This window comes from Streptomyces sp. NPDC000878 (assembly GCF_053599695.1).
The window spans coordinates 57,672-113,871 of the sequence record NZ_JBSFMT010000017.1 but is presented as its reverse complement, the minus strand read 5'-3'; the positions used below and the strand labels follow the sequence as shown (position 1 = coordinate 113,871).

Here is a 56,200-nt window from a genome sequence, read left to right as displayed (position 1 = left end):
CGTCGTGGTCCACAGGTCGCTCCCTGGTGGTGCACTGGCTGGTGAGGCCATTGATGCAGTGGTCAACTGACCCGGATCATAACTCTGTTCACGTGCAGACGCATGGACGTATGCACGGGCCTATGCATGGGCAGACGCACGAGCAGATGCACGTGCACGCCGGGTGTTCGCGCCGCTACACACCTTGACGCACGCGCGCCCTTACGCGTTCCCCCCACGGCCTCCAGCACGCCCGTACCCCCACCTCCTGGGACAAATGGAGGTGGGGGTACGGGTGGGGGTGGGGGCGAAGGTACGGGTGGGGCCAGTGGGACGCGTCTAGCGGGACACGTACGGCAGCAGGGCCATCTCTCGGGCGTTCTTGATCGCGCGGGCGAGCAGCCGCTGCTGCTGGGCCGAGACGCGGGTGACCCGGCGGCTGCGGATCTTGCCGCGGTCGGAGATGAACTTCCGCAGCAGATCCGTGTCCTTGTAGTCGATGTACGTGATCCTGGCCGCGTCCAGCGGGTTGGGGCGGGCCTTTACGGGCTTGCGTTCGATCTTGCGGGCCATGGCGGGGTCAGACCTCCAGGAGGGTGTCGAAGGCGGGCGGCAGGCGCTTCCAGGCGGTGCGGCCACCGGCGTACTCGGCGTCGGTGAGCAGGCAGGACTCCAGGAGCTGTTCGAGTCCGTCGCGGTCGAGGCCGGGGGACGTGAACACCAGGTGCTGGCAGCAGTCGCCGTGCTCGGGGTGCCAGTCGAGGGCGGCGGCGGCCCGGCGCACGGGCGGGACCATGTCCCAGGCGGCGTCCGGGAGGGAGGCGAGCCAGGGGCCCGCGCTCTCCACGCACAGCGCGCCGCCCGCCGCGTCCCAGTGGAGCAGCGTGTCCGGGTGGTCGGCGAGCCAGAACCGGCCCCGGCTGCGCGCGGCGGCACAGGTCAGGTCCTCCAGCGCCTCGTACAGCCGCTCCGGGTGGAAGGGGCGGCGCCGGTGCCACACGAGGGTGGACACGCCGTGCGCGTCGGCCTCGGCGGGCAGCAGGGCGCACGCCGGGTGCTGGGCAGCGGCGGCGGCCTCGACGTCGAATCCGGCGAGGGCGGCGGAGGCGAGGGGGGAGAGTGGCGCCGCCTCCCCCTTCCCCGCACTTGCTCCTGCGGGTGCATCCGCAGGAGCGGGGCCCGCCAAGTCCCCTGGGTGGCCGCCCGTTACGGGGACTTGGCGGGCTGTCGGGTGGAGCTGGGCGAGCAGTTCGCGGTCCTCGTCGTCGGCCTCCGGGGAGTCGACGAGGGCGAGGACGGTGGCGTACTCCAGCTGGCGGGCGAAGGTGTCCGCGACCGTGCGCTGGTCGGTGGCCGCGGCGGCGAGGCCGCGTTCGGCCAGGTCGTCGCCGTTGCCGAGGTACGGCAGGAGCAGCGCCGGGTCGACGGCGGTGATGACGCCGGTGACCGTGAGGCCGCCGGCCGTCACCACCTCGGCCATCGCCTTGGGCTCGACGGAGTCCCACAGTTCGACGATCGCCAGCCGGGTCAGCCCGGCGTCCGCGAGCCGCCGCAGCTCCGGGACGAGGTCCTCGCGCAGGGCACAGCACGCACAGTCGTTGACCAGCGGCGCCTCTCCCGCGGAGAGGATGCCGTCGGCGTCGCTGACGGTCCGGACGACCGTGCCGGCGACGGCCGTGGCGAGGTCGTGGTGGAGTACGACGCTGCCGGGGACGTCGGCGAGCAGCCGGGCGACGGTTGCCTTGCGGGCGTCGGCGTGGAGTCCGCCGACGATCGCCACGGAGAGTTCGTGAGCCGGTCCGGACGGCTCGTGCTCATGCTTGTGCGCCTGCACGTGTGGTCCCTCAGCCCTTCTTGCCGTACCGGCGCTCGAAGCGCTCCACGCGGCCGGCCGTGTCCAGGACGCGGGCCGTGCCGGTGTAGAAGGGGTGGCTGATGTTCGAGATCTCGACGTCGATGACGGGGTAGGTGTTGCCGTCCTCCCAGTCGACCGTCTTCTCGCTGGTCATCGTGGACTGGGTGAGGAAGGCGTGGTTCGCGGCCCGGTCGCGGAAGACGACGGGCCCGTACGCCGGGTGGATTCCCTTACGCATGGCGGCTGATCAGCGCTCCTCTCGGAAGTCGACGTGACGGCCGGCGACCGGGTCGTACTTGCGCAGGGTCATACGGTCCGGGTCGTTGCGGCGGTTCTTGCGGGTGACGTACGTGTAGCCGGTCCCGGCCGTGGACCGGAGTTTGATGACCGGCCGGAGTTCGTTGCGAGCCATGCTGATACCTTACTGAAAACGACTTCCATTTACATCACCAGATCGAGAGAGGTGCGTCACCTTGTCCGCCCACTGCATGCTGACCGGCGCCCAGCCGGGCTTCGGCAACAACATCAGCCACTCCCATCGGCGTACGTCGCGCCGTTTCAACCCCAACATCCAGTCGAAGCGGTACTGGCTGCCGAGCGAGGGCAGGCATGTGCGGCTGCGGCTGAGCACGAAGGGGATCAAGACCGTCGACACGATCGGGGTCGAGGCGGCGGTGGCCCGGATCCGGGCGCGTGGGGTCGGGGTCTGAGGGACGGGAAGGGCACGGCGGAGTACGGAGGAGTAAGGGACATGGCGAAGAAGAGCAAGATCGCTAAGAACGGGAAGCGGCAGGAGATCGTCGCGCGGTACGCGGAGCGGCGGGCCGAGCTGAAGGAGATCATCAGGCGGCCGGGGTCGACGGAGGCGGATCGGACGGCCGCGCGACGGGAGCTGGAACGGCAGCCCCGGGACGCGAGCGCGACGCGTGTGCGCAACCGGGACCAGGTGGACGGGCGGCCCCGCGGGTACTTCCGGACGTTCGGGCTGTCCCGGGTGAGCCTGCGTTCACAGGCGCATGCAGGGTTCCTCCCAGGGGTTCGCAAGTCGTCCTGGTAGCTTGCTGCGGTCCTGTCGTGCGGTCGTGACGGCTCTTGCCGGCGGCTACTGGTTGGGAGCTTCCCGGTGAACTCGGTGACTTCGGTGTCGTACGCGCGCGGGCTGGTGCGCAGGGCTGGTTTGGCCTCGGTGGCTGGGGTGGCCGGTGTGCTGTTGCTGGCCGGGTGCAGTGGTGACGGGGGGTCCGATGGCGGGTCGGCGAGCGGCGGTACGGGCTCGTCGGCCTCGCCCTCTTCGCCGTCGCCCTCTGCCTCTGCCTCCGGCTCGGGCGGCAGCGGTACGACTGCGGCGGACAGTGCGTTGGCGGGGAGCTGGTTGACCACCAGCAAGGGCAGTGCCGTGGCGCTGGTCGTCACCGGGGCGAAGGCCGGGTTGTTCGCGACCGGGGGGATGGTCTGCAGCGGTACGGCAGGCAAGGAGACGGGGATGCGGATGATCCGCCTCACGTGCTCCGACGGGAACAAGGACCGGACCGAGGGGATGGTCGACTCCGTCGACAAGACGTCGATGAAGGTGACGTGGGAGAGCGGGCTCGGTACGGAGACGTACACGAAGGCGGAGGGCGGGCAGCTTCCGTCGGGGTTGCCTACGGCGGGGTTGGGGTCCTGAGGGGGTCCCTCCGGGGGTGGGCGGTGTCCAAGGCACCGGCGTTGACGTGAACCTCGGGTGGGTCGCGCAGCCCGGCGCTGTACGGGGTGCCGCTCTCGGTGGGACGGGAGCCGCCCCTAGCGGCACGCATGCCCGCAGCTGGGTGGATTGGGCGGGAGCCGCCGGGGGGGGTGGGCGCCGCCGAGCGGTGCGCATACCTGCGGCTGGGTGCTGGGCGGGAGGCGGCGGGCGAGTTGGACGCGCGGCTCGGCGCCTGCGAACTCCGGCCCGCTGGGGCGCCCCTTCAGGGGCGCGAGGAACTGCGCGATCAGCCCCCACCGGCCCGCAGCCGAACACATGGGGACGGGCGGGTTTTTAGGGGCGCGAGGAACTGCGCGGCCAGCCCCCACCGGGCCCGCAGCCATACGAGTTGGCGCGCCTTCTCAGGGGCGCAGGGAACTGCGCGATCAACCCCCGCCGGCCCGCAGGCAGACGGATCGGGACGGGCGGTGTTTTCAGGGGCGCGGGGAACTGCGCGGCCTGCTCCCACCGGGCCCGCAGTCGGGCAGGGGCCCCTAGGCGCCCGGTAGGCGTCGGCGGTCGTGCAGTACTGCCTGGGCTGCTGCCGCCGTGCCCTCTGTCCAGCCTGCCTCGTCCGATACGCCCCGTAGGCGGGTGGTCGTCGTGGTGGGGAACAGGTGGGTCAGGTGGGTCGTGACCGCCAGGTCTCGGGTTGCCAGGATGGGGAGGAGGGAGTCGGCTAGGCCGGGCGTCGGCGCTTGTGCCGCCTCCTCCAGGCGGGCGGCCATTTTGTGGGCGTAGGCCGCCAGGAAGGACTGGCGGAACGTCTTCGTGCGCTTGCGGCCCTGCGCCCGCTGCGCCGCCTCCGCCTTCGTCATCGCCGTCGTCGCCTGGACCAGCAGCGAGGTGTACAGGAGTTCCACCGTCTCCAGGTCGGGCTCGAAGCCCACCACCGTCGAGAAGCCCAGCGCCTCGTTCCACACCGCTCGGCAGCGGTTCGCGTCGGCCACCGCATGGAGGAGGACCGCCTTCGTCTCCTCGTACGGGGCGTCCACGCCCAGGCGGCACGCGCGCGGGGCGTCGGGCGCCGGGGCGCCGGCCGACAGCAGGGCCTCGTCGATGCTGTGCCTGGCCATCAGTTCCTGGGCCTTCGCGCTCAGCGCCTCCGCCTCTTCCGGGAAGCCCGTCGCCTCCGCCTTCGCCAGCAGCGCGCGGATACGGGGCAGCATCCGGGACTCCGGGCGAGCCGTACCTCCGGCCGGCCGCCCGTCCAAGGGCTCCAATGGTTCCAGCGTCGGCAGGGTGAGCAGCAGGCGGTACAGCTCCAGGACCGTCGTCGCGTGGGTGAAGCGGTCCACGCGCGCGGGGGGCGCGGTCTCCGTACGCAGGTCGGCCAGTTGTGCCGTCCAGCGGCGGTCCCGGGCGCGGTCGTTCCGCGCCCGGGCGACTATCAGCTGCGCCGCCACGCGCGCGTGCGCCTCGTCCAGTTCGCGCCGGACCAGGCGCACGACATCCGCCGGCTGCCAGCCCCGGCGCCAGGCCGACGCCACGAACTCCTCGCCGCGGCGGGCGAGTTCGGCGTCCGCCGTCGGGTCGGCGGCGAGCAGGGACGCGCCCGTGTCGAGGGTCGTGTCCGTGTCGGCGTACAGGGCCGCCTTGAAGGCTTGTTCGACGGTGCTGCTGGTCACCCGTCGATCGTGCCATGTCCGCCAGAATCGGGTGTCAACCTTGGGTTGACAGTTCTCCCACTGCCAACCTACGGTTGACACATGACGACCAATCAGCCCGTCCGGGCCTCCGTACGTCTCGACGACCTCATCGAGGCCATCAAGAAAGTCCACACCGACGCTCTCGAACAGCTCCAGGACGCGGTGATCGCCGCCGATCACCTCGGGGAGGTGGCGGACCACCTGATCGGGCACTTCGTGGACCAGGCCCGGCGTTCCGGGGCCTCCTGGACCGACATCGGCAGGAGCATGGGCGTCACCCGGCAGGCGGCGCAGAAGCGGTTCGTGCCGAAGGGCGAGTCGGACCTCGACCCGAGCCAGGGCTTCAGCCGCTTCACGCCACGGGCCAGGAACGTGGTGGTCCTCTCCCAGGAGGGGGCCAAGGCCGCCGGCAACGACCAGATCCGCACCGAGCACCTGGTCCTCGGCCTCCTCGCCGACCCGGAGAGCCTCGGGGCGATGGCGATCACCGCGCAGGGCGTCTCCCTGGACAGCGTGCGCGAGGCCGCGACCGCCGGCCTCCCGCCGCGTGGCGAGAACGACCCCGCCCTCATCCCCTTCGACGCCAACGCGAAGAAATCCCTCGAACTCACCTTCCGCGAGGCCCTGCGCCTGGGCCACAACTACGTCGGCACCGAGCACATCCTGCTCGCCCTGCTGGAGTTCGAGAACGGCGAGGGGGTGCTGTCCGGCGCCGGTCTCACCAAGGCGGCGACGGAGGAGTACGTCGTCACGGCCCTCGCCAAGATCAAGGTGGACTTCGAGGGGAAGGGCGAGGAGCAGGGCTGACCGCTCTGACAGTGCTGAAAGTGCTGGTCACGGGCGTTGTCAGACCCTCCTGCCACACTCTCGGACATGGCAGACATGGCGGACACGGTCGAGCGGTGGGCGCTCGCTCCGGCCGAGGACGGTGGCGTGGAGATCGTCCCCCTCGGTCCGGACGGGCTGCCCGCCGGGCCGGTGCGGCGGGAGGGGGATCTCGGCGCGGCCGTCCGTGACCGGCCGGACGTCACGCGGTGGGTGTGGCGGTCCACCGCCGAGGTCTATCCACGGCTGCTCGCCACGGGGGTGCGAGTCGAGCGGTGCTACGACATCGAGGACGCCGAGACGCTGCTGCTCGGGCACGAGGGGCGGCTCGGCGAGCCCCGGTCCGCGGCGGCGGCCCTGGGCCGACTGCGCGGTGGGCCCGTACCGCCGGATCCGCCGCAGCGGGCCGCCGAGCCCGGCGCGCAGTCGCCGCTCTTCGAGCCACAGAGCGTCCGGCTGCCGCTGGCGGATCTGCTAGAGGTGTACGCCGATCAGCAGCGTCGGCACGACGCGACCGCGCACCCGGACCGGATGCGGCTGCTGACGGCCGCCGAGTCGGCGGGGATGCTGGTGGCCGCCGAGATGAACGCGGCGGGGCTGCCGTGGCGCGCGGACGTCCATCGGGAACTGCTCCACGAACTGCTGGGCGAGCGGTACGCGGGCGGTGGTGAGCCCCGGCGGCTCGCCGAGCTGGCGGACGAGGTGTCGGCGGCGTTCGGGCGGCGGGTGCGGCCGGATCTGCCCGCCGATGTCGTCAAGGCCTTCGCGCAGGCCGGGATCAAGGTGCGGTCCACGCGGCGATGGGAGATCGAGAGTCTTGATCATGCTGCTGTGAAGCCTCTTGTCGAGTACAAGAAGCTGTACCGGATCTGGGTCGCCCATGGGTGGTCCTGGCTTCAGGACTGGGTGCGGGACGGGCGGTTCCGGCCCGAGTTCCTCGCGGGCGGGACGGTCACCGGGCGCTGGGTCACCAACGGCGGGGGCGGGCTGCAGATCCCCAAGGTGATCCGGCGGGCCGTGGTCGCCGACCCGGGGTGGCGGCTCGTGGTCGCCGACGCCGACCAGATGGAGCCGCGGGTGCTGGCCGCCATCTCACGCGACCCCGGGCTGATGGAGGTCGCGGGGCGGGAGACCGACCTGTACCAGTCGGTCTCCGAGCGCGCGTTCTCCGGCGACCGGGAGCAGGCCAAGCTCGCCGTGCTGGGCGCGGTGTACGGGCAGACGTCCGGGGACGGTCTCAAGAACCTCGCCGCGCTCAGACGACGGTTCCCGAAGGCGGTGGCGTACGTCGACGAGGCCGCCCGCGCGGGAGAGGAGGGGCGGCTCGTACGGACCTGGCTGGGGCGTACGTGTCCCCCGGCCGTGCGGACCGGCGACGACTCGGTGGAGGAGGCCGGCATCCCCCTCTCGGAGGACGAGACCGGCATCGACCCCGCCGGGGGCTCCGGCGGTCCGGCTGGGCAGGAGTGGGTGCCCGGTTACGCCTCCTCCAACTCCCGTGCCCGGGGCCGCTTCGCGCGCAACTTCGTCGTCCAGGGCAGCGCCGCCGACTGGACGCTGCTGCTGCTCGCCGCGCTGCGCCGGAGCTGTGCGGGGATGGCGGCCGAGCTGGTCTTCTTCCAGCACGACGAGGTGATCGTGCACTGTCCCGAGGCGGAGGCGGCGACTGTCGTGGCGGCGATCCGGGAGGCGGCGGAGCTGGCGGGGCGGCTGACGTTCGGGGAGACGCCGGTGCGGTTTCCGTTCAGTACGGCGGTGGTGGAGTGCTATGCCGACGCCAAGTGACGCGCGTCAACCCCGCCGCCCAGTGGCCGGGACGTTGGCCGACGCTTCGCCCTCCGCTTCGGCCGCGGCCAGTTCGCGGGCGAAGTCCCGGACCAGGTCGTGGGGTGCGTAGTGGCCGTACGCCGTCTCCTCCAGGAGTGCCACGTCGGTCAGGCGGTCCAGGGCTGCCTCGGCGCGGCGTTCGTCGGTCGCGGTGAGGCGGGCGAGGAGGCGGATGTCGTACGAGGGGAGGTCGAGGGTGCCGATACGGCTCAGGGCGAGGGCGGCGTCGCGGTCGGCCTCGTGGGCGGAGGTACGCAGCGCGTCGTGGGCGCCGGCCAGGGAGCGGCGGACGCTCAGGTCGTCGTGCTCCAGGTGCGGCAACCTGCCGGTGGCGGCGGCCAGTTGACCGGCGAGCAGATCCGGGGTGAGGGCCCGGCGGGCGGCGAGCCGGGCGGCCACGACGCGCAGGGCGAGCGGGAGGCGGGCGGTGAGTTCGACGAGGGGGTGGGTGGCGTGGAGGCCGTCCCGTCCGGAGACCGCGCGCAGCAGTTCGGCGCTCTCGGTGGCGGTCAAGGGGGTGACGGGGAAGCGCCGGGCGCCGTCGAGGGCGGTCAGCGGGGACCCGCTGGTGACGATCACCGCGCAGCCGGGGCCCGCCGGGAGCAACGGCCGTACCTGCGCGGCGCCTTCGGCGTCGTCCAGGACCATCAGCGTGCGGGTCGGCGCGAGCAGGGAGCGCAGCAACGCGGCTGCCGCGTCGGGGTGTTCGGGGGTGTGGAGTGGTTCGGCGCCGAGGTGGCGCAGTAATGCGGTGAGCGCCTGGGCCGGGGTGAGCGGGGGTGCGCCGGGGGCGGTGCCGTGCAGGTCGACGTACAACTGGCCGTCGGGGAACCGGTCTCGGAGGGCGTGGGCGACGTGCAGCGCCAGGGCGCTCTTGCCCACGCCGGGCATGCCGTGGATCACGGCCACGGGGGCGATGGCCGTGACGTCGTCGGGGCCGGTCCCTGGGTGCCTTTCCGGGGCGAGGGTCCGGCGTAGGGCTTCGGCGAGTGAGGTGCGGCCGGTGAAGTGGGTCGGGGGTGGGGGGAGTTGGGCGGGGTGGGGCATGGGGGACGGCGCTGGTGCCGACGCGACCTGCGGTGTCGACACGGGGACTCGCGGTGTCGGCTCAGGTCGCGGTGTCGGGGCGGGAGCCGGTCGCGGGGACGAACCCGACGTCGGCTGTGCGGGGACGTAGGGAACCGCGAGGTAGGTGGGCATCGCACCCTCCAGAACCCGCAGCACCTCCACATGTGCCGCCTGTACCCCCGCCCCCGGTTCCACGCCCAGTTCCTCCAACAGGCGGTTGCGCAGGTCGCGGTGGACGGCGAGGGATTCGGCTCGGCGGCCCGTGCGGTGGAGGGCGAGCATGAGTTGGCGGTGGTAGGACTCGCGTAGGGGGTGTTCGGCCGTCAGGGCCGTCAGTTCCGGGACCAGGGCTGCTATGCGGGGGCCGCCGATCTGCAGCTCCGCGTCGTATCGCCATTCCAGGAGGAGGCGGTGAGCCTCCGTCAGGCGTTGGGTGAAGGCGTAGCCGACGGTCTCGGGCGGTGGGGTGCCGCGCCACAGGGCGAGGGCCGACGCGCACTCGCCCAGGACGCGGCGCCAGTCCTCGTTGGCGTGCGCCGCACGCGCACGCGCGACGTGTGCCTGGAAGACGTGGACGTCCAACTCGCCCGGGCCCACCCGTAGGAGGTAGCCGGGCGTCACTGCTCGGAGGCGGGACGGATCGTCGAGGCGGCGGCGCAGTCGGGCCACGTGGTTGTGGAGCGAGGCCTGTGCGGACGCCGGCGGGGTCCCGCCCCACAGCGCGTCCTTGAGCGCCTCGACCGGGACGACCCGGCCGGGTTCGAGGAGCAGGGCGGCGAGCAGGGTGCGTACCTTGGCGCCGCCGATCGGCTGAATTCCGTTCCCCGTACGGCCGTTGGGGACGTCGAAGTCGTACAGGACCGGCGCGCCCAGCAGTCCGAACCGCAGACCGCGCCGCATGTTCTCGCCCCACTGCCGTCTCGTTGGCTTGCCGGACGCACATGTTAGCGATTTGTTGGCGTGGCCTGATGTGATCACCTCAACGGAGCCGGTCCGAGGGTGCGCGCGTGGATCGCGCAGCTCGGGGGAGTGTCGCCGTCGCGGCCGGATCCGGGTACGCGAGAGGGCCCCGATCGCCAGAGGTGACGGACGGGGCCCTCGTATCGCGGACCCCACGGACCCCACGGGGCCACTCGGTTCACAGGATCGGGGGGCGGCCCAGTCGCGTCAGTCTCCATACCGATCGCCAGCTCATCGGGCGGCGCTCGCCGGCCGGTTCGCGCAGGCCCTCCGCGAAGCCGGCGAACCAGGCCCGCAGCGCGCCCGTGGAGCGGGCCCGCAGGACGGTGATCGCGATCCAGACGCCCAGGTGCACAGGGATCAGCGGCAGCGGCAGCCGGCGGCGGACCAGCCAGACCCGGTTGCGGGCGGTGACCCGGTGGTAGATGGCGTGCCGGGCGGGCGAGGTGCTGGGGTGGCGCAGCAGGAGACGCGGTTCGTAGAGGATCTTCCAGTCGGCGTCGACGGCCCGCCAGGCGAGGTCGGTCTCCTCGTGGGCGAAGAAGAAGGCGGCGGGCCAGTCGCCGGTCTCGTCGAGCATCGCCATGCGCAGGGCGTGGCCGCCGCCGAGGAACTGGGTGACGTACCCGCCGAGCATCGGGTCGCCCGCGCCGGGCCGGGGCACGTGCCGGCGCTGGGTCACGCCGTTCTCGTCGGCGATGCGGAAGCCGACGATGCCGAGCCGGGGGTCGGCGGCGTACAGGTCGCGTACGCGGGTGAGCACATCGGGGTCGACGAGCAGGCCGTCGTCGTCGAGGTCGACCACGACGTCGATGTCGCCGAACTCCCGCAGCCGGGCCAGCGCCACGTTACGGCCGCCCGGACAGCCGAGGTTCTCTTCGACCTCGATGGTGGTGACCTCACCTGAGAGGCCCGGGAGTTCGGGCAGCGGACAGCCGTTGCCGACGAGCACGATGCGGTCGGGGGCGAGGTCCTGCTTGGCGATCGACTCCAGCAGCGCGTTCAGCGCGACGGGCCGGTTTCCCATGGTCACCACGGCCACCGCGATACGCGGTTCCACCGTCATGCCACCCACCAGACCCACCTCGTTCCGGCCGCCGACGTCCACCATCGCGGTCGGATGCTATCTGTTTACAGTAAGGATGTATTAAGTACGCATTGAGTACGTCTCTTCTGCATAACACCCTTGCACAACACCCTACGGTTCTCACACGGAGCCGGATCCCAGCCACGTCCGCAGCGCCCACCACCAGTGCAACGTACCCAGCGGCCCGGAGGAGATGCCTGGCAGATCGTCGGTCAGGGACTCACCGGTGAGCTGCTGGAGGCGGGCGAGGCGGTAGCGGACGGTGTTGGGGTGGGTGAACAGGGTAGCCGCCGTCCGGTCCAGGCGGCGACCGTGGTCGAGAAACGTGAGCGCGGTGACCGCGATCTGGCGGTGGAAGTCGTCCCGGGGGTCGAGGTCCGCGAGGAGGCGGGCGCTGAGCCAGGCGCCCAGCAGCGGCTGGTCGGCGAGGGCGATCTCGGCGGCCAGCTCGGTGAGTTCGTACACGCCGGGGTGCAGACAAGGGCCCAGGTCGAGGGCACGGACGCAGTGGCCGTACGCCGCCCGGAGGTCGTCCAGGGGGACCGCCGGTGAGATCACGACCAGTGGCCCGCCGTCCTCCGTACCGTTGCCGTTGCCGTTCTCGCCCCACTCCCCCTCCCCCTCGATCTCCTCGATCCGCTCGCCTGCCGGCAGCCGTGGGTACAGGCCCACCAGTCGGCCGTCGAGCATGCCGAAGAGGCAGCCGCGCAGGGCGGCGAGGCGGTGGGCCAGGCGCCGGGTGCGGGCGGGGTCGCCTCCCGGGGCCGCGACCAGGAGGTGGCGTACGGCGTCCTGGCGCAGCCCGGCCCGCGCCAACTCCTCGGCTGCGGGCGGCGGTTCGCCCTCGACGAGGAGCCTGTGGAGCAGGCGCGCCCGGGTCTCGCCCAGGGCGCGCGGGGTGTCCCACTCGGCGGCGCGGTAGCCGTGGACGACGTGCCGTTGCAGGGCGTCGCCGTACTCCTTGAGGCGCAGGACGGCGGTGAGCAGCGCGGCGTCGGGGACGCCGGCCGAGCGGCAGCGGTCGACGGTGATCTCGACGGCGCGGGTGTGGGCGGCCTGGACCCCGCGCAGTACGGCGGTCATCGGCACGCCCTGGGCGGCCCGGTCGGCGCCGAGGAGGAGGGCGGCGGCGAAGTCCTGGGCGTCGATGCCGTGTTCGGCGCTGTCCCCTAGACCGGCGCCCCCTGTGCTGCTGTTCTTTGTACCGGCGTCCCCTGTACCGCTGTTCCGCGTACCGCCGCCCCCTGTGTCGAGGCCGCGCTCGCCGAAGTCGCCCAGCCAGGCGCCGGCCGCGTGGACCATGGCGGTGACGTGCCAGTGGGTCTCCGCCTCGGCCAGCCGGGCCACCTCGGGAGAGTGCGACCGGGCCGCGTGCACGAGTTCGCCCTGGACGTCCGCGTCGGCGGCCATGGCGCGCAGCACCTCGGCGACGGTCTCGCGGTCGGGTCTTCCGGACCGCTCGGTGACGTCGGTGAGGACCGTCATGGGCCTCTCCCTTCCGCGTCGGTGCGGTGTCGCCGGGACACAACGGAGGGGCGGATGCGTTGGCTCCCGGCTACTACCGCGCTGTCGTACCGACCTGATTCCCTGGGCGCTACCGACGGTAACCCCAGGCTCGCCAGAAACACACCCTTCGCGCGGACGCCCCACGCGCCCGTGCGTGCGCATTCGTGTCTCTGCATCTGCACCCGCACCCGCACCCGCATCCGCCGTACGTCTCCCGGAAGGCACCCCCATGGAGCACTTGACTGACCCGGTCAGCCGCCGCCGGGCACTGACCCTGGCCGGCGGCGCGGTCGCCGCCACCGCCCTCACCCAGACGGGTACGGCCTTCGGGGCCTCGGCTGCGGCCACGTCCGCCGACGCGATCGTCGTCGGCCACGGTCTCGCCGGGCTGGTCGCCACGGCCGAACTCACCGCCGCGGGCCGCAAGGTGCTGCTGCTCGACCAGGAACCGGAGACCAACCTCGGCGGCCAGGCGTTCTGGTCGTTCGGCGGGCTGTTCTTCGTCGACTCCGTCGAGCAGGGCCTGATGGGCGTCAACGACTCGCAGGAACTGGCCTGGCAGGACTGGCTGGGCACGGCCGGCTTCGACCGGGGCGTCGACGACCCGCTCGGCCAGGACTACTGGGGCTACAAGTGGGCCGAGTCGTACGTCGACTTCGCGTCCGGCGAGAAGCGGTCCTGGCTGGCGGGCCTCGGGATGCAGTGGTTCCCGATGGTCGGCTGGGCGGAGCGCGGCGGCGGTCTCGCGGACGGCCACGGCAACTCCGTACCGCGCTTCCACGTCACCTGGGGTACGGGGCCCGCCGTAGTGGAACCGTTCGAGAAGAAGGTGCGGGCGGCGGTCGCGGACGGGCTGGTGACGTTCAAGCACCGCCATCGCGTGGACGAGATCGTGCGGACGAACGGCGTCGTCACCGGCGTACGCGGCGCGGTTCTCGAAGCGAGCAGCGCCGCGCGGGGCAAGGCCAGTTCGCGCACGGTGGTCAGTAGTTTCGAGCTGAGCGCCGAGGTGGTGATCGTGACGTCCGGCGGTATCGGCGCCAACCACGATCTCGTACGGGCGAACTGGCCGGCCCGGCTGGGCACCGCGCCCAAGTCGATGATCACGGGTGTGCCCGCGCACGTGGACGGGCGGATGCTCGGGATCACCGAGAAGGCGGGCGGGCGGATCGTCAACCCGGACCGGATGTGGCACTACACGGAGGGCATCAAGAACTACGACCCGATCTGGGCGAACCACGGCATCCGTATCCTGCCCGGGCCGTCATCGATGTGGTTCGACGCGACGGGGAAGCGGTTCTCCGCGCCTGACATGCCGGGTTACGACACCCTCCACACCCTCAAGTCGATCACCGGCAGTGGCCACGACTACTCGTGGTTCGTGACGACGCAGAAGATCCTGGCGAAGGAGTTCGCGCTCTCCGGATCCGAACAGAACCCTGATCTGACCAACAAGGACATCTGGATGCTGCTCTCGCGCATCTGGCAGACGCCGGAGCCGCTGGAGCGGTTCAAGAAGTACGGCGAGGACTTCATCGTCGCCGAGACGCTGTCCGAGCTGGTGCGAGGCATGAACAAGCTGACGGGTACGAGTCTGGTCGACCTGGCCGCGTTGCAGCGGCAGATCGAGGCGCGGGACCGTGAGATCGACAACGCGTACAGCAAGGACGCCCAGGTCATGGGCATCCGCAACGCCCTCTCGTACACCGGGGACGTTCTCAGCCGTACGGCGTCGGCGCACAAGATCCTGGACTCCTCGGCCGGGCCGCTGATCGCCGTGCGCCTCAACGTCCTGACCCGTAAGACCCTCGGCGGGCTCCAGACCGATCTGTCGGGGCGTGTCCTCGATGCCGCCGGGGCGCCGATTCCTGGGCTGTACGCGGCTGGTGAGGTCGCGGGGTTCGGAGGTGGCGGGGTTCACGGGTACCGGTCGCTGGAGGGGACGTTCCTTGGGGGGTGCCTGTTCTCTGGGCGGCAGGCGGGGCGGGCGGCGGCTGCGGCGACGGCCTGAGCCACTTGCCGGGGCTCGGCCCACGCCCCGACAGGCCGGTCCGGGCGTAGACCCCCGGCAGACCCGGGCGGGGTGGAGCCGGCCTGCACCGGCCGGCTCGCCCCGAGGGCAGCGGACGCCCGCGGACGGTAGCCGTGCACGGCGAAGCCGAGCCCGGCGAACAGGCGGGAAGGCGGCAGCCACGACCAGAGCCACTCGTCAGGGCACAGCCCGCGCCCGGGCAAGGGCCGGTTCGAGCGAAGGCCTATGGGGCGGGGGTGGGCGCCAGGCGTTCCGCCGGGCGGGTCTTCGTCTGCGGGGCCGTCGTGAGGTGTCGCGCCCCGGGGACATTCCGTTGCCCCGAGCGGCTTTCCGGACCTCCCCGGACTACCGGGTCCGCGCCCGCTCGATCAGAACCGTCGCCATTTCCTCGGCGCGGCGCGCCGCCTCGTCCACCGAGCCCATGGAGTTGGCGATGCAGGCCCCGTCGTGCAGGATCAGCAACTGTGCCGCGAGGGCGTCGGGGCTCCTGATCCCGGCCTCCGCCGCCAGGTCCTCCATGTAGGCCAGCATCCAGGCCTTCTGTTCCCGGGCGATCTCCTGTCCGGGGTGGTCCGACGGCAGCTCGACATGGGCGTTGACGAACGCGCAGCCCCGCGGATTGCGCTCGCGCATCCAGTCGTGGAGGGCACCGAAGGTCGCCAGGAGCTTCGCCTCGGGTGGCCCGTCGGTCTCGTTGACGTACTTCACCAGGGTCGACCGCCACAGCCCGTCGCGGGCTCGCAGGTAGGCCAGGATCAGGTCGTCCTTCGAGCCGAAGCGGTCGTAGAGCGTCTTCTTCGTGACGCCCGCCTCTTCTGCGATCAGCTCCACGCCGACCGCACGGATCCCCAGCCCGTAGAAGAGCCGTGACGCGGTCTCGAGGATCCTCACACCGGCAGGCGTCAGGTGCTGCGCGTTGCCGCGCCTGCCAGCCCGGCCTTGGGTCCTACTGAGGGCATCCACATGTTGACGGTACACCGAGCGGTATGGTTACGTCAGTTGCTATACCGGTCTGTATACCTCGCGGGAGCCTGATCACCATGACTGGATTCGGCAATGCCATGCGAGGGGAGCCGGGTGTGGCGGCTCTCTTCGTCGTCCTCTGGAGCTCGGGATTCATCGGCGCCGGCCTGGGTACCGCCGTGTCCAGCGCCGTGACGATCCTGATGTGGCGGTTCCTCGCCGTCGCGGCCTTCCTGCTGCTGCTCCAGTTCGTCATCAAGGGCCACCGGATGAGCCGGAGCGAGGTCGCGATCCAGGCCCTGCTCGGCCTGTTCTCGCAGAGCGTCTACCTCTACAGCATGTTCGGCGCCGTACAGCTCGGCGTTACCAGCGGGATCGTGTCGCTGATCGACGCGCTCCAGCCGGTGTGCGCGAGCGCTCTGGCCGGGCTGCTGCTCAGCGAGCGCGCCTCCGGGCGCCAGTGGTGGGGGCTCGGTGTCGGGCTCGTCGGTGTCACGGTGGTGATCAGTGGCGATCTGGGGCTGCGCCCGGACGTACCCGCCTGGGCGTATCTGATCCCCTTCGTCGGCATGGTGGCGCTGACCGTGGCCACGCTCATCGAGCGCAAGGCCAAGCCACAGGCGCCCCTGATGGACTCGCTGGCCGTCCAGTGCGGCGCGAGCGCGTGCTTCTTCACCCTGGTCGGCCTGGGCACCGGGCAGGCGGCCATGCCCACGGCCGGGCAGGCCTGGCTGGCCATCGCCTGGCTGATCGCCCTGTCCACCCTGGGCGGCTACGGCCTGTACTGGATCATCCTGAAACGCCATGGAGTCACCTATGTGAGCTCCCTCATCTATCTGACCGCTCCGGCCACCCTGGTCTGGGGCTTCTTCATGTTCGGTGACGCCATCAGCCTGGTGAGCGGCGTCGGCATCGCCGCCTGTCTGGGCGGCGTCGCACTGGTGCACTCGGACCGGACCCGGAAGGGGGTCGTCGCCGAACCGGCCACACCCCGGCCCGCCCAGGACGACGGGGAAGAAACCCGCCACGCCACGACATAAGGACACAACGGCCGGGCCATTTTCCGCCCGGCACATTCGGGCGCCCGGCGGCCTTTGTCATCACACGCGTCGGCACTCCGTTGTCGTCAGCGCGACATTTATCACCGTACGGGATTCCGCGCGCCCGAATTCAGTGCACCATCACTGTTAATAAAAGATTACGCAAGTAACGGCGGTTGACACCTGAAGCAATGCACTCCTAGCGTGTAACCACACCGGTCGGTATACCTCGTCTGCGTTACCCATGACGAAGGAGAAGAAATGCCGCTCAACGACACTTCGGGCACCGGAAAGAACGGGACCCTGGAGCTTCCCAAGACCGCCACCGGACTCGATCAGCTGGCCCACGCGATTCGGGCCCGAAAGCCTCGCTACGATGGAAAGATCCCCGCAGAACCCCGCTGGGACAGCGAATTAGTGCTGCAGGACGTCCGGCATCCGACCGTCAAGCTCCAGGAGTTCGGCTACGACACCGCTGAACTCAACCGCGGATACGGAGTCATCGACGACACGGCCATGGCGGGCCCCACGCAGATCCTCACCCCGGAAGGCGTGACGGAGCTGAAGGGGGTGTGCGACAAGCTGGAGGCATACGCCGGCAGCAGTGAGTTCATCGTCACCCGCCGGGTACGCAGCGCGGATCTGATGTCGCCGTTCATCCACAACATGATCCGCGACCGCGCCTTCCTGCTGGCCTGCTCACGCATGGTCGGCGTCCCCCTGATCCCGCACCCGCTGCGCACGCCGACGGTCCAGATCAACTACTTCGAGGGCCGGCAGACGGGCGACCGCGAGATAGCCAAGTGGCACCGCGACGGGATGGACTACGTCTTCACCATCCAGCTGGACGACGCCGACAGCTACGAAGGCGGCAGGTTCACGTACTTCAAGGGCCGCACCGACGAATTCAACGGCGTGACCGAGGACGATCCCCGTATCCACGAAGCACGCTGCGACGAAATCGGCGCGACGCTGTTCATCCATGGCAGCCACATCTACCACGCGGTGACTCCGGTGACCGCGGGGCGCCGGGTGACGTTCGTCCTCTCCCTGTTCTGCCCCTATTTCGCCAAGCAGGACTCCAACACCTTCTGGCATCTGGCGGGCGACGACGGAATTCCCGCCACGATTCCGAACTGGCTGCGCCTCAAATGGCCCGCCCGGAATCCATCCATGGATTTCAGCCTGCGCGCCGGAAGCCCTGCCATCACCTGGTCGGACCTCCAGTAACCGCTCTCCGAACCGGAAATCAGAAATCCCCCCACGGTCCATTCTGCTCTCATTCCGGAGGAATTTCACATGACCCAACAGGTTCTCGACACGCCCGTCCAGCCCGGCGTAAGCCTGGTCAGCCAGATCCGCAGCGGGCTGGCCACCTGCCTCCGCGTCCCCGAAAGCGACATCACCATCCCGCAGAACGTGGACAAGTACCACCACAGGGATGCCCCGGCTAAGTCCGACCCCGCCCTGGAAGAGGTCTTCCGGCTGATGTGGGCGTTGAACGAGCGCGGTCTGTCCGACAGCCAGATCGGCAACACGGCCCTGCGCCGGCGCCCGCTGACCACCGCCCTGGACCAGGTACTCGGTGACATCGCCGACGAACTGGGCGACGCCCCGCTGCAGTACACCGAACTCGGTCCCGAGCCGGTCAAGACCAAGTACATCCTGCGCAGCCTGCGCGAACACGGCCTGGACATCCGCCAGTACAACGGCGTGGACATCAACCCGGCGTCCCGGGAGACGATGCGCAGCGAGCTCTCCTCCGTCCTACCGGTGGAACGCTTCACCTACCAGCAGACACTGTTCGAGGACCTGGGCGACCGGGAGTACCGGGTGCCGGGCGTCCGGAACCTGGTGACCATGCTGGGCTTCGAGGAGGGCAACGAGCATCCGTCGGCCATCAACCGGATGCTGGACAACATCCTGGAGCCCGGCGATCTCTTCCTGTCGGAGATGCAGATCCTCTCCGACGGCGGCTGGCACCCGATCTTCAACTTCTACCAGAACGACCTCATGCGCCGGTTCTCCAAGATCGCCCTGGAGCGCAGCCGTCCGCACGTCGACTCCGAGTACGGCGTCTATCTCGTCCCGCTCTCCCTCGGCACCGACGGATCCCCGACCATGGCGGCGGTGACCGCGGAGCGCATCCGCAGCTCGCAGTCGGCGGACGACAGCATCTTCGTCACCAACTACTGCCTGAAGTTCGCCCTGGAGGAGTACCGCCACCTGCGGGAGGCCTCGGGCCGGCTGAAGGTGCTCTCCGAGCGCACCACGGCCGACGGCTCCGTCGTCTTCCAGCTGACCCGCAAGCTCTGACGCCCTCTTCCCTCTCCCCGCCGGCTCCGCCCAGCCCCCGCCGGGCGGGCGGAGCCGGCGCCCCCACCCTTCTCGGGAGCACTCTCGTGTCGCGTTCACTTGACTGGATCGACGGGCGCCTCCGTGTGACCGACCAGCGGAAGCTGCCCGGGCGCCATGAACACCTGGACATCACCACGGTCGACGAACTTCTCGACGCCATCTCAGGCTTGGCCGTGCGCGGGGCGCCGGCCCTCGCCGTCGCCGGGGCCTTCGGTGTGGCGCTCTCCGCCGCCCGGCACACCACCGCGGGCCTCCTCGACGTCAGCGCCGTACGCGCCGACGCGGACCGCATCGCCCGGTGCCGGCCCACCGCGGTGAACCTCTCCCGGGGTGTCGCGCGCGCCGTCGCCGTGCTCAACGGCGGGGCGGACGCCGTCCTGGCCGAGGCGCGGGCGCTGCTGGACGAGGACGAGCGTGTCAATCGCGCCGCCGCCGGTCACGCCGCCGCGTATCTGCTGGCGGCGACAGGCCGCCGGCCACTGCGCGTCCTCACCCACTGCAACACCGGCAGCCTCGCGACGGTCGCCTGGGGTACCGCCCTCGGCGCCATCCGGGACCTGCACGAGCGCGGACTCGTCGAGTACGTGCTGGCCACCGAGACCCGGCCGCTGCTGCAGGGGGCCCGTCTCACCGCCTGGGAGCTCCAGCGGGACGGCATCCCCGTGCGGCTGTGCCCGGACAGCGCGGCGGCCTCGGCCCTGAAGTCGGGGACCGTCGACTGTGTGGTCGTCGGCGCCGACCGGGTCACGGCCAACGGTGACGTCGCCAACAAGATCGGCACCTATCCGCTGGCGCTGGCCGCCGCCCGCCACGGCGTCCCCTTCGTCGTCGTGGCCACGTCGGACACGGTGGACGAGGCCACCACGTCCGGCGACGGCATCACCATCGAACAGCGCGACCCCGACGAGGTCACCACACTGGCCGGACGGCCTGTCGCCCCGCCCGGCACACCGGCCTACAACCCGGCGTTCGATGTGACTCCGCACGACCTGATCAGTGCGGTGATCACCGAGCACGGAGTGCGCGAGCCGTCCCCGGCGGGCGGCCTGGCGGAGCAACTGGCCGCGCACACCGAGGTGGTGACCCACTTCCCCTCCCCTGGCGTCCTCTTCCAGGATCTGGCCGGTGTCTACCGCTGTCCGGGGCTGCTCAGGGCCGCGGCCCGCGACATCGTGCGGCGCGCCGGCGCCGGCTGTGACGTCGTGATCGGGGTGGAGGCCCGGGGCTTTGTCCTGGCCGCCGCGGTCGCCGTCGAGGCCGGACTGCCACTGCTGCTGGCCCGCAAGCCCGGCAGGACGCCGGGCAGGACGGAGTCCGTGCAGTACCGCAGCGAGTACTCCACGGACACTCTGGAGTTGCCCGCGGGTTCGCTCGGCACCGGGCGCTGGTCGTGGACGACGTGCTCGCCACCGGGGGCACCCTCGCCGCCGCCCGTGCGGTGGTGGAGGCGTGCGGCGGCACGGTCACGGGCTACGCGGTGCTCAGCGAGATCGCCGCTCTGGAGGGAGCCGCCCGCCTGGCGCCGACACCCGTCCACGCCCTGCGGACCGTCCCGGCGGCCCCCGCGGTTCCCGGCCCGCTGTCCCCCGCCGCCCCTCGGGCCGTCCCGGAAGGAGACCCGGTGTGAAACCCCTTGTCCTCGACGAGGATGCCGAACTGCACCGCGGGCGTCTCGCCGCCGCCTGCCGTTCCCTGTACCAGCAGGGCTGGATGCCGGGTACGTCGGGCAACCTCTCGGTGCGCTGCGGTGAGGCGGTCGTCATCACCGCCAGTGGGCGTAGGAAACGCACGATGTCCAGGAACGACACCGTGCTGACGGACCCGTTCGAGGGGCTGCCGCTGACCGGCGAGACCGAGTGGCCGTCGGCCGAGACCTCGATCCATCTGGCGGTCTACCGGCACGTCCCCGACTGCGGTGCCGTCGTCCACGCGCACACCCCGTACGCCACCGCGCTCGCCACGCTGTGGGGCGCGGGCGAGCCGGCCGGCGGGGTGTGCTTCGAGGAGCTGGAGCTGGCCAAGGGGCTCGGGGTCAGCGACCCCTCAAGGGTCGTGGTGCCGGTCTTCGCCAACTGGGCCGACGTGCCCCGCATCGCCGCCGACGTGCGGTCGTATCTCGCCGAGTCGGGCCCCGGGGTGCCGCCCGCCCTGCTCATCGACCGCCACGGCGTGACCGTATGGGGCCGTGATCTCGATCAGGCCCGCGACCGGCTCGAATGCGTCGAGGAACTGAGCCGGCTGACCCTGCTGACCACGGACCGCGAGCCGTGGACGACGAGGAAGCCCGTGGAGGCTGCACCATGACACTGCTGCAGATCATGCCCGACGACGCACCCGGAACGGTGCTGCTGCGCTCCACCGATCTGGACGTCGTGCGCACGGAGCTGATGGGGATCGGTGTGCGGATCGAGCGGTGGCACGCGGCCCGTCGGCTGCCGGCCGGCGCCGACGACGACACCGTCCTGGAGGCGTACCGCAGCCACATCGACCGCATCACCGCGGAGGGCGACTACAGGCTCGTCGACGTGGCGCGTCTGACTCCACGCCCCGAGGACCCGGGCTGGCCGGAGCAGGCGCGGGCGGCACGCGAGAAGTTCCTGGAGGAGCACTTCCACGACGAGGACGAGGTGCGCTTCTTCGTGGCGGGCTCCGGCTGCTTCTACCTGCACGTCGGGAACCGGGTGTACGCGACCGTGTGCACGGCCGGAGACCTGCTGTCCGTACCCAGCCGGACGGTCCACTGGTTCGACATGGGCGAGCGGCCCGACTTCACCGCCATCCGCTTCTTCCAGGAGGAGGACGGCTGGGTCGGCCGCTTCCTGCCGGACAGCATCGCGGCGCGTTTCCCGAGCCTCGACGACCTGCGGGCCCCGGCGTGACCGGCGCCGTCGTCCTGGACATCGAGGGGACCACCAGCTCCACGGCCCAGGTCCACGACGTGCTGTTCCCCTACGCCCGTCGGCGGATGGCCGACTGGGTCACGGCACACCGCGACACCCCCGAGGTACGACGGATCCTGTCCGACGTCGCCGACATACCGGACACTGCGGTGACCGGCGACGAAGCCGCCGTGCGGGTGCTGGAGCGGTGGTCGGACGAGGACCGCAAGGCCGGGCCGCTGAAGCGGCTGCAGGGGCTGATCTGGTCGGAGGGTTATGCGCGGGGCGAGCTGACCGGGCATGTCTACCCGGACACCGTCGAGGCACTGGCCCTCTGGCAGGACCGAGGGGTGCGGGTCCACATCTACTCCTCCGGGTCGGTCCTGGCTCAGCGGCTGTGGTTCCAGCACACCCGCTACGGCGATCTGCGGGGGCGGCTCACCCAGTACTTCGACACCGTCAGTGCCGGCCCGAAGACAGCGGCCGGCTCCTACCGGACCATCGCCGCCCTCCTCCGACTGCCGCCGGACGACGTCCTGTTCGCCTCCGACACCGTCGCCGAACTGGACGCGGCACGCTCGGCGGGCTGGCGCACCGCACTGGTCCGACGGCCACGGGAGCCGTCCGGGACGGTCGCCGCCCGGGACGAGGGGCACGGCCATCCCGTCCATCCGGACCTGGTGTCCGTCGCGGAGGGGCGGGAACGATGACCACGGCATCCGCCTCCCGCCTGACGAGCCGGGCAGCCGGACTCGGGACCTCCGTCTTCGCGGAGATGACCGAGCTGGCCGTCCGCACCGGAGCGGTCAACCTGGGTCAGGGCTTCCCCGAGGACGACGGCCCGCACGGTGTCCTGGCCGCCGCGCAGCACGCCCTGGTCCACGGCTCCAACCAGTACCCGCCGCTCAACGGGACCCCGAAACTGCGCGAGGCCGTCGCGCGCCAGCGCCTGCGCCGCCACGGAACGGCGTACGACCCCGAGACCGACGTCGTGGTCACCAGCGGCGCCACCGAGGCGGTCACCGCGGCCGTACTGGGCCTGTGCGCGCCGGGCGACGAGGTACTGGTCTTCGACCCGGCGTACGACTCCTACCCGGCCGCCGCCCGGCTCGCCGGCGCCCGCTGCCGACATGTTCCGCTGCGGCACGGGCCGGACGGTTTCGCCTACGACCCCGACGCGCTGCGGGCGGCGGTGACCCCCGCCTGCCGGGTGCTGCTGCTGAACACCCCGCACAATCCGACCGGCAAGGTGTTCACCGCCGACGAGCTGGCGGACATCGCCGAGGTGTGTGTGCGTCACGATCTCGTGGCGGTCGTGGACGAGGTGTACGAGTACCTCGTCCACGACGGGCGGCGGCATCACGCGCTCGCCTCCTTCGAGGGGATGGCCGACCGCACACTGACGGTGTCGTCCGCCGGGAAGTCCTTCAGCCTGACCGGCTGGAAGGTCGGCTGGGCCTGTGGCCCGGCGGACCTGGTGACCGCGGTGCGCGCCGTGAAGCAGTACACGACCTATGCCACCGCTGCTCCGCTGCAGGACGCCGTGGCGCTCGCGCTCGATCGGTACGAGCCCTGGACGGCGGACCTGCGTGCGGTGCTGCGGGCCAACCGCGACTCCCTCGCCGACTCTCTGCGGTCCGCCGGCCCGGCCGTCCTGCCCGCCGAGGGCGGCTACTTCCTCCAGGCCGACATCGCCGGCACCGACACGCCCGACGCCCTGGAGTACTGCCGGGCCCTCGCCCGCCGTGCCCGGGTGGTGGCCATTCCCACGCAGGTCTTCGCGGAACGGCCGGACCACTACGGCTCCCTGGTGCGCTTCGCGTTCTGCAAGTCGCCCCGGACGATCGCCGAGGCGGTGGCGCGACTGGGGGCACACGCCTGACTCCCTGCCCGCGCGAGGCGATCCCCCTTTCCCTCCTTCGCATCCCCCGCCGGAGATGACATGAACACACCCCATGCCGAGATCGCCGTCATCGGAGGATCCGGGATCTACTCCCTCCTCGACGACGGCCACGACGTCCAGCCGGACACCCCGTACGGCCCGGTGAGCGACCCGATCACCGTGGGCGTGCTCGGCGGCCGCCCCACAGCCTTCCTGCCCCGCCACGGCCGCGCCCACCAGCACGCCCCCCACCTCGTCAACTACCGCGCCAACCTGTGGGCGTTGCGTGAGCTGGGTGCCACCCGGGTGGTGGGCACCGGAGCCGTGGGAAGCCTCGACCCCGCGATCCCGCCGGGCAGCCTCGTCGTCCCCGACCAACTGGTGGACCGGACCAGCGGGCGCGCGCAGACCTACTTCGACGGGCCGGAGGTCGCCCACGCCTCGTTCGCCGATCCCTACTGCCCCGAAGGACGCACCACCGCACTCAAGGCGGCCGACCGCGGCGGCTGGCCCGCCGTCGACGGCGGCACCCAGGTCGTCGTCCAGGGACCGCGCTTCTCCACCCGGGCCGAGTCCCGGTGGTACGCCGCGCAAGGCTGGTCGATCGTCGGGATGACGGCCCATCCCGAAGTGGTGCTGGCCCGCGAACTCGGCCTGTGCTACGTGCCGTTGTGCCTGGTCACCGACCTCGACGCCGGCATCCAGGAGGGCACGGGGGTGACGCAGGAGGAGGTGATGGCCGTCTTCACGCAGAACATCGAGCGGCTCCGGAACGTCCTCGCCGCCACCCTCACCGCCCTGCCTCCGCACCCCTCGTGCGCCTGCCGCTCACTGGCACCGACAGCGCTGTGACCCACTTCGCCTCCCCGCCCGAACCCACCCCGCTGACAAGGAGTTCTGCCATGCCCGGCCGCCTGTTCACCTCCGAGTCGGTCACCGAGGGCCACCCGGACAAGATCGCCGACCAGATCAGCGACACCGTCCTCGACGCGTTACTGGCCCAGGACCCCACGTCCCGGGTCGCCGTCGAGACCCTCGTCACCACCGGCCAGGCACATGTGGCCGGCGAGGTCACGACCGAGGCGTACACGGACATCCCGGCGCTGGTCCGCGAGAAGATCCTCGACATCGGCTACGACTCCTCCGCCAAGGGCTTCGACGGCGCCTCCTGCGGTGTCTCCGTCTCCATCGGCGCCCAGTCCCCGGACATCGCACAGGGCGTCGACACCGGCGGCGCGGGCGACCAGGGCCTGATGTTCGGCTACGCCACCGACGAGACCCCCGAACTGATGCCCCTGCCCATCCGGCTCGCCCACCGCCTGGCGCGGGGTCTGTCGGAGGTCCGCAAGGACGGCACGATCCCCTACCTGCGCCCCGACGGCAAGACGCAGGTCACCATCGAGTACGACGGCGACCGCGCACTGCGCCTCGACACGGTCGTGGTGTCCTCGCAGCACGCGGGCGACATCGACCTGCGCTCCCTGCTCGCCCCCGACATCCGGGCGCACGTCGTGGAACCGGAGCTGAAGGCTCTGCTCGACGACGGCATCAAACTGGAGACCGAGGACTACCGACTCCTGGTCAACCCCACCGGCCGGTTCGAGATCGGCGGCCCGATGGGCGACGCGGGCCTCACCGGCCGCAAGATCATCATCGACACGTACGGCGGCATGGCCCGCCATGGCGGTGGCGCCTTCTCCGGCAAGGACCCGTCCAAGGTGGACCGTTCGGCGGCGTACGCGATGCGCTGGGTCGCCAAGAACGTCGTCGCGGCCGGTCTGGCCTCGCGCTGCGAGGTCCAGGTGGCGTACGCGATCGGCAGGGCCGAGCCGGTCGGCCTGTTCATCGAGACCTTCGGCACCGAGTGTGTGCCGGTACCCCGGATCCAACGGGCCGTCACCGAGGTCTTCGACCTGCGCCCGGCCGCGATCATCCGCGACCTCGACCTGCTCCGCCCGATCTACGCCCGGACCGCCGCGTACGGTCACTTCGGCCGCGAACTGCCCGAGTTCACCTGGGAACGCACCGACCGGGCCACGGCCCTGCGCGAGGCGGCCGGGGCCTGAGTCCCAGCCCCCGCCCGATCTCCACGGCAGACGACAGGAGTTGAGTACACCGTGCGCATCGCTGTGACTGGTTCTGTCGCGACCGACCACCTGCTGGTGTTCCCCGGCCGCTTCGCCGAGCAGCTCATCGAGGGACGGCTCGACCGTGTGTCCCTGTCCTTTCTCGCCGACCGGCTCGACGTCCGGCCCGGCGGCGTCGGCGCCAACATCACCTTCGGGCTCGCCCGGCTCGGGCTGCGCCCCGTCCTGGTGGGTGCCGCGGGCACCGACTTCGCCGACCTCGGCCGAAGTCTGCGGGCGGCCGGTGTCGACACCTCGGCGGTACGGATCAGCGACAGGCTGCACACCGCGCGTTTCGTGTGCACCACCGACGCCGACCAGAACCAGATCGCCACCTTCTACGCGGGCGCCATGGCCGAGGCCCGGCACATCGACCTCGCCGAGGTGCGGGGCGCCGTCGGCGGCCTGGACCTCGTGCTGGTCGGGGCCGACGATCCCCAGGCGATGCTGCGGCACACCGCCACGGCGCACGCCCTGGACCTGGACGTGGCGGCCGACCCGTCCCAGCAGCTCGCCCGTCTCACCGGTGAGCAGACCAGGCACCTGGTGGACGGCGCCCGCTGGCTGTTCACCAACGAGTACGAGGCGGCCCTGCTCCAGCGGCGCACCGGCTGGAGCGCGGCCGAGGTGCTGCACAAGGTCGGCACCTGGATCGTGACACGCGGTGCCGACGGCGTGTCCGTGCTGTCGGCCGACTCGCCCCCGCTGGACGTCCCCGCGGTCGAGCCCAGGACGGTCGCGGACCCGACCGGCGTCGGCGACGCCTTCCGGGCCGGGTTCCTGGCCGGGGTGGCGTGGGAGCTGCCGTACCGGCGGGCGGCCCAGCTCGGCTGCGCGCTGGCCACGGTGGTCCTGGAGTCGGTCGGCACCCAGGAGTACAAGCTGCTGCCGGGCGATCTCGTCGCCCGCCTGGAGCATGCCTACGGCCGAGGCGCGGTCCGGGACGTCGAGCCCCTGCTGGCGGACGTGTCGTGACCGGGGACCACACTCCGGCGCACCCTCCGCTGGCCCTGCCGGCCCCGGGCCGGCCGTCCTTCTCCTTCGAGCTGTTCCCGCCGAGGACCGAGGCGGGTGTGCGGGCCTTCTGGGACACCGTCCGCCGCGTCGAACCGCTCGCGCCCTCCTTCGTCTCGGTCACCTACGGAGCGGGCGGCTCCTCCCGGGACCGCACCGTGGAGCTGACGCGGCGGATCGTGCGCGAGACGACGCTGCGGCCGGTGGCACATCTGACGGCCGTGGGGCACTCGGTGACGGAACTGCGCCGGGTCATCGGGCAGTACGCCGATGCGGGCGTACGGGACGTGCCGGCACTGCGCGGCGACCCGCCCGGTGATCCGCGCGGGCTCTGGGTGCCCCACCCGCGGGGGCTGCGGTACGCGCACGAACTGGTCGCCCTGCTGAAGGAGTCGGGCGGTTTCGGGGTGGGTGTCGCCGCCTTCCCGGAACGGCATCCACGCTCCCCGGACTGGCGGAGCGACATCCGGCACTTCGTCGCGAAGTGCCGGGCGGGCGCCGACTACGCCATCACTCAGATGTTCTTCCGGGTGGAGGACTACCTGCGACTTCGCGACCGGGTGGCCGCGGCGGGCTGCGACACCCCGATCATTCCGGAGATCATGCCCGCCACGGACACACGGCAGATCCGCAGGTTCGCCGAACTCAGCGACGCCACGTTCCCGGAGGATCTGGCCCAGCGCCTGGAGGCGGCCCGCGACCGTCCCGACGAGGGGCTGCGCGTCGGCGTCGCGCATGCCACCGCGATGGCCCGGCGGCTCCTGGCCGAGGGAGCGCCGGGCCTGCACTACATCACCCTCAACCGCTCCTCGGCGGCGGTACGAATCCACCGCGACGTCCTGGGCCTCACCCATGGTGTCCCGGCCCGGCCGGAGTTCACGCCGACAACAGCGCCGACATGAGCGCCACGGTGCCGTCGGACCGTCGGCACCCGAACAGCCCCGTACGCAGCGAACCGGTGCCGGGCTCCGGTATCGCGAGCGGGTGGGGGTCGGGAGGCGGGGTGTCGCCGTCCGGCCAGGGCCACTGGCTCAGGTCGATCCAGACCTCTCCGGTCCGCGCGGGCCACGCGCCGTGGGCGGGCGCTCCACCGTGTACGGGCGGCTGGGACGGGGACGCGACGATACGCAGGGAATGGCCGGGCAGAGCCGTCGCGCGCAGTTCGCCGCCGACCGTGTCCCGCGCGGGGGACGCCATCAGGCCGATGGAGGTGTTCCGGTGCCGGACACCCCAGTGGACGTCCCGGGCCGGCGCGGACAGGGGGGCCACGAGTTCCGCCCCGGAGCCGTTGCCGGCGCGGGCCAGCTCCTCAGCGCTCACCGAGCTGAGGATGCGCACGTCGGAGGGCGGGGCGGCGGAGCCGGCGGACGCCTCCGAGGACTGCGGGCCGCCGAGCAACCCGGCGGGAACATAGGCGCGTTGGGCTCCTTCGCGGGCCGCCCGTCTCCGCACCGCGGCAACGGAGCGGGCGTCGGGGCCGTTCAGCAGGAGCGTGGTCGCGCCGGCCGTCAGGGGGCCCAGGAAGCTGAAGCACAGGTGCTCCACCGAACCGGTGGGCGCCGCGGTCACATACCGTTCGCCCGGTCCCAGTCCGGTGAAGCACAGGTCGGTCAACCGCCCGACCGTGCAGGCGTAGTGCGAGTACAGCCGGCCGCGCGGCACGCCACCGCCCGCCTCCGACGTGGAGTGGTCGAGGAGGAAGGGGGCGAGGGAACTGCGCGCGCCGTGCGTCCGGTGCCGTGGTGCGTGCGTGTAGGAGTCCTCGTAGGACGACCAGCCGGCGACACGGCCCCCGACGCTGATACCGGTCCAGGTCGCGGCGGGCCGCACCTCCTGGGCGAGTTCGGCGCCGACGACGAGGACGGTGGCCCCGGAGAAGGCCATCACGTCCAGTAGTTCGCCGCCCCCCGTGTCCGCCGGGACGGGCACCACGACGGCTCCCAGTTTCAGTGCTGCCAGCTGAATCTCCCAGAGCGCGGCGCAGCCGTCGAGCGCGATGAGGACGCGGGTGCCATAGCCCACGCCCTGACGGACCAGCCAACCGGCGGCGCGGTCGGAATTCTCCCGCAACCCGTCAAAGGTGATCTCCCGCTCCGCGCCGTCCCTGTCACTCCAGATGACAGCGGGATCATGATTCGCTCTCGCGATGGAGTCGAACCAGTCGGTGGCCCAGTTGAATTCGGTCAGATCCGGCCAGGAAAAGCCGCGCCATGTATCGATGTCACCAGCGCCATAACCCAACATCTCCTGGCGAATCGCCTCGAAAGTACGGGCCGCACTCCGCAACAGATCCCCCCAATTACCGTGCCACGACCCGGGTTGCTCGCAACGACGCGACCCGAACGCCATGAACATGTTCATCATGCAACGGCCTTTCGGAAGAGAGGTTCCACGAAACCCGCGCGCTATTCACGTGTCGCCGAGCGGGGCCGGAAATCGGCGTTCCGCGGGGCGGGCCTCGTCAGCGGCCGGGTCGCGCAGGACCAGGTCGGCGGCGAAGACACGCCGACCCTGCTGCGTGGCGTGAACATGGACGCGGAGGTCCTGGACCGGGCCCGGACCGAAGGAGTCGGGGCGGGCGACGCGGGCCTCGATCCAGCAGGGGGCGTCGAGTTCGGCGTACCGGGCGAAGCTGCCGTCGAGGCCGAGGAGGAGCGCGTCGGGGCGGCCGGTCGCGGCTCGGGCCGCTTGCCTGGCGGCCTCGATCAACAGCATGCCGGGGACGTGGTCGACGAGGTGGTCGAAGAGGATGGGGTGGCCGGTGTCGACCCGGAGTTCCCATCTGTTCGCCCAGCGGTTCTCGCCGGTCCGGGTGGGGGCGGCGAGCAGAACGTTGCCCGGGTCCATGTGGCCCACCCCGGCCGGGTCCACCGGCGTCGGCAGGGGACGGTCGACCGTGGTGGGGCGGCCCTCGCGCAGCCCGCGGTGGAGTGGGAGTCACACCCGCAGGGGGTTCGTGCGGGTGGCCGCCAGCAGGTACCAGGCGGTGGCGCCCGTGTGGCGGTACGGGTAGTAGCCGAAGCCGAAGCCGGTGTCGAGGGGGCTGGTCGCCGAGACGACACCGGCGCGTTCGGGCAGGGCGCGGCTGCCGACGGTCTGGGCGGTGCCGAGGAGTTCCTGGGCCCGTTCGACCGAGGCGATCAGCCGGTGGGCGCGTGCCTCGTCGCCGTGGCCGGCGCGGTCGCGGAGGGCGAGGGCAAGGTGCGCGGTCCCTTCGAACCAGACGCCGTTGCGGTCCGGCTTGGGCTGGAACTCGGCGATGGGCGCGTCCTCGTTCGCCAGCAGGCTCGCGGAGCTGAAGGTGACTCCCTCGTACGACTGGCCTGCGGGGACTGTGCTGTTGGTGCGGTCGGAGCGGTCCAGGACGGCGAGTTCGGTGGCGGCCCAGTCCAATGAGCGGGAGTAACGGCTGTGCTGTGCACGGGAGTTGAGGGCGAGGTGGGTCCAGGTCTGGGTGTCCTCGGGGATCGGGGACCTGTTGACGGTCACGCCGTCGTTGGTGCCCGTGTAGAAGAAGCCGCCTGACACCCCGGCCGTTGTTCCGTCCGGCTCCCACATCTTCTCTACGAACGCCCTTGCTCTCGCCCGCCGTTGGCGCCACACCGGGTCGCCGGTGAGCAGGGCGAGTCGTCCGAAGAGGCAGACCAGGTCGGTGTTGTGCTCGGTCGAGCTGAAGGGGAGCTTCGCGTTGGCGCCGTCGACGCCGAACTTGTAGCCGCCGAGGGGCTGTTCGGTGCGGGCGTTCGCCTCGATCCAGGTGCCGATCCGTACGGCGCCGTCGAGGAAGCGGCGCCGGCCGGTCCGGCGGGCGAGGGCGCTCAGCGCGATACCGGCCCAGGCCATGTCGCCCACGGCGGTGCCGGTGAACCCGAACTGGGTGCCGACGTTGGCGGTGCCGTCGGCGCGTACGAAGCCGTCGGGCTGGGTGACGCCGTCGAAGAAGACGTACGGGCCGACGTTGTAGGCCTGGCGGAGTCTGCCGTCGTCGTACGCCGGGTCGTGGGCCTGCGCGTAGAGCAGGGCGTCCCCGAGGGCGACGGCCCGGGCCCGGCCCGCCTCGGTGCGTACAGCGAGGTGGGCGAGGATCGCGAGGGCGTTGTCGTAGGTGAACGCCGTGCTGAACAGGCCCGCCTGGTCCGTGTAGCTCTGGGTGAGCCGGAGGGTGCCGTGGTCGGGGTAGGCGTCCATCGCGGCGGCGAGGAAGGTGTGGGCCCGGCGCTGGGCGGAGGAGGTTCCGGTGGATCCCGACGTCCCAGTGTCGGGCGAAGTCCCTTTGACGGAGGGCGGGTTGACGGCCGCGTGGGCGGTTCCGGAGGCCGCCACGGTGAGGGCCGCGGCCCCGAGGAGCATACGGCGGCTGAGGGCGGGGCGTCGTGTGCCTGCTCCGTCGGACCTGGCGTCCATGGGTCTCCTCTGGTGGCCTGAGAGCGCTCTCACGAACGCGCGGGCTCATTCTGCTGGTGCGCCCGAGGCGGGTCAACGCCCGTGCAGCACACGCTGGTTGGCCTGGCGGCGAACGCCGAGAAACCCCGGGCCAGGAGGGTGACCCGGGGTTTCGGCGGTGGGGGCGCGGTCGGCCGGTTCGGCCAGTTCAGCCGGTTCGGCCGGTCAGGACATGGACGAGGCGTTGCGCAGTCGCGCGAACGACGTGTCCAGGCCCCGTTTCAGCATCCGCGCCAGGGGTGCTTCCACGAACTTGTGGATCAGCCAGCTCAGTACGAGGAAGCCGGTGATCACGGAGACGACCACGAGCCGGGGGTCCATGGTGTCGCGCAGGCGGCTGATGACCGCCGTACCGGCGAGGTAGTGCACGAGATAGAACGGGTACGTCAGCGCACCGGCCGTGACCAGCCACTTCCAGCGGATGCGGTCGGTGTAGCCGAGCGCGACGGCGACCATGAACAGCAGGAACACGGTGAAGATGAGCACGCTGCCGCGCCAGCTGGAGACCTTCTCGACGGTGTCGATGCGGTGCCCGAGTTCCAGCTGTCCCATCAGCCAGGCCATGCCGACGATGCCCCAGAGGAGCAGGTCCTGGCCGAAGCGGTGCATGAGGTAGAGGGCCAGGCCGGCGATGAAGTACCAGGCGCCCTCGGGGTTGACGATCAGGTTCAGGACCTGGAAGCCGGCGGCCGGGGCGATCATCGCGGCGGCGCCCCAGAGGCAGCAGAACACCACGACCTTGCGGTACGTCAGTCCGGTCACGACGACGGCCATGAAGAGGAGGTAGAAGCGCAGCTCCGACCAGAGGGTCCAGTACACGAGGTCGACGTTCCCGACGCCCGAACCCGACTGGAGCATCGTGAAGTTGAGCAGGATCTCGCGCGCCTGCTTCCGCTCCCACACACCGGGCAGAACCACCACGACGGCGGTGGTGAAGACGATGGCGAACCAGTACGCCGGGTAGAGCCGGATCACGCGGGAGGTGAAGAACTGGCGGGGGGTGCGGCCCCAGCACGACATACAGATAACGAAGCCGCTGATCACGAAGAAGATCTCGACGCCGATCCAGCCGTAGGCGGAGATCCGGAACCAGTTCGGCATGATGTCGGACACCGGCCGGCCCCAGATGAGGTTGCCGGGCTGGTCGACCCGCCAGGTTCCGATGTAGTGGTGCATGGCGACCACGATGGCCGCGAGCAGGCGGAGCCCGTCGAGGGCGTAGAGGCGGCGGTCTCCGCGGCCCTGGATGGCGGCGTGCTTCGCCGTGGACCGGGTGGGGTTACGCGTCGTCGCACCGGTATGCCCCGGCGCGGGCGCCGACGAGTGGTCGGTCGCGTGCTCGGTCGCGACGGGCGGGAGAGGCTGGCGTGGTGACGGGATCGTCTTCTGCATCCCGTCCGAGATCCGCCCCCGCATAGGCGGACCGCTGTCCGCACCCTGCATCGACACCTGTGCAACCCCCATCGGAAAGCTCGCCCGCACCGACCGTCTGCGCCCCTGGAACGGCGACAGCGGCCGACAGCGGAACGGCGAGCGCTTGCCCCTCGACAGTCACGGCAAACCCGCGAACACCGTAGAACCTCATGGTTCACGCAAAGAGACTTCTGGGTCAGATCAAGGGTTGTAGAGCGAAAGGGATCGGTTTTCGACGGGATACGGAAGGTTCTGTTCCTGTTGCTGTCGCCGTCGGGGGGACGTGCGGGCGACTGGCGCCCTACGGTTCGCCTTGCTCGTCGAAGGGTTCATCGCTCCAGCGGAACCAGGCCTGATCGCCCTGGACATGCAGGAGGAATTCCGCGACGGGGCCCGACGGCGACACCAGAGTCAGGGCCCGGGCGATCCGATCGTACGCGCCGTCGAACCGCTCGTGCTCCTCCGTCTCGACCAGCGCGAGCAGCTCGACGAACCAGGGCTCGACCTCGGCGAACGCCGGCTCGGGGGCGAAGCGGCCACTGAGCCAGGGGAAGTCGGCGTCGTCGATCAGGATCTCGCCGAGGAGCTGCTGGTCCCGCTCCAGGCGCCAGACCTGTCCCTCAAAACCCATTCCGGCACTCCAATCGCCCCTGACCGCAGCCTAGATCCCCGGAGTTCACCACTCCTCGCCCAGGGCCTGGAGCACGTAGAGGCGTACGGGGTCGTCGTGCGGTGTCCGGTTCAGGGGGCGGCGGGGCGGGGGGTGTGCGGGTTGCTGCCAGCAGGGTTCTTCGGGGAGGAGTGGGGAGGTTCGGTCCTGGGGTGGGGTGTGCTGCGTGCGGCGGTGCCAGCGGCGCCAGCGGGCGTGGTGGGGGTTGGGGAGGGTCCAGACGTACGGGTCCGGGGTGCGTGGGGGCTGGGTGAGTGTGGGTGTGGGGGCTGATGGGTGGGGGCGGAGTAACGCGGCCAGGCTGGTGAGCAGTCGGGCCGTCAGCCGGAGCATGCGGGGGCGACTTCCGGCAGGGGGAAGGTGGCCCAGGCGCACTTGGTGTACCGGCGCAGGTCGTATCCCCATTGGCCGGCCAGGGCTGCGATGACTGCCAACCCGCGTCCGTCCTCGTCCTGTTGACCGGCGGTGCGGGGTGCAGGGGTCTTCTCCTTGTCGGGGTCGGAGACCTCCAGGAGGAGTTGGGTGCCCTGGAGGGACAGGGTGACCTCGACCAGGGAGAAGGTCACCTCGCAGTGCCGTACGGAGTTGGTGACGAACTCCGTGGCCACGAGGGCGACGTCGGCGGCGAGTTCAGGGGGCAGGCCCCAGTCGGCGAGGGCCTTGCGGACCTGGGCTCGGGCTTCGGGGACGTTTCTGGGGTGCTTGGGGATGCGGAAGGTGGTGGGTTCGGGCATGGCGGAGTACCCCCTGACGCTCGGTCACATGCACGCCGTGCGGCGGTGCACGTGCACCGAGGCTAGGTCTCGCATCTCAACTCACGCAATCGAATCTGATGCACACGTGCATAAGATGCCACTATCGAGTGAAGCTGGCCTACAAGTGCCCGCAGAGCGAGCAGACTTGGCAGCCCGTACGACCAGGAGATGGAGGCGGCGACATGCCCGCAGGTGGGAAGCCGACGGTGCGCAGCAGGCGGTTCGGCCGCAAGATGCAGCAGCACAGGGTGAACGCCGGTTTCGATCAGGCGCAGGCGGCTGCCTTCATCTACGGATCGCGATCCAAGATCAGCCGCATGGAGGACGGCATCACCACGGCGAAGCCGGCGGAAGTCCTCCTGCTCCTCGACAGGTACGGCGTCGCCGACGAGAAGGAACGCGAGCACCTTGTGTGGCTCGCGAAGAACAGCGGTCACCGTGGCTGGTGGCTAGAGCACTCCGCGCACCTACGGCCGGACTACCTCGACCACATCGCGCTGGAGGACGACGCGACCTACATCCGGGAGTGGCAGCCGGTGCTGTTCCCCGGCCTCCTGCAAACTCCCGCTTACGCGGAAGCCGTCATCACCATGGGGCCCAACTACGTTGCTCCCGACCGGGTCATCCACTTGGTGAAGGCCCGGGAGGGGCGTCAGGCGAAGATCGGTGAGGGCGGAGCAACGTACACCGCCATCCTCTGGGAATCCGTCATCACTCAGCCCTTGGTGAATGTCGCGGTCCACCGGGAACAGCTGGCCTCGCTCCTTGAGGTGAGCAAGAGGCAGAACGTGACAGTGCAGGTACTGCCGCTCACCGCAGGGGTGTTGGCAGGATCGACCTCCGCCTTCTCCTCCTTCAGTTTCGATTCCGAACCGACCGTCGAAGCGGTGACGTTGGACAACCTGAGGGGCACGTCGGTCCTGGAGAGCGCCGAGGACCTTGCCGCTTACGCCAATGCGTTCGACCTACTACGATCGGCAGCACTGGCGCCGGACGCGACCGCGCGACTCATCCGGCGCGTACTGCGGACCACCGAGGAAGACACAAAGTGACCGAACCGATCGGCCCCTTCCGGAAGTCGTCGTACTCCGGACAGGAGAACAACTGCGTAGAGGTCGCCGACACCGCCACCGGCGCCCGAGCCGTGCGCGACAGCAAGGACCCGGCCCAACCGATGCTCACCTTCAGCCCCGGCAGCTGGCACGGCTTCCTCGGCGGTGCCAAGTCCGAGGGGTTCGGTCGGGCCACTCAGGGCTGATTCGCGGCCTACTCCTCCGGCTCCCACTCGCGGAGCCGGTCGAACAGGGCCGCGTCTCCGTCGACCCGCAAGGTGTCCCCCGGGATGCGGTCGTACACGAAGAGGACCAGCTCACCGGCCCGTGCCGCGGACGGAGACGCCGGGCGCGTCCGGGGCGACGGCAGGGAGACGGGTGACGCGTGCGCCGGTGCCGTCGAGCGTGAGGCGCCAGGAGCGGCCCTCGGTCGCGTGGAAGTCGAAGGCCGTGGGCTTGTGCGGCCAGGCGCTCGTCGTGGCGACGCAGGTGGACAGGAACTCCTCGACACCGTCGAGTGCCACCTCGGCCGGCAGCGGCTGCGGCGAACCCACGGTGACCTGGGCGTCGTAGGTGTGCACCGCGAACTGCTGGAGCTGGTGCCGGGCGACGGCACCGCAGGTCCGCGGCGACTGCGACGCGCCCCACCACGTCCAGCAACCGCGATCCGGGCCGGCCTCCCGCAGGGCGTCCACCAGTTCCCGCGTCGACTCGGCCAGCCAGGCCAGCAGGGCCTCGCGCTCCTGAGGCGCGGCCGGGGCGTCCTCCGCCGCGGACTTGGCCGTCGCGGCGGGCCCTGCGGCGACGGTGGCCGCCCAGGAGTGGCGCCCCTCGCCCAGGTGATGCACCGGATCGAGCAGCGTCCACTCGGGGCAGGTCGGCACCTACACGTCCAGGCTGGGCGCGGAGGCTATCGCGGTACGGAAGGCGGTCGACCGTTCGTCGATCAGCCGCAGCAGATCGGGGAAGTCCAGAGTCTTTTCCACTCCGGCTGTCTATCACCATGATCCGGCAACCCGGCAGTGACTTTCGTAGGTGACGTGGCGAGCGGGCGGGCGTGCGGCACGGGCGGTCAGCGAGTCCCAGATCCTCAGCGAGTCCGCAGTCCTCAGTGGGTCCGAGGTCCTCAGTGGGTACAGACCTTCGGTCATTTGTCCGGGAGGTCGGACAGGCGGGCGACCCCTCTGCATACTTGTCCGTACGCGATCACACGAGCAGCTGGGGAGTCCGTCGCCGTGACCATCGTCTTCTCCCGCCGTACCGCCCTGCTGGCGACCGGCCTCGGTGCGCTGGGCGTGGCAGCGGCCCCGGCCAGTGCCTCCGCCCGTCCGTCGGTCGTGCACGGGGTCGCCCCCGCGCTTCATCCCGAGGGAGTCACCTGGGACTCCGGCCGAGGGGCGTTCCTGGTCGGGTCGGTCAGGCACGGCACGGTTTCGGTCGTACGGCGGGACGGCACGGTGCGGACGCTCGTCGACGACGGCGTGATGGTGTCCACGCTCGCCGTGCACGTCGACCCCGCGCGCGGCCGGGTCCTCGCCACCTATCAGGACCCCGGAGTGGGCGCCAGGTCGAGCGCGGCGACGATGTACCGGCAGTCCGGGCTCGGCGTCTTCGACCTGGCCACCGGTGCGGTGCTCCACCGGGTCGACCTGTCCGCCGTACCCGGGAGCACCGTCGGTGTCCACGGCGCGAACGACTTCGCCCTCGACGCCTCGGGCAATGCCTACGTCACCGACATCGTCAGCGGCGAGATCCTCCGGGTCGACCCGGCCGCCGGGCGGGCGACGCTGCTGCTGAGCCGTCCGGATCTGCTGGGCCGCGACGGCGTGGGGCCGAACGGTGTCGTGTGGCACCCCGGCGGCTTCCTGCTGGTGGTGCGCTACGACACGGGCTCGTTGCTGCGCGTACCGGTGCACGCGCCCGGCCGGATCTCCGAAGTACGGCTGGACGAGCCCGTGGTGGGCGGTGACGGGCTGGCGCTCCGGCCGGACGGCACCCTCGCGGTCGTCGTCAACCGGCTGGCCTCCGCCGCCACTCCCGGCGTCGCGATCCTGCGCTCCGAGGACGGCTGGGCGTCGGCGCGCACGGTTGCCCGCTCCGCCCCCTGGCCCGACCCCAACCCGACCACCGCCGTGGCCACCGCGCACGGCACGTACGTGATCGAGGGACGCCTCGCCGACCTGTTCGCGGGCACGCTCGACGACACGTTCACCATTCGCGCACTGCGATAGGACGATCCCAACCGGAATTCGACGTTCACCCCCACTCCCGGCATGAAATGGGCCCCCTTGTCCGCCTGTCGGAGAATTTCTCGAACGCGACCATAAACCCCAATTATCCGGCTCCGTCGCAGCATGACCTGGGTCACGTTCCAGGATGGTTGTACGTGGACAAGTAAAGAATAGGTAAAGCAGAATGCGCCTATAAAGTGCTGGTCGGAAGCAAAGTGTTTGCATAGGATGCGGAAAGCGTAAGCTCACGCGAGTGACGCAACGAAGAAAGCAACAGAGAATTCCGCGGCGGGGAATGGCGATACGGGTCACGCGGACCCTGAGCCTCACCCTGCTGCCGGCCCTGTTGGCGGGGCTTCTTTCCGCCGCACCCGCTACCGCCGTCGACGACCCCAACGAGCCGGAGCCGACCGGCCTCGAACACATCCCGGCCACCGAGCGCGGCCAGGTTCTCGCCCTGTGGAAGAACGGCGGCCCGGGCGTGAAGGCCGCCGCCGAGGCCGCCCTCACGGGCACCGACGCGGACGTCGCCGAGTTCCTCGGCCAGGAGCAGGTGATCGCGCAGCTCAGTGACGACCGCGTCCAGACGGTGCAGATCTTCGCCGGGGGCGGGCGCGCGGTGCGCGCGGCGGCCGAGACGGCGATCGACGGGACGCAGGAGCAGCTGACCGCCTTCCTCAAGGACGGCTGGAAGGCACCGCTGGAGGAGGACCAGCGGGTCCAGGTGTCGCAGCTGATCGCGGTCGGCGGCCGTGAGGTCAAGTCGAAGGGCAACGCGGCGCTGGGCGGCAGCGCCGAGGACGTCCGCGCCTTCCTCACCACCGGCCAGTACACCGCCCAGGACAGCGACGACCGTTTCCTGGTCGTCCAGATCCTGAGCACCGGCGGCACCGTCACGAAGGAGGCCGCCGCCGCCGCGCTCGACGGCACGATGGACGACGTACGAGAGTTCCTGACCGTCGGTCAGTACATCGCGCGCGCCCGTGACCAGGAGCAGGCGACCATCGCCGAGCTGGCCGCGCAGGCCACCGAGGCGGGCCGGCAGGCGTCGATCGAGACGACGGCCGCCAAGGAGGCGTCGGACCGCGCGATCGCGGCGACGAAGCTCGCCAAGGCCGCCGCGCAGAAGGCGGCGCAGGAGGCCACGGCCGCCGGGAACGACGCGAGCAAGGCGTCCAACGCGGCCGGACGCGCCGCCGACGCCGCCCGGGGTGCGGCACGCGCCGCCGAGCAGGCCATCGCCTCGGCGCGGGCCGCCAACACCTCGGCCCGGATCGCGGCCAACGCCGCCGCCCAGGCCGCCTCGGCCGCCGCCGCGGCAGCCCAGGCCGCCTCCCGTGCCCGTAGCGCCGCCGCCGACGCGGCGACCGACGCGACGAAGGCCGAGGCCGCGCGCAAGGCCGCCGTCCAGGCCCGGGACGCGGCGAAGGGCGCCAAGAAGGCGGCCCAGGCCGCCCAGTTCGCGGGTACGGCCGCCACCGAGGCGGGCAACGCTGCGAAGGCCGCCATCAGTGCCGGTGCCAACGCCGATGCCGCCGCGACGGCGGCCGAGCAGGCGAGCGGCCAGGCCGGTGTGTCCGGCGCCCAGGCCCAGCGGGCCCGGGAGGCCGCGGCCGACGCCCGTCGGCACGCCGCCGACGCGACGCGCTTCGCGAACGCCGCCGAGGCCCTCGCGCGGAAGTCGGCAGCCGCCGCCTACGAGGCGCGTGACGCCGCGAACTCGGCGGCCGAGCACGCTGAGAAGGCCGCGGCGGCGGCCGACGCCGCCGCGGACGCCGCGCACGACGCGGCCACGGCAGCCGCCGAGGCGACCAAGCACGCGAACGCCGCCACGGAGGCCGCGAACGTCGCGACCACCGCGGTCGACAAGGCCCGTACGACCTTCGCCCTCGCGCGCGAGGTCGAGCGGGAGGAACTCGCGGCCCGCACCGCCGAGTCGGTGGCCCGCGCCGAGTACCTCAAGCGGCTGACCGACGAACGCGCCGCGCGCATGAGTGCGGCCGTCGCGGAGGCGAAGCGGAAGGACGAGGAGGCCGCGGCGCTGGTCGCACGGGCCGACGCGCCGGACGTCGACGTCGCCGTGGTCGCCGACGAGGGCCGGGAGGCCGCGCTGCACATCGCCGCGACGCGCGGCCCGTGGAGCGTCACGGCCGCCGAGGTCGCGCTGGCCGGCACGGACCAGCAGGTCGTCGACTATCTGCGGACCGGCCTGGAACGCGCCGCCGAGCAGGACGAGATCGGGCGGGTCGACCAGCTGGCCTCCGAGGCCGACTCGGCCGCCGTACGGACGGCCGCGGAGACCGCGCTCGACGGCAACGCCACGACGGTCCGCTCCTTCCTGGCCACCGGACAGCACACGGCCGCCGCGAACGACTACCGCGTCGAGCTGACCAGGCTGCTGAACGAGTCCGGGGGCGGGGTGAAGGCCGCCGTGCAGGAGGTCCTCGACTCGGGGTCGGTCCCCCGGATGCGCGAGTTCCTCACCACCGGCTACTACACGAAGCGCACCGAGGACGAGCGGGTCCGCGCGACCCAGCTGGTGTCGACCGGCACCGCCGAGGTCTCGGCCGCCGCGACGGCCGCCCTGGCCGGGCCGCCCGAGGTGCTGCACGCCTTCATCGAGGCCGGGCAGTTCACGGCGCTCCGCCAGGATCTGCTCACCGCCACCCATGTGTCCCGGGTCCAGGGACTGATCGCCGGCGCGGCCCGGGTCGCGGCGACGGCCCAGCAGAACGCCGCCCTGGCCCAGCAGGTCGCCGCGACGGCCCGTAAGGCGGCGGAGGACGCCGCGAGGTACGCGCAGGAGGCGCTGGACTCCTCCAAGAAGGCCGACACGTTCGCCGAGGAGGCCCGCGTCTCGGCGACAGCCGCCGAGAAGTCCGCAGCCGAGGCCGCGGCCTCCGCCCGGAAGGCCCGCGCGGCGGAGGCCGACGCCCACGCGGCGGCCCGCCGGGCGACCAACTCCGCGGCGCAGGCGGACGCGTCCGCCACAGCGGCGCAGGGTTCCGCGGGCGCCGCCTGGCAGGCCGCGAACGAGGCCCGTGCCTCGGAGCTGGCCGCGGGCAAGAGCATGGAGGAGGCGCAGAAGGCCTCCGACGAGGCGCTCCTCATCACGGCGATCAAGGTCTGGGAGGAGGCCGAGGCCGCGCGCAAGGACGCGGAGTACCGCGAGGACGTGGCCACACTCCAGGAACTGGAGGACGCCTTCGCGGACATGGCGGCCGAGGAGGACACCGACTGGTGGGGCTACGTCAAGGGCGGCGGCCATCTCGTCCTGGACGCGGCCGGTCTGGTCCCGGGCTTCGGTGAGGCCTTCGACCTGCTCAACTGCGGCTGGTACGGAGCCGAGGGCGACGCCCTCAACTCCAGCCTGTCCTGCGCCTCCGCCATCCCGATCGTCGGGTGGGGCGCGACGGGCGGCAAGTGGAGCAAGAACGGGCTGAAGGCGTTCGAGGCGTTCGCCAAGTCGCAGCGGGCGGCCGGCCAGCTGCCGCACATCTGGGCGATCCCCAAGGGTGCCGCGAACGCTCCCCATGTGAAGACGCCCGCGCGGAACGCCGCGAAGCACTGGAACGACCACAAGGCGGAGTTCCCCGAGCTGAGTTCGGCACGGCAGTACGTCGAGAAGGCGCACGCCATGCGCGCCATGAACAAGACACCTCCGCCGGCCGGTTACCGCATCTTCGACCGGCCGAACGGTGGCTATGTGATCTACAACAAGAACGACAACACTCTCGCGGTGTACAACCCGGACAACCTGCCCATGTCGATGAACCGGCCGGCACCGCAGAGTCCCTCCAACCCCCGGGGATTCCCCCCGAACTTCCCCGACCTCGAGTCCTACATCCGGGCCCAGGGCACGGAACGCTGACACCCTCGGGCTGAACCCCCTCGACACCCCCTCGACGCAAGGAGCCGTACCGCATGCCGTCCGAACCTGGGAGTCCGCCGGGCCCCGAGTGGGAGACCGTCTGCCGTATCTGCGGATACGACGACGGTGAGGAGCCCTTCTGGGAACAGGGCTGGCCCAACGAGGGCGCCATCTGCCCGTGCTGCGGCAACGAGCCCAGCGTGGGCGATGTCGACGTCATGGGAATCCGCAACTACCGCGGTTACTGGCTGGGCCAGGGCGCCCCGTGGAGCTCACCGAGTCTCCGCCCGAAGGAATGGGACCTCCTGGACCAGGTGACCCACATCCCGACCGAGTGGCGCTGACCGCCGACGGCGGCACGATGAAGGCCCCCGGGACGATCACTTCCTTTCCAGTGGTCGTCCCGGGGGCCTTTCGCAGCACTGATTCCGTCCGCCGTGTCCCCATCCCCGCGTGCGCTCGTCCGCCGGCCGTGGTCGGATGCTGTGGTGGGCCGTCAGTGGGCCGGCGACGAGGGCGCGGGCGAGCGTGGGAGCGAGGGCGAGGCCGTGGGGCCGCCGGAGGGCGGTCCGGGCTTCCCGGACACCTGGCCGGCCCAGGTGCGTGAGCTGCTGGGGCAGCTCCTCGACGGGACACCCGCCGCCATCGCCGTCCTCGACACCCGGCTGCGCTTCCGGTACGTCAACGCCGCCCTGGCCGGCATGAACGGCGTACCGGCCGCAGAGCACATCGGGCGTACCGTCGCCGAGGTCGTCCCGGGGGTCGAGGCCCGCGAGGACGTGCTGCGGGCCGTGATCGCGGACGGCATCCCGCGCGAGACGATCTCCAGCGGGCACACCCAGGCCGACTCCCCGCTGGAACGCCGCTACTGGCACGGCGCCTACCACCGGCTGCGGGAGAACGGCCGGACCCTGGGGATCGTCGGCATCGTGCTGGAGATCTCGGCCGCCCGGCAGGAGCAGCGGGAGCTGGAGCGGGCCCGTGAGCGCCTCGCGCTGCTCGACGAGGCCGCCACCCGGGTCGGCACCACCCTGGACATGGACACCACCTGCCAGGAGCTGGCCGAGTTCCTGGTGGCGAAGCTCGCCGACGCCGCCACCGTGAAGGTCCTCCCCGAGCACGGCACCAGCAGGGCGCCCCGCGACGGCTCGCTGCGGCTGCGCCGGGCGGCGCTGGCGGCGGTGCCCGAGCTGGAGACGGTGATGCGGCCACTGGGCCGGCCCGGCGAGTACGTCGACCACCGGCCCGGCTCGTCCCTGGTCCGCTGTCTGGAGACCGGACGTCCGGTGATCGACAACCTGATGGACGAGCGGGAGATGAGCCGCTCGGCGCCCCACACCGGGAACGTCGGCGCCTATCTGGCCGCCGGTATCCACTCCGCCCTGATCGTGCCGCTGACCGCGCGCGGCCAGCAGGTGGGCACCGTCACCATGGTCCGGGCGGGCGACTCGCCCCTGTTCGGCGAGACCGACGCCGTGATCGCCCAGGACCTGGCCGGCCGGGCCGCCATCAGCCTCGACAACGCCCGCCGCTACACCACCGAGCACAACGCCGTCGTCCAGCTCCAGCGCGCCCTGCTGGCCGAGCCGGGCCGGCCGCACCCGGACGTCGACGTCGCCTACCGCTACCGGCCCGCCGGGCGGGGTGTCCTGGTCGGCGGGGACTGGTACGAGACGGTCGCCCTCGACGACGGACGCACCCTGCTCGCCCTGGGCGACGTGATGGGCCACGGTCTGGAGGCCGCCGTCGCGATGAGCCGCTACCAGGCCATGCTGCGCGTGGTCGCCGCCCGCGAACCCGGCCCCGACCGCATCCTGCTCGAACTGGACCACCTGCTGCACACCACCGCCGCCGACCGTCCCGCGACCTGCGTGATCGCCATCGCCGACCCCGGCCGGGGCATCTGCACCTACGCCAGCGCCGGACACCTACCGCCCGTCGTCTTCCGCCCCGACGGCCGGGCCACCCTCGTCCCCGTCCCGCCCGGCCCGCCTCTGGGCACCGGCCACAGCCGGTACGTCTCCTTCACGGCCCCCTGCGAACCGGGCCACACCCTCCTCCTCTACACCGACGGCCTGATCGAACGCCGCCACGAGGACATCGACGCCTCCCTGCGCCGCCTCACCCGCATCCGTGGCTGCCCGGCCCCCGAGGACCTCCTCGACCTCGTCCTCGACCGGGTCGCCCCCGACGACCCGGAGGACGACATCGCCCTGGTCGCCGCCCGGTACAGCCGGGGCCGGTAGTTAGACTTCCGGCCGGTCGGCGCGGGTGAGAGGGAGAGTCATGGCGGCGGAGGACGTGGAGCAAGTGGCAGAGCACGTGGAACAGGTGGAGCGGTTCGAGGTGTCCCGTGAGATAGCGGCGACGCCGGCCCGGATATTCGGCCTCCTCTGCGACCCCGACGGGCATGTGGCGATCGACAGTTCGGGCATGCTCCAGGCCGCCGACGGCGAGGCGGTGCGCGCGGCCGGGGACTCGTTCGTCGTGCACATGGACCGCGAGGCGCTGGGCGACCTGCCGATGGGCCGGTACGACGTCACCGTGGAGATCACCCGGTTCGAGCAGGACACGCTCATCGAGTGGACCCCGACGTCCCCCGACTTCCGGCCCTCCGTCAACCACCACTTCGGCTACCGGCTCCGCCCCGTCGCGAACGGCACCGAGGTGACCTCGTACTACGACTGGAGCCGCATCCACGAGCGGTACCGGGCCGCCGGGGTGTTCCCGATCCTCCAGAAGTCGGCGCTGCGGGCGACGCTGGGCATCCTCGCCCGGACCGTGGAGGGAACCGCCAAGGTGAATGTTTGACCAGCACCTGACCTGGTGATTGTGGGGCCGCTGTTAATCTCGTGGCGCTTGTTGTGCTCTTGTAGTGCACTTGTCATGGGGGGACAGCCGGGGGGCTGGACCATCTCTTTTCCGTCCAGCCGCTGTCCAGGAGACCCGAGTTGGCCCGTCGTCGTACCGCCGCGCGTGGCGTCATAGCCACCTTCGCCGTTCTCGCCGTGACCGCAGGTCCCGGCCCGCTCTCCGTCCCGGCCGGTGCGGAGACCGCCGCCGCAGCAGCCGTCGCCGCGGACACGGTCTTCCAGTCGGACCGGTACGTCCCGCGCGGGGACCATCTGTACTCCGCCGGTCCGAGCGGCTATCTCCACGCCCAGGAGGGCCGGTCGGGCTACCTCTGGACGTCGTACGACACCGGTACGACCACCGAGTTGGGCACCCTCTTTCGGCTGGACCTCGCCGCGTACCTCGGCTCGTCGTCCGACACCGTGACCGACGTCGTCTCGCCGACCGAGAAGGTCGTCCTGCGGGACATGGCCGCCGGTACGGCCACGGACGTCGCCCTCACCCACGGCCAGTACTGGGCCACGTACGGCGGACATGTGCTGACGCAGGCTCGGGACACCGACGGCAACCGGGTGTTGTGGCTGTACGGCGACGGCGCGCCCGCCGAGGGCACGACGATCGACGGCTGGCCGACCGGCATCACCACCAACTTCACCACCCTGGGCGGCGAAAGCGACACCGCCGTCGTCAGCTACGCGCTCGGCGGCAAGCAGCACCTGGCGCTGGTCGACCTGGCCGCCGCGAAGCTCGTCGGCGACGTGACCGTGTCCGCCGCGCCGACGGCCGTCGCGCTGAGCGCCGACCGGCTGGTCTGGTACGCCTCCGGCACCACCGCCCACGTCCTGGACCGCGCCGATCTGTCCGCCACGGAGACGACGGTGACGGTGCCCGGTACCGAGGGCACGCCTTATCTGGGCATCGCCGGCCGCTGGCTGGTGGTCGCCCGTTCCGTGCCGTCGGACCCGAGCAACTCGGCCGACCTGTCCGGCGAGCGGCTCATGGCCGTCCCCCTCGCGGGCGGCGACCCGATCACCCTGCTCCGGCACGCGAACACCTCGCTCACCCCGACGCCGGACGGCGGTCTCCTGATCGCGGGCGGCGCCGACTCCGGGCACTGGGCGGTACGAAAGGTCTCCGACACGGGGGCGGACGCGCCGACGCTGACGGAGGTGACCGCCGTCCCTCCGATGGCCGCGAAGATCGACCGGCTGTCGCTGCAGAACGGCAACCTGGCCACGGACGAGGCCGACGGCAGTTTCATGGGCGCCTTCTTCACCCGCAGGATCACCACCACTGGGACGTCCTACTCGGTCGGCGCGCCGACCTGGCGGGGCTGGAGCGGCTTCGGAAGCACTGGCCCGTACTCCACCGGGGACGGTCGCGCGGTGACGTTCACCGCCGACAACACCACCAACGGGTCCGGGGCACTCGTCAGTTCGATCGACGACGCCGACGAAGCGGGCGCCTTCTACACCCCCTCGACCGCCGGAACCGTCCTCGACGTCACCGGCCGCTACGCGATCGTCAACGGCACCTCCCCCACCAAGCAGTACGTCGGCGACCTCGGCGTCTACACGAACCTCCAGCCCGTCCTCACCCGCTCCGTCACCGCCGCCTCCGTCTGGGGAGCCAAGCTGTGGACCCCGGGCACCGCCAAGGGTGTCGTCACCGGGCGGGACGTGCGGACCAACAAGACCACCGACACCGTGAACACCGGCGCCCCCTGCACGCCCAAGGAACTCCAGGCCGTGAGCCGTTGGCTCTACTGGTCCTGCGGCCCGACCGCCGCCGCCGGTGTCTGGGACCGTACGACGAAGAAGAACATCCCCGTCCCGTCCGGCGAGGCGCTGCTCGGCGACGGCTATCTCGTACGCCACGACACCTCGGCCGGGGCCCTCCTGCTCACCGACTTCGCCGACGGCAGCGCGGCCACCCGCAAGATCGGTGACCTCGCGGCGGGCAACTCCAGCCTGCGCGGGGCGACTTGGACCGTCGACAAGTTCGGCGGACCGGCGGCCTACGTCGACGCGGACCGGCGGATCCATCTGGTGCCCAGCGGGGTCGCTCCCCAGCCGCTCGACCTCGTCGAGTCCGAGGCGACCGACAACAAGCACGAAAGCGACGGGGAGACCAACCCGTGGTGGCAGTGGCGCGGAGTGCTGAGCAGGCCCGCCGCCTCCTGGAAGGCCACGATCACCAGCAAGTCCACCGGCGCCCTGATCCGTACGTACACCGGCGGTGCGGCGGACAGCGCACCGACGGTCCGCTGGAACGTGCGCGACAGCGCGGGCGTGATGGTCCCCAACGGCGCGTACACGTTCAAGCTGACGGCCCCGCCCGCCGACGGCTCCGGAGCGGCGCTGACGATGTCGCGCACGGTGAACATCTCCACGGCGGCCCCCGTCCGCCACGACTACATCAACAACTCCTGGGAGCCTGACGGCATCGGCGACGTCGTCGGCCTCAAGCCGTCCGGTGTCATCAGCTACATCCCGGGCAACGGCAAGGGCGCGTTCGGTACGACGATGTCGGCCTCGGGCTGGCCCTCCACGGTGACGCTGGTCCCGTTCGGCGACCTCAACGGCGACCGCGACAACGACATCCTCGTCCGCTACACCAGCGGCGAACTGCGGGCGTACCGGACCGGGCACGCGCGGACGTTCACCCCCAGCACCTCGTACACGTCGTTCGGCAAGGGCTGGAACCAGTACAACCTGTTGACCTACCCGGGCGACATCACCGGCGACGGCCGCCCCGACCTGATCGCGCGCAAGGCGTCCACGGGCGAGGTGTTCCTCTACAAGGGGACGACCGGGAACAGGCTGGCGGCGCGGGTGCGCATCGCCACCGGCTGGTCCGGCTACAAGAAGATCGTGGGCGTCGGCGACTTCAACGGCGACGGCCGCGGTGACCTGTTGGCCCAGGACAAGTCCAACACCCTGTGGCGGTACGACGGCACCGGCACCGGCGGCTTCAAGGCGCGGGTGAAGATCGCCGCCGACTGGGGCTCGAACTACAACGCCGTCATCGGCGTCGGCGACCTCACCGGCGACGCGAAGGCGGACATCGTCTCCCGCGACACGGCGGGCAACGTGTGGCGCAACTCCGGCACCGGCAAGGGGTCGTTCGGGCCGCGCACGAGGATCGCGACGGGCTGGCAGGCGTACAAGGGTCTGTACTGACAGCTCGGTTCTACCGGTCCTCATCAGCGGCGCGCATCCCGCGGTGAAACGTCCGTTCGTCACCAGAACCACCACGTCCCCGCCGTGCAGTTGCCTGCCGGTGCCGTTGAGCACATGCAGATCCGGGGTACCCACCGGTGATCCCGAGGCCCCGTCCTGACGGTGCTTGCACTGGATCACCCAGCGCCTGCCCAGCGGATCGGTCGCCGTCACATCCGCGCCGTTGTCCCCGGCCCCGCCCACCTGTACGGCGTCCCCACAGCCGTCACGGCGCATCAGGTCCCGTACCGGGAACTCGAAGTCCTCGTGGTGAAGCCCGTCGAGCTGAGGGAGCTTGTACCGCAGCCTCCGCACGTGCGCCCACTCCCAGCGGGCGCTCACCGCCCACTGTGTGAGCCAGAGAACGCCGGCCCCGCCCACGAGGGCGGCGAGCACGACGAGCAGCCACCAGTTGTCGCCCAGCAACCACTGCCCCGCGGCGACGCAGAGCCCGACGCCGGCGGGCGGCGGCTCATCACCGCCCCCCGACAGCGACACAGCCACAGCCACAGCCACAGCGGCGCGCTCCCCGGACTTGAGTACCGTCGTTCCCCACGTATGGATCGATCCAAGGCACAGTGGCCTCCTCGGCACTCCTGCGCGGCCACTCCGGCCGGACAACAGGCGTCGGCGCGGGCATTTTTGACACTAGGTCAGATTCACCGGCCCGATGAGGGCCAGTGCCCTTTTCGGCCACGTTCGCCCTGATCCATTCACACGGCAGCACGTACGTCCGGCCCCGCGCCGCCCACCGGACTACACGATCGGACCGTCGACGTGCCGTGTGCTGGAAGGGAGCCTGAAGCGCCACCTGCGGGCATACTCGAAGTCGGCCGAGAAACGCGCGTGACCGCGTGTTCCGGGCCCGCTGTCGGACGCGCCGGACAGCCCGGCCCTTCGGCCGTCACGCGGATGATTCCCCGGACAACGATCTCCACGTGGACCGGTTCCAGCACCTCGGGAGTGGGACACCCGTCGATACGGACCGCGCCCCTCGGAAGGTCTCGGCCCGACCGGAACCGCCGGTGCTGCGGAGACAACGACTCCGGCGCGAACAACGCCGGAGTCGCCCTTCCGGGCGGCCTCACGTGAGAGTGAGCCGACCCACTTCCATCGTACTGCGGCTGGTTCGCCCGCACTTTCCGAGGGATACGCCGGTGCGGTGGGGCCCCGACCGCGCGCGTGTGCAGCAGCCGTTCGGTGATCTCCCGGCACGGCCTCGGCGCGAGCCGTCCACCCGCTTCCGCCGCGACCGTGGCCGCCACAGCCGTCGGTACCGGGCGCGCTGGAGGCGCGAAGCCCCGGCAGCGTCGATCACCGCTCACGATCCCTCGGGAGCGCACCTCGCGCATCGGTGCCGGAGCCCGCCCCGCCTCCGACGGGCCGCTCCCGCACTCGCCGTCGTCGTCGGACGATCCCGGCGAGGCACCGACGTACCCCCGGCGGGCACCGTCCGTCCACGGCCCGCGAGGCAGCACGCATCCCACCGAGGCGCTGTTCACCCCAATGGGTCCTGACCAGCTCCCAGAACTACCCCGTGTCGACGCCGCGTTGACACAAGCAGTCGCCAGGCGTTGACTGGCGGCACGGCGTAGGGCTATGCCGCTCCGGATCACTCGGGCGACGCATTCCACCTTCCCGCTTCGCCCGGACCCCGCGGAAGTCAGGAAATCCCCGCGATCTGGAGGCCCGGCGATGTTCTGGATTCTTCTCCTTCTGCTGATCCTGGTGGTCTTCGGGTTCGGCTTCACCATGCAGACCCTTTGGTGGGTCGCCGCCGTCCTGTTGGTCGTCTGGATCGTCGGCTTCGCCCGGCGCGGGCGCAGCGGTGGCGGACGCGGTGGTGGCAGGCGCCGGTACAGCCGCAGGTAGTCCACACCGGGCCCCGGTCCCGCCCGCGGGAACGGCGGCCGGCACGGCGATCACACGCGGGAGCCCACTCGACGGACACGCAACGGACAAGCAGGAGGCCGGCCATGAGCGTCGGACAGACGATCAAGCACAGGACGCGGGCACTCAGGGGCCTGGTCACCGAAGGCATCGGCCGGACCACCCGCAACCGACGACTGCAGCGGCAGGGCAGGACCGACCGGGTCCTCGGCGATGCCGCCACCCAGTTCACCGCCATCCTCAAGGAACGGCGGCGCGCCCTGCGCGCGGGCTGGCAGGGCCCCGACACGGAAGCGCGAACCGAGGAACTACGGCTCGCGCTCAGGCAGTACCGGGAAATCGCCGAACGACTGCTGCGCATGTCAGAGCCCGCCGCCCAGTGACCCTGCCCTACGAAAGAAAAGAAGAAGAAGCGGAACGGGCACCCAAGCGCAAGGTCCTCGACCTGACTCTTGTGCAGGTGGTGGCGAGCGCGCTCGCAACAGTGGTCGGCGCGGTGCTGGCGTCCCTGCTGGGGGTGACCGGGACGATCATCGGCGCTGCCGTGATCAGTACCAGCGCGACCACCGGCGCAGCGGTCTTCTCGCATGCATTCCGACGGACGGGCGAGGGTATCCGCAGCCGGGTGCCGTCCGTGGGGGTGCCGTCCGTGGGGGTGCCGAGGACGCCGGGCGAGGAGCGGGCGGAACACCGCGCGGACGCACGGGCGGCGTTCGGTTCACCGGCGGACGCCACGGCCGGCGGCGCAAGGCCGCCGTCCTCCGGAGGCGAGTCGGTCACCACCTACCGGGGTGGCTCCCGCTGGAGGTCCATCCGCTGGAGGTCCATCCGCTGGAAGAGGTACGCCCTGGCTACGGGCCTGGTGTTCGCCCTGGCGATGCTCACGCTGACCGCGGTGGAGCTGGTCGCGGGCAAGCCGGTGGCGGCCGTGGTCAGGAACGAGCAGGGCAGCGGAACCTCGGTGGGCGGTGGCACAGCCGGCTCCCCCGCCCCCGCCGACAGTCCCACACCCACCCCCGCCCCGGATGTGCCCAGTGACACGGCGCCAGAGACGGACAGTTCTGCCGCGCCGGACGCGAGCGCGACACCGGAGGCCAGCTCGGGTACCGGCTTCAGCACCGATCCCAGTGCCAGTCCCAGTGATGCGGCGCCGTCCACGTCGTCCACGTCGTCCGCGACCGCCGGCGACGGTGCCGTGAACAGTTCCGACGCCACCCCACGTTGAGCTCACCGGTCAGTGTGCGCCCCCAGGTGGAGCCGTACCCGAGGCCGCGGTCACGGATCGGCTGTCGGCGCTCATACTCAAGGACGTCACCGTGGTGCGCGAGGTCGCGCGGAACGCGGGAGCCGACCTCGGGATCATCGGGACGGTGCTGGCGTCGGACGCGGTGGAGAACAAGGTGCTGGGGGCGGAGAAGGTGCTGCGGACGGCCGACTCGCCGAACAGCCGACCGGACAACCAGGACACGCGGAGGGCGGCATCGTGAAGGTCGGTTTCACCGGGCTCGGCAGCATGGGGCTGCCGATGGCTCAGCGCATCCGGGCCGAGGGGCACGACCTCACCCTGTACGCCCGGCGGCAGGCGTCTCTGGAACCCTTCGCGGGCACGGACGGCGTCACCTTCGCGGCGACCCCGGCCGAGCTGGGCACGGCGGTCGACGCGGTCGGCATCTGCGTCTTCGACGCGGCGGGCGTGGCGGAGGTCCTGTTCGGGCCGGACGGGCTGGCGGGGGCCCTGAAAACGGGGAGCGTGGTGCTCGTACACAGCACGCTGTCGCCCGCGCAGATACGGAGCATCGCCGAGCGGGCGGCGCCGTACGGCCTGCGCGTCCTCGACGCACCGGTGAGCGGGGGCAGCCCCCGGGCCCTCGCGGGCGAGCTGACGATCATGGTGGGCGGTGCGGCGGAAGCACTGGCCGACGTCTCCGATCTCCTGTCCGCGCTCTCGCAGCACGTCGTGCATCTGGGCGGGGTCGGGGCCGGGTCGTACGCGAAGCTCGTCAACAACACCCTGTTCGCCGCGCAGATCGCCCTCGCGGACGACGCGATGCGGGCCGGGGAGTCGCTGGGGGTCGATCCGGTGGCCCTCGCGGACATCCTGACGACGGGCAGCTCGGCCTGTGTCGCCTCGGGGGTACGGCTGCGGGCCGGTTCCCTCGCCGGTATCGCCGGAACGGCGGCCGACGCGGCCCTCACCAAGGACGTCACGCTGACGGCGGAACTGCTCGGCGACGCCCCGGGAAGTGAACTCGTCGACGTGGCACGGCGGTTCGTGGCGGCGATGCGGCGCGATTGACACGACAACGACCCGCGCTACGACCCGCGCCGCCTGGTCGAACTGCTCCTGCGGGGGCTGGCGAGGAGCTGAACGAGGGGCAGGCGGCGCGGGTCCGGGCGGGACCTGTCCCGCGGTGGCGGGCTCGGGGACGGAGGACGTGATCTATCCCGCGGCGGCAGGCTCCGGCGCGGAGGACGACGTGACCGGCGGGTGCGCGAGGTCGTAGGCGCTCTCGGCGTGCAGGTGGACGTCGACGCCCTCCTGTTCGACCTCGGGGCGGACCCGCAGGCCCATCGTCTTGTCCAGGGCCTTGGCGATCAGCCAGGTCACGGTGAAGGAGTACGCGAGGACGGCGAAGGCGCCGACCGCCTGCTTACCGAGGAGGCCGAGCCCGCCGCCGTACAGCAGACCGTCGACGCCGTTCGGGGCGTCCGACGTGGCGAGAAAGCCGACCAGCAGGGTGCCGGTGAGGCCTCCGACGAGGTGGATGCCGACGACGTCGAGGGAGTCGTCGTAGCCGAACTTGTACTTCAGGCCGACGGCCAGTGCGCAGACCGCGCCGCCGATCGCGCCCAGGGCGAGGGCGCCGACCGGGGAGACGGCACCGCAGGACGGGGTGATGGCGACCAGGCCGGCGATGGCGCCGGAGGCGGCGCCCAGGGTCGTGGAGTGGCCGTCGCGGACCTTCTCGACGAGGAGCCAGCCGAGCATCGCGGAGCAGGTGGCGGTGAAGGTGTTCAGGACGACGACGGAGGCGGCGTTGCCCGACGACAGCGCGGAGCCGCCGTTGAAGCCGAACCAGCCGAACCAGAGCAGGCCCGCGCCGAGCATCACCAGGGGGAGGTTGTGCGGACGTTCCTGGCCGCCCGCCTTCTGCCAGCCGATGCGTCTGCCGAGGACGAGGATCACGGCGAGGGCCGCGGCCCCGGAGTTGATGTGGACGGCCGTACCGCCCGCGTAGTCGATGGCGCCGAGCTTGTTCACGATCCAGCCGCCCACCACGTCCTTGCCGTCGAAGGCGAACACCCAGTGGGCGACCGGGAGATAGACCAGCGTGACCCAGATGCCGGTGAAGGCCATCCAGGCGCCGAACTTGATGCGGTCCGAGATGGCACCGCAGATCAGGGCGGCGGTCAGCGCCGCGAAGAGGGCCTGGAAGGCGGCGAAGACCGAGAGCGGGATGACCGCCTTCGGGTCGTCCGCGATGACGCCGCTCATGCCGAAGTACTCGGTGACGTCACCGAGCAGGCCGGCGCCGCCGATCGAATCGCCGAAGGAGGCCGAGAAGCCGTAGACGACCCAGATGCAGCCGACCAGGGCGACGGACCCGAAGGTCATCATGATCATGTTCAGGACGCTCTTGGCGGCGACCATGCCGCCGTAGAAGAGCGCGAGACCCGGCACCATCAGACAGACGAGTGCCGTGCTCGCGAGCATCCAAGCGGTACTTCCGGTGTCCATGCGCACACTCCGCGGAGAAGTCCAGCTGAAGGAAACAACGTTTCACCGCAGTAGACATGGGGTGCGTTACAGGACAACTCCGTGGCCGATTAAGGCCGGGTTTCAGCGTCGCTCAAGGCCCGGTCTCAGTGCTGCGGGCTGTCACCGAAGGCCGTCACCGTCAGGAAGCGGATGGGCAGTTCGGCCAGCCGTTCGGGCCCGTGCGGGGCCTCGCCGTCGAACTGGAGGGCGTCGCCGGGACGCAGGGTGTAGCTGGACTTGCCGTGGCCGTAGACCATGACGCCCTCCAGCATGTAGATGATCTCGGTGCCGGCGTGCTGGAAGAGCGGGAAGACCTCGCTCTGCTCGGTCAGCGTGACGAGCAGGGCGTCCATCCGCTTGTGGGTGCCGCGCAGCGAACCGAGCTGGGCGTACTCGTGGCCGACCTTCGTACCCCGCCGCACGATCCGGGCTCCGTGTCCCGCCGGGACGAAGACGGCCTCGCGTTCGTCGTCCAGGCCCCGGAACAGGGCGGTGACCGGGACGTCGAGACCGCGCGCGAGCCGGGAGAGCGTGGTGAGACTGCACGCCGTCTGGGCGTTCTCGATCTTCGACAGCATGGCCTTGGAGATCCCGACCCGCTGCGCCATCTCCCCGACCGACAGCCCGGCCGCCTGCCGGTACTCACGGGCCCGGACCGCGATGATGCGCTCCAGCGCCTTGTCGTCGGAGGCTTCGGAGGCTTCGAAGCCATCGCCGTCTTCGGGGTGCTCGGTCATCGGCGCATACTAACCGGCGCGTTCGAGCCGGAAGCGGGGGTGGGGCTCGGTGCGGCCGGTGGCGAGGTCGGCGGCCATCGCACCGATGAGCGGCGCGAACTTGGCGCCGTGGCCGGAACACGGGGAGACGACGACCAGCGGCCCGTGCCGGTCCAGGACGAAGTCCTCGTCGGGGGTGGTGGTGTAGAGGCAGGTCGTCTCGGCCACCGGTTCGGGTACGAGGCCCGGGAGCCGCTCCCGGACGAAGTCGCTCACCCGCGCACGCGACGAAGGATCGACGACACCGCTGCGGGTACGGGCAGTGGTAGGGGTCCCCCGGTCGTGCTCGGCGACCTTGACCGCGGGCAGCGGCCCGCCGTCGGCCCCGGACGGCAGCCCGAACACCTGCATCGACTCGTCCTTGGACACCAGGATCGGCCACCGCACGTCCCGCTCCCGCTGCGGAAAGTGAAAAACCTGCTGCTGGGTGACGCGCAACGGCGGGAGGGGGAGGGGCAGTTGGAGTTCGGGCAACCAGGACCCAGCGGCGATCACCACGGCATCGGCGACGAGCTCCCGCCCGTCGTCGGTGTGCAGACGAACCCTCTCCCCGACCTCAACCCGCTCGACCCGTACGCCGATCAGCGCGTCGGCGCCATGCTCGACGGCCCGGCGCACACACGCCGCGACGGTCTGGTCGGCGTCGACGACACCCGCGTCCGGGTGGTAGAGCGCCGGGCCGCCGAAGCGGATGTACGGCCAGCGCTCGGCGGCGGCTTCGGCGTCGAGGAGTTCGTACGGGACTCCGGCCGCGCCCAGTACGGCGGCCAGCCCCTCCGGGTCGCGCCCCTCCCCCAGGTCGAGGCCACCGGTCGTACGCAGCAAGGGAGTTGAGCTGTCGTGCTCCAGCTCGCGCCAGTGCTCGTACGCCTGCCCGGTCAGCCCGACGTAGAGGGGGTCGGCGTACGCCCGCCGGAAGATCCGGGAGGTGCCGTGCGAGCTGCCGTGCCGGTGGCCGATGTCGTACGCCTCGATCAGCGTGACCTCGTGCCCCTGCCGGGCCAGCTGCCAGGCGGTGGCCGCGCCCATGAGCCCGGCGCCGAGGACGGCGATCACAGACCGGCCCCGGGGATCCAGTTGGTGCCGGCGAGCGGGATACGGGCCATGGCGGCGGACTCGATGGTGAGCGCGACCAGGTCCTCGGGCTCCAGGTGGAGGAGGTGGGCCTTGCCGCAGGCGCGGGCGAGGGTCTGGGCCTCCATGGTCATCACCCGCAGGAAGTTGGCGAGGCGGCGGCCGGCGTCGACGGGGTCGAGGCGGGCGGCGAGTTCCTCGTCCTGGGTGGAGATGCCGGCGGGGTCGCGGCCGTCCTGGTAGTCGTCGAAGTAGCCTGCTGCGGAGCCGAGTTCGCGGTACTCGGCGTCGTACTTCGGGTGGTTGTCACCGAGTGCGATGAGCGCGGCCGTGCCGATGGCGACCGCGTCCGCGCCCAGGGCGAGCGCCTTGGCCATGTCGGCGCCGGAGCGGATCCCGCCGGAGACGACCAGCTGGACCTCACGGTGGACGCCCAACTCCTGGAGCGCCTGGACGGCTTGGGGCAGCGCGGCGAGGGTGGGGATGCCGACGTGCTCGATGAAGACGTCCTGGGTGGCGGCGGTACCGCCCTGCATCCCGTCGACGACCACGACATCGGCTCCGGCATGGACCGCGAGCTTGACGTCGTAGTACGTCCGGGTCGCGCCGACCTTGACGTAGATCGGCTTCTCCCAGTCGGTGATCTCGCGCAGTTCGAGGATCTTGATGGCGAGGTCGTCGGGGCCGGTCCAGTCGGGGTGCCGGCAGGCGCTGCGCTGGTCGATCCCGACGGGCAACGTCCGCATACCGGCGACCCGTTCGGTGATCTTCTGCCCGAGCAGCATGCCCCCGCCACCGGGCTTGGCCCCCTGCCCGAGGACGACCTCGATGGCGTCGGCGGCCCGCAGGTCGTCGGGGTTCATGCCGTACCGGGACGGCAGGTACTGATAGACGAGGTGCTTGGAGTGCCCCCGCTCCTCGGGGGTCATCCCGCCGTCCCCGGTGGTGGTGGAGGTACCGGCTTCGGACGCTCCCCGGCCCAGGGCCTCCTTCGCCTGCGCGGAGAGGGCCCCGAAACTCATCCCGGCGATGGTGACCGGGGTGGCGAGACGGAGGGGGTTCTTGGCATGCCGTGTACCGAGAACGATGTCGGTGTCACAGCGCTCCCGGTAACCCTCAAGCGGGTAACGGGACATGGAGGCACCGAGCAGCAACAGATCATCGAAGTGCGGCAACTTGCGCTTGGCGCCCCACCCCCGAATGTCGTAGATCCCGGTCTCGGCGGCACGCTGGATGGCGTGGATGGTGGCACGGTCGAAGGTCGCGGACTCGCGAAGGCCGTGGGCTGCGGGTTCCAAGGTCAACTCCTTGAATTGGGCTGAGGAGGGCGCCCCTTTTAGGGGCGCGGGGAACTGCGCGACCAGCCACATGCGGCCCGCAGCCAAAGAACATCGCTAGTACGCCGCCGAGTTGTC

General features: G+C 71.3%; 53 protein-coding genes and 2 pseudogenes (2 of these 55 only partly in view). 31 read left to right on the top strand and 24 right to left on the bottom strand.

What is annotated here, in order from left to right; translation table 11 throughout:
• The 5 genes from ACWDR4_RS18005 to rpmG all read right to left on the bottom strand — a co-directional run.
• Positions 1–13: the 5' portion of a DUF397 domain-containing protein gene (locus ACWDR4_RS18005; protein WP_450409534.1), read on the bottom strand. Its footprint begins 263 nt before the window's first position; the window shows 13 of its 276 coding nt (coding positions 1–13); it begins with the start codon at positions 11–13; the stop codon falls past the left edge of the window.
• A 305-nt stretch (positions 14–318) separates the two neighbouring features.
• Positions 319–552 carry a 30S ribosomal protein S18 gene (rpsR, locus tag ACWDR4_RS18000; RefSeq protein WP_450409532.1) on the bottom strand — a complete coding sequence of 78 codons (234 nt, stop codon included), beginning with the start codon at positions 550–552 and terminating at the stop codon, positions 319–321.
• 7 nt (positions 553–559) lie between these two features.
• On the bottom strand, positions 560–1,813 hold the full coding sequence (locus ACWDR4_RS17995; protein WP_450409531.1) for a CobW family GTP-binding protein: 1,254 nt from the start codon (positions 1,811–1,813) through the stop codon (positions 560–562).
• A gap of 10 nt (positions 1,814–1,823) precedes the next feature.
• Positions 1,824–2,072, bottom strand: coding sequence for a type B 50S ribosomal protein L31 (locus ACWDR4_RS17990; protein WP_450409529.1), 249 nt, complete (start codon positions 2,070–2,072; stop codon positions 1,824–1,826).
• 9 nt (positions 2,073–2,081) lie between these two features.
• On the bottom strand, positions 2,082–2,246 hold the full coding sequence (gene rpmG, locus ACWDR4_RS17985; protein ID WP_030573688.1) for a 50S ribosomal protein L33: 165 nt from the start codon (positions 2,244–2,246) through the stop codon (positions 2,082–2,084).
• 61 nt (positions 2,247–2,307) lie between these two features.
• Here rpmG and rpmB point away from each other — a divergent pair, with 61 nt between their 5' ends.
• The 3 genes from rpmB (at position 2,308) to ACWDR4_RS17970 (ending at position 3,500) form a co-directional block, all read left to right on the top strand.
• Positions 2,308–2,544 carry a 50S ribosomal protein L28 gene (gene rpmB, locus ACWDR4_RS17980; RefSeq protein ID WP_450409527.1) on the top strand — a complete coding sequence of 79 codons (237 nt, stop codon included), beginning with the start codon at positions 2,308–2,310 and terminating at the stop codon, positions 2,542–2,544.
• Positions 2,545–2,585: 41 nt separating this feature from the next.
• A complete protein-coding gene (gene rpsN, locus ACWDR4_RS17975; protein ID WP_450409525.1) occupies positions 2,586–2,891 on the top strand; it encodes a 30S ribosomal protein S14 in 306 nt (101 codons plus the stop codon).
• 75 nt (positions 2,892–2,966) lie between these two features.
• Positions 2,967–3,500 carry a hypothetical protein gene (locus ACWDR4_RS17970; protein ID WP_450409597.1) on the top strand — a complete coding sequence of 178 codons (534 nt, stop codon included), beginning with the start codon at positions 2,967–2,969 and terminating at the stop codon, positions 3,498–3,500.
• A 554-nt stretch (positions 3,501–4,054) separates the two neighbouring features.
• On the opposite strand, the gene ACWDR4_RS17965 is transcribed toward ACWDR4_RS17970, so the two are convergent.
• The gene (locus ACWDR4_RS17965; RefSeq protein ID WP_450409523.1) at positions 4,055–5,188 is read right to left on the bottom strand and encodes a DUF2786 domain-containing protein; all 1,134 of its coding nucleotides are present in this window, start codon (positions 5,186–5,188) and stop codon (positions 4,055–4,057) included.
• Positions 5,189–5,269: 81 nt separating this feature from the next.
• Between ACWDR4_RS17965 and ACWDR4_RS17960 the strand changes: the two genes are divergently transcribed.
• A complete protein-coding gene (locus tag ACWDR4_RS17960) occupies positions 5,270–6,016 on the top strand; it encodes a Clp protease N-terminal domain-containing protein (RefSeq protein WP_450409521.1) in 747 nt (248 codons plus the stop codon).
• Between the two features lie 75 nt (positions 6,017–6,091).
• Complete coding sequence (locus ACWDR4_RS17955; protein WP_450409595.1) at positions 6,092–7,819, top strand: bifunctional 3'-5' exonuclease/DNA polymerase; 1,728 nt, start codon at positions 6,092–6,094, stop codon at positions 7,817–7,819.
• 6 nt (positions 7,820–7,825) lie between these two features.
• Here ACWDR4_RS17955 and ACWDR4_RS17950 read toward each other — a convergent pair whose 3' ends face one another.
• The 3 genes from ACWDR4_RS17950 to ACWDR4_RS17940 form a co-directional block, all read right to left on the bottom strand.
• A complete protein-coding gene (locus tag ACWDR4_RS17950) occupies positions 7,826–9,829 on the bottom strand; it encodes a BTAD domain-containing putative transcriptional regulator (protein WP_450409519.1) in 2,004 nt (667 codons plus the stop codon).
• A 238-nt stretch (positions 9,830–10,067) separates the two neighbouring features.
• Positions 10,068–11,000, bottom strand: a complete 933-nt coding sequence (locus ACWDR4_RS17945; protein ID WP_450409517.1) for a glycosyltransferase family 2 protein — start codon at positions 10,998–11,000, stop codon at positions 10,068–10,070.
• Between the two features lie 96 nt (positions 11,001–11,096).
• Positions 11,097–12,461, bottom strand: coding sequence for a PucR family transcriptional regulator (locus ACWDR4_RS17940; protein ID WP_450409515.1), 1,365 nt, complete (start codon positions 12,459–12,461; stop codon positions 11,097–11,099).
• A 250-nt stretch (positions 12,462–12,711) separates the two neighbouring features.
• Here ACWDR4_RS17940 and ACWDR4_RS17935 point away from each other — a divergent pair, with 250 nt between their 5' ends.
• Positions 12,712–14,493, top strand: a complete 1,782-nt coding sequence (locus ACWDR4_RS17935; RefSeq protein ID WP_450409514.1) for an FAD-binding dehydrogenase — start codon at positions 12,712–12,714, stop codon at positions 14,491–14,493.
• A 366-nt stretch (positions 14,494–14,859) separates the two neighbouring features.
• Here the strand turns inward: ACWDR4_RS17935 and ACWDR4_RS17930 are convergent, their stop codons facing one another.
• Entirely contained in the window at positions 14,860–15,405 is a 546-nt protein-coding gene (locus ACWDR4_RS17930; protein WP_450409512.1) for a TetR/AcrR family transcriptional regulator, read from the bottom strand.
• Positions 15,406–15,554: 149 nt separating this feature from the next.
• Between ACWDR4_RS17930 and ACWDR4_RS17925 the strand changes: the two genes are divergently transcribed.
• The 12 genes from ACWDR4_RS17925 to metF all read left to right on the top strand — a co-directional run bounded on the left by ACWDR4_RS17925 (position 15,555) and on the right by metF (position 27,678).
• Positions 15,555–16,517: a DMT family transporter gene (locus ACWDR4_RS17925; RefSeq protein ID WP_450409509.1), complete on the top strand. Its 963-nt coding sequence runs from the start codon at positions 15,555–15,557 to the stop codon at positions 16,515–16,517.
• Positions 16,518–16,778: 261 nt separating this feature from the next.
• A complete protein-coding gene (locus tag ACWDR4_RS17920; RefSeq protein WP_450409507.1) occupies positions 16,779–17,747 on the top strand; it encodes a hypothetical protein in 969 nt (322 codons plus the stop codon).
• A 69-nt stretch (positions 17,748–17,816) separates the two neighbouring features.
• Positions 17,817–18,833 carry a hypothetical protein gene (locus ACWDR4_RS17915; RefSeq protein WP_450409505.1) on the top strand — a complete coding sequence of 339 codons (1,017 nt, stop codon included), beginning with the start codon at positions 17,817–17,819 and terminating at the stop codon, positions 18,831–18,833.
• Between the two features lie 86 nt (positions 18,834–18,919).
• Positions 18,920–20,626, top strand: a complete 1,707-nt coding sequence (gene mtnA / locus ACWDR4_RS17910) for an S-methyl-5-thioribose-1-phosphate isomerase (RefSeq protein WP_450409503.1) — start codon at positions 18,920–18,922, stop codon at positions 20,624–20,626.
• On the top strand, positions 20,586–21,179 hold the full coding sequence (locus tag ACWDR4_RS17905) for a class II aldolase/adducin family protein (RefSeq protein WP_450409594.1): 594 nt from the start codon (positions 20,586–20,588) through the stop codon (positions 21,177–21,179). The genes mtnA and ACWDR4_RS17905 overlap by 41 nt, the downstream gene beginning before the upstream one ends.
• The gene (locus tag ACWDR4_RS17900) at positions 21,176–21,754 is read left to right on the top strand and encodes a 1,2-dihydroxy-3-keto-5-methylthiopentene dioxygenase (RefSeq protein WP_450409501.1); all 579 of its coding nucleotides are present in this window, start codon (positions 21,176–21,178) and stop codon (positions 21,752–21,754) included. The genes ACWDR4_RS17905 and ACWDR4_RS17900 overlap by 4 nt, the downstream gene beginning before the upstream one ends.
• Positions 21,751–22,464, top strand: coding sequence for an acireductone synthase (gene mtnC / locus ACWDR4_RS17895; RefSeq protein ID WP_450409499.1), 714 nt, complete (start codon positions 21,751–21,753; stop codon positions 22,462–22,464). Before ACWDR4_RS17900 ends, mtnC begins: the two co-directional genes overlap by 4 nt.
• Positions 22,461–23,636, top strand: a complete 1,176-nt coding sequence (locus ACWDR4_RS17890; RefSeq protein ID WP_450409498.1) for an aminotransferase class I/II-fold pyridoxal phosphate-dependent enzyme — start codon at positions 22,461–22,463, stop codon at positions 23,634–23,636. Before mtnC ends, ACWDR4_RS17890 begins: the two co-directional genes overlap by 4 nt.
• A 60-nt stretch (positions 23,637–23,696) precedes the next feature.
• A complete protein-coding gene (locus ACWDR4_RS17885; RefSeq protein WP_450409496.1) occupies positions 23,697–24,488 on the top strand; it encodes an S-methyl-5'-thioadenosine phosphorylase in 792 nt (263 codons plus the stop codon).
• 50 nt (positions 24,489–24,538) lie between these two features.
• Positions 24,539–25,702: a methionine adenosyltransferase gene (gene metK, locus ACWDR4_RS17880; RefSeq protein WP_450409494.1), complete on the top strand. Its 1,164-nt coding sequence runs from the start codon at positions 24,539–24,541 to the stop codon at positions 25,700–25,702.
• A 51-nt stretch (positions 25,703–25,753) separates the two neighbouring features.
• Positions 25,754–26,737 (top strand): carbohydrate kinase family protein, encoded by a 984-nt coding sequence (locus ACWDR4_RS17875; protein ID WP_450409493.1) that lies wholly within the window; start codon positions 25,754–25,756, stop codon positions 26,735–26,737.
• Positions 26,734–27,678: a methylenetetrahydrofolate reductase [NAD(P)H] gene (metF, locus tag ACWDR4_RS17870; RefSeq protein WP_450409492.1), complete on the top strand. Its 945-nt coding sequence runs from the start codon at positions 26,734–26,736 to the stop codon at positions 27,676–27,678. The genes ACWDR4_RS17875 and metF overlap by 4 nt, the downstream gene beginning before the upstream one ends.
• Here the strand turns inward: metF and ACWDR4_RS17865 are convergent.
• The 7 genes from ACWDR4_RS17865 to ACWDR4_RS17835 all read right to left on the bottom strand — a co-directional run bounded on the left by ACWDR4_RS17865 (position 27,653) and on the right by ACWDR4_RS17835 (position 34,036).
• Entirely contained in the window at positions 27,653–29,020 is a 1,368-nt protein-coding gene (locus ACWDR4_RS17865; protein WP_450409490.1) for an AMP-binding protein, read from the bottom strand. The two genes, metF and ACWDR4_RS17865, sit on opposite strands and share 26 nt — an antisense overlap.
• A gap of 165 nt (positions 29,021–29,185) precedes the next feature.
• Positions 29,186–29,623 carry an AfsA-related hotdog domain-containing protein gene (locus tag ACWDR4_RS17860; protein ID WP_450409489.1) on the bottom strand — a complete coding sequence of 146 codons (438 nt, stop codon included), beginning with the start codon at positions 29,621–29,623 and terminating at the stop codon, positions 29,186–29,188.
• A 90-nt stretch (positions 29,624–29,713) separates the two neighbouring features.
• Complete coding sequence (locus ACWDR4_RS17855) at positions 29,714–31,180, bottom strand: Tat pathway signal sequence domain protein (protein WP_450409487.1); 1,467 nt, start codon at positions 31,178–31,180, stop codon at positions 29,714–29,716.
• Positions 31,181–31,384: 204 nt separating this feature from the next.
• Positions 31,385–32,611, bottom strand: a complete 1,227-nt coding sequence (locus ACWDR4_RS17850) for an acyltransferase family protein (protein WP_450409486.1) — start codon at positions 32,609–32,611, stop codon at positions 31,385–31,387.
• Between the two features lie 322 nt (positions 32,612–32,933).
• On the bottom strand, positions 32,934–33,263 hold the full coding sequence (locus tag ACWDR4_RS17845) for a hypothetical protein (RefSeq protein WP_450409484.1): 330 nt from the start codon (positions 33,261–33,263) through the stop codon (positions 32,934–32,936).
• Positions 33,264–33,308: 45 nt separating this feature from the next.
• The gene (locus ACWDR4_RS17840; protein ID WP_450409482.1) at positions 33,309–33,635 is read right to left on the bottom strand and encodes a hypothetical protein; all 327 of its coding nucleotides are present in this window, start codon (positions 33,633–33,635) and stop codon (positions 33,309–33,311) included.
• On the bottom strand, positions 33,623–34,036 hold the full coding sequence (locus tag ACWDR4_RS17835; protein ID WP_450409480.1) for an ATP-binding protein: 414 nt from the start codon (positions 34,034–34,036) through the stop codon (positions 33,623–33,625). The genes ACWDR4_RS17840 and ACWDR4_RS17835 overlap by 13 nt, the downstream gene beginning before the upstream one ends.
• Before the next feature lie 203 nt (positions 34,037–34,239).
• Here ACWDR4_RS17835 and ACWDR4_RS17830 point away from each other — a divergent pair, with 203 nt between their 5' ends.
• The gene (locus tag ACWDR4_RS17830) at positions 34,240–35,109 is read left to right on the top strand and encodes a helix-turn-helix domain-containing protein (RefSeq protein WP_450409478.1); all 870 of its coding nucleotides are present in this window, start codon (positions 34,240–34,242) and stop codon (positions 35,107–35,109) included.
• A complete protein-coding gene (locus ACWDR4_RS17825) occupies positions 35,106–35,315 on the top strand; it encodes a DUF397 domain-containing protein (protein WP_450409476.1) in 210 nt (69 codons plus the stop codon). Before ACWDR4_RS17830 ends, ACWDR4_RS17825 begins: the two co-directional genes overlap by 4 nt.
• Before the next feature lie 8 nt (positions 35,316–35,323).
• Here the strand turns inward: ACWDR4_RS17825 and ACWDR4_RS17820 are convergent.
• Positions 35,324–36,095: pseudogene (locus tag ACWDR4_RS17820) on the bottom strand (maleylpyruvate isomerase family mycothiol-dependent enzyme).
• A gap of 249 nt (positions 36,096–36,344) precedes the next feature.
• Here ACWDR4_RS17820 and ACWDR4_RS17815 point away from each other — a divergent pair.
• The 6 genes from ACWDR4_RS17815 (at position 36,345) to ACWDR4_RS17790 (ending at position 47,246) form a co-directional block, all read left to right on the top strand.
• Positions 36,345–37,340 (top strand): SMP-30/gluconolactonase/LRE family protein, encoded by a 996-nt coding sequence (locus ACWDR4_RS17815; RefSeq protein ID WP_450409474.1) that lies wholly within the window; start codon positions 36,345–36,347, stop codon positions 37,338–37,340.
• Between the two features lie 295 nt (positions 37,341–37,635).
• On the top strand, positions 37,636–41,211 hold the full coding sequence (locus ACWDR4_RS17810) for a hypothetical protein (protein ID WP_450409472.1): 3,576 nt from the start codon (positions 37,636–37,638) through the stop codon (positions 41,209–41,211).
• Between the two features lie 53 nt (positions 41,212–41,264).
• Complete coding sequence (locus ACWDR4_RS17805; RefSeq protein ID WP_450409470.1) at positions 41,265–41,555, top strand: hypothetical protein; 291 nt, start codon at positions 41,265–41,267, stop codon at positions 41,553–41,555.
• Positions 41,556–41,699: 144 nt separating this feature from the next.
• On the top strand, positions 41,700–43,457 hold the full coding sequence (locus tag ACWDR4_RS17800) for a SpoIIE family protein phosphatase (protein ID WP_450409468.1): 1,758 nt from the start codon (positions 41,700–41,702) through the stop codon (positions 43,455–43,457).
• 64 nt (positions 43,458–43,521) lie between these two features.
• A complete protein-coding gene (locus tag ACWDR4_RS17795; RefSeq protein WP_450409466.1) occupies positions 43,522–44,022 on the top strand; it encodes an SRPBCC family protein in 501 nt (166 codons plus the stop codon).
• A 140-nt stretch (positions 44,023–44,162) separates the two neighbouring features.
• Entirely contained in the window at positions 44,163–47,246 is a 3,084-nt protein-coding gene (locus ACWDR4_RS17790) for an FG-GAP-like repeat-containing protein (RefSeq protein WP_450409464.1), read from the top strand.
• A 33-nt stretch (positions 47,247–47,279) separates the two neighbouring features.
• Here ACWDR4_RS17790 and ACWDR4_RS17785 read toward each other — a convergent pair.
• Positions 47,280–47,600 (bottom strand): annotated as a pseudogene (locus tag ACWDR4_RS17785) (restriction endonuclease); the annotation flags it as partial.
• A gap of 1,380 nt (positions 47,601–48,980) precedes the next feature.
• Here ACWDR4_RS17785 and ACWDR4_RS17780 point away from each other — a divergent pair.
• From ACWDR4_RS17780 to ACWDR4_RS17760, 5 genes are all read left to right on the top strand, one after another.
• Entirely contained in the window at positions 48,981–49,157 is a 177-nt protein-coding gene (locus ACWDR4_RS17780) for a hydrophobic protein (RefSeq protein WP_450409462.1), read from the top strand.
• 104 nt (positions 49,158–49,261) lie between these two features.
• On the top strand, positions 49,262–49,558 hold the full coding sequence (locus ACWDR4_RS17775) for a hypothetical protein (RefSeq protein WP_450409460.1): 297 nt from the start codon (positions 49,262–49,264) through the stop codon (positions 49,556–49,558).
• Complete coding sequence (locus ACWDR4_RS17770) at positions 49,555–50,400, top strand: hypothetical protein (RefSeq protein WP_450409458.1); 846 nt, start codon at positions 49,555–49,557, stop codon at positions 50,398–50,400. The genes ACWDR4_RS17775 and ACWDR4_RS17770 overlap by 4 nt, the downstream gene beginning before the upstream one ends.
• A 91-nt stretch (positions 50,401–50,491) precedes the next feature.
• Positions 50,492–50,662 (top strand): hypothetical protein, encoded by a 171-nt coding sequence (locus ACWDR4_RS17765; protein WP_450409456.1) that lies wholly within the window; start codon positions 50,492–50,494, stop codon positions 50,660–50,662.
• Complete coding sequence (locus ACWDR4_RS17760) at positions 50,659–51,471, top strand: NAD(P)-dependent oxidoreductase (RefSeq protein ID WP_450409455.1); 813 nt, start codon at positions 50,659–50,661, stop codon at positions 51,469–51,471. The genes ACWDR4_RS17765 and ACWDR4_RS17760 overlap by 4 nt, the downstream gene beginning before the upstream one ends.
• Positions 51,472–51,615: 144 nt before the next feature.
• On the opposite strand, the gene ACWDR4_RS17755 is transcribed toward ACWDR4_RS17760, so the two are convergent.
• From ACWDR4_RS17755 to ACWDR4_RS17735, 5 genes are all read right to left on the bottom strand, one after another.
• Positions 51,616–52,914 carry an ammonium transporter gene (locus tag ACWDR4_RS17755; RefSeq protein ID WP_450409453.1) on the bottom strand — a complete coding sequence of 433 codons (1,299 nt, stop codon included), beginning with the start codon at positions 52,912–52,914 and terminating at the stop codon, positions 51,616–51,618.
• A 125-nt stretch (positions 52,915–53,039) separates the two neighbouring features.
• Positions 53,040–53,672 (bottom strand): helix-turn-helix domain-containing protein, encoded by a 633-nt coding sequence (locus ACWDR4_RS17750; protein ID WP_450409451.1) that lies wholly within the window; start codon positions 53,670–53,672, stop codon positions 53,040–53,042.
• A 9-nt stretch (positions 53,673–53,681) separates the two neighbouring features.
• Entirely contained in the window at positions 53,682–54,767 is a 1,086-nt protein-coding gene (locus ACWDR4_RS17745) for an FAD-dependent oxidoreductase (RefSeq protein WP_450409449.1), read from the bottom strand.
• On the bottom strand, positions 54,764–56,083 hold the full coding sequence (locus tag ACWDR4_RS17740; RefSeq protein WP_450409448.1) for an FMN-binding glutamate synthase family protein: 1,320 nt from the start codon (positions 56,081–56,083) through the stop codon (positions 54,764–54,766). Before ACWDR4_RS17740 ends, ACWDR4_RS17745 begins: the two co-directional genes overlap by 4 nt.
• Positions 56,084–56,179: 96 nt before the next feature.
• Positions 56,180–56,200: the end of a GltB/FmdC/FwdC-like GXGXG domain-containing protein gene (locus ACWDR4_RS17735; RefSeq protein ID WP_450409446.1), read on the bottom strand. 657 nt of this gene lie beyond the right edge of the window; only the last 21 of its 678 coding nucleotides appear in the window; the start codon falls outside the window, past its right edge; the stop codon is at positions 56,180–56,182.

Bases quoted from the DNA above. Each gene is read 5' to 3' on its own strand.
- rpsR (WP_450409532.1), bottom strand. From the start codon at position 552: ATGGCCCGCAAGATCGAACGCAAGCCCGTAAAGGCCCGCCCCAACCCG.
- ACWDR4_RS17990 (WP_450409529.1), bottom strand. From the start codon at position 2,072: ATGCGTAAGGGAATCCACCCGGCGTACGGGCCCGTCGTCTTCCGCGAC.
- rpmG (WP_030573688.1), bottom strand. From the start codon at position 2,246: ATGGCTCGCAACGAACTCCGGCCGGTCATCAAACTCCGGTCCACGGCC.
- rpsN (WP_450409525.1), top strand. From the start codon at position 2,586: ATGGCGAAGAAGAGCAAGATCGCTAAGAACGGGAAGCGGCAGGAGATC.
- ACWDR4_RS17960 (WP_450409521.1), top strand. From the start codon at position 5,270: ATGACGACCAATCAGCCCGTCCGGGCCTCCGTACGTCTCGACGACCTC.
- ACWDR4_RS17955 (WP_450409595.1), top strand. From the start codon at position 6,092: ATGGCGGACACGGTCGAGCGGTGGGCGCTCGCTCCGGCCGAGGACGGT.
- ACWDR4_RS17950 (WP_450409519.1), bottom strand. From the start codon at position 9,829: ATGCGGCGCGGTCTGCGGTTCGGACTGCTGGGCGCGCCGGTCCTGTAC.
- ACWDR4_RS17945 (WP_450409517.1), bottom strand. From the start codon at position 11,000: ATGGTGGACGTCGGCGGCCGGAACGAGGTGGGTCTGGTGGGTGGCATG.
- ACWDR4_RS17940 (WP_450409515.1), bottom strand. From the start codon at position 12,461: ATGACGGTCCTCACCGACGTCACCGAGCGGTCCGGAAGACCCGACCGC.
- ACWDR4_RS17935 (WP_450409514.1), top strand. From the start codon at position 12,712: ATGGAGCACTTGACTGACCCGGTCAGCCGCCGCCGGGCACTGACCCTG.
- ACWDR4_RS17925 (WP_450409509.1), top strand. From the start codon at position 15,555: ATGACTGGATTCGGCAATGCCATGCGAGGGGAGCCGGGTGTGGCGGCT.
- ACWDR4_RS17920 (WP_450409507.1), top strand. From the start codon at position 16,779: ATGCCGCTCAACGACACTTCGGGCACCGGAAAGAACGGGACCCTGGAG.
- ACWDR4_RS17915 (WP_450409505.1), top strand. From the start codon at position 17,817: ATGACCCAACAGGTTCTCGACACGCCCGTCCAGCCCGGCGTAAGCCTG.
- ACWDR4_RS17905 (WP_450409594.1), top strand. From the start codon at position 20,586: ATGCCGGGTACGTCGGGCAACCTCTCGGTGCGCTGCGGTGAGGCGGTC.
- ACWDR4_RS17900 (WP_450409501.1), top strand. From the start codon at position 21,176: ATGACACTGCTGCAGATCATGCCCGACGACGCACCCGGAACGGTGCTG.
- ACWDR4_RS17890 (WP_450409498.1), top strand. From the start codon at position 22,461: ATGACCACGGCATCCGCCTCCCGCCTGACGAGCCGGGCAGCCGGACTC.
- ACWDR4_RS17885 (WP_450409496.1), top strand. From the start codon at position 23,697: ATGAACACACCCCATGCCGAGATCGCCGTCATCGGAGGATCCGGGATC.
- metK (WP_450409494.1), top strand. From the start codon at position 24,539: ATGCCCGGCCGCCTGTTCACCTCCGAGTCGGTCACCGAGGGCCACCCG.
- ACWDR4_RS17865 (WP_450409490.1), bottom strand. From the start codon at position 29,020: ATGTTGGGTTATGGCGCTGGTGACATCGATACATGGCGCGGCTTTTCC.
- ACWDR4_RS17860 (WP_450409489.1), bottom strand. From the start codon at position 29,623: ATGGACCCGGGCAACGTTCTGCTCGCCGCCCCCACCCGGACCGGCGAG.
- ACWDR4_RS17855 (WP_450409487.1), bottom strand. From the start codon at position 31,180: ATGGACGCCAGGTCCGACGGAGCAGGCACACGACGCCCCGCCCTCAGC.
- ACWDR4_RS17850 (WP_450409486.1), bottom strand. From the start codon at position 32,611: ATGCAGAAGACGATCCCGTCACCACGCCAGCCTCTCCCGCCCGTCGCG.
- ACWDR4_RS17845 (WP_450409484.1), bottom strand. From the start codon at position 33,263: ATGGGTTTTGAGGGACAGGTCTGGCGCCTGGAGCGGGACCAGCAGCTC.
- ACWDR4_RS17840 (WP_450409482.1), bottom strand. From the start codon at position 33,635: ATGCTCCGGCTGACGGCCCGACTGCTCACCAGCCTGGCCGCGTTACTC.
- ACWDR4_RS17835 (WP_450409480.1), bottom strand. From the start codon at position 34,036: ATGCCCGAACCCACCACCTTCCGCATCCCCAAGCACCCCAGAAACGTC.
- ACWDR4_RS17830 (WP_450409478.1), top strand. From the start codon at position 34,240: ATGCCCGCAGGTGGGAAGCCGACGGTGCGCAGCAGGCGGTTCGGCCGC.
- ACWDR4_RS17810 (WP_450409472.1), top strand. From the start codon at position 37,636: ATGGCGATACGGGTCACGCGGACCCTGAGCCTCACCCTGCTGCCGGCC.
- ACWDR4_RS17805 (WP_450409470.1), top strand. From the start codon at position 41,265: ATGCCGTCCGAACCTGGGAGTCCGCCGGGCCCCGAGTGGGAGACCGTC.
- ACWDR4_RS17780 (WP_450409462.1), top strand. From the start codon at position 48,981: ATGTTCTGGATTCTTCTCCTTCTGCTGATCCTGGTGGTCTTCGGGTTC.
- ACWDR4_RS17775 (WP_450409460.1), top strand. From the start codon at position 49,262: ATGAGCGTCGGACAGACGATCAAGCACAGGACGCGGGCACTCAGGGGC.
- ACWDR4_RS17755 (WP_450409453.1), bottom strand. From the start codon at position 52,914: ATGGACACCGGAAGTACCGCTTGGATGCTCGCGAGCACGGCACTCGTC.
- ACWDR4_RS17750 (WP_450409451.1), bottom strand. From the start codon at position 53,672: ATGACCGAGCACCCCGAAGACGGCGATGGCTTCGAAGCCTCCGAAGCC.